Annotated in this window: 59 protein-coding genes, 1 other RNA gene and 3 other annotated features (2 of these 63 only partly in view); of the genes, 7 read left to right on the top strand and 53 right to left on the bottom strand. The window is 37.5% G+C overall.

All coding sequences use genetic code 11. From position 1 onward, the window contains the following. Window positions 1–311 carry the 3' portion of a monovalent cation/H(+) antiporter subunit G gene (mnhG, locus tag C8270_RS12060; protein ID WP_106497072.1) on the top strand. It extends 70 nt beyond the left edge of the window, so 311 of the gene's 381 nt are visible here — the last part of the coding sequence; the start codon falls outside the window, past its left edge; the stop codon is at window positions 309–311. A gap of 124 nt (window positions 312–435) precedes the next feature. Then, window positions 436–1,140, top strand: coding sequence for an RNA polymerase sporulation sigma factor SigK (gene sigK / locus C8270_RS12055; protein WP_106497071.1), 705 nt, complete (start codon window positions 436–438; stop codon window positions 1,138–1,140). Window positions 1,141–1,185: 45 nt separating this feature from the next. On the opposite strand, the gene C8270_RS12050 is transcribed toward sigK, so the two are convergent. The 18 genes from C8270_RS12050 to cymR form a co-directional block, all read right to left on the bottom strand. Next, entirely contained in the window at window positions 1,186–1,413 is a 228-nt protein-coding gene (locus C8270_RS12050; RefSeq protein ID WP_106497070.1) for a YrhC family protein, read from the bottom strand. 75 nt (window positions 1,414–1,488) lie between these two features. After that, window positions 1,489–2,181, bottom strand: a complete 693-nt coding sequence (gene mtnN / locus C8270_RS12045; RefSeq protein WP_106497069.1) for a 5'-methylthioadenosine/S-adenosylhomocysteine nucleosidase — start codon at window positions 2,179–2,181, stop codon at window positions 1,489–1,491. Window positions 2,182–2,231: 50 nt separating this feature from the next. Beyond that, window positions 2,232–2,903 (bottom strand): YrrS family protein, encoded by a 672-nt coding sequence (locus tag C8270_RS12040; RefSeq protein WP_106497068.1) that lies wholly within the window; start codon window positions 2,901–2,903, stop codon window positions 2,232–2,234. Between the two features lie 856 nt (window positions 2,904–3,759). Further along, window positions 3,760–4,236 carry a transcription elongation factor GreA gene (gene greA / locus C8270_RS12035; protein WP_106497067.1) on the bottom strand — a complete coding sequence of 159 codons (477 nt, stop codon included), beginning with the start codon at window positions 4,234–4,236 and terminating at the stop codon, window positions 3,760–3,762. 216 nt (window positions 4,237–4,452) lie between these two features. After that, window positions 4,453–5,106, bottom strand: a complete 654-nt coding sequence (gene udk / locus C8270_RS12030; protein WP_106497066.1) for a uridine kinase — start codon at window positions 5,104–5,106, stop codon at window positions 4,453–4,455. 19 nt (window positions 5,107–5,125) lie between these two features. Then, on the bottom strand, window positions 5,126–5,761 hold the full coding sequence (locus C8270_RS12025; RefSeq protein ID WP_106497065.1) for an O-methyltransferase: 636 nt from the start codon (window positions 5,759–5,761) through the stop codon (window positions 5,126–5,128). Window positions 5,762–5,792: 31 nt separating this feature from the next. Then, the gene (gene mltG, locus C8270_RS12020; protein WP_106497064.1) at window positions 5,793–6,911 is read right to left on the bottom strand and encodes an endolytic transglycosylase MltG; all 1,119 of its coding nucleotides are present in this window, start codon (window positions 6,909–6,911) and stop codon (window positions 5,793–5,795) included. Window positions 6,912–7,397: 486 nt separating this feature from the next. After that, complete coding sequence (locus C8270_RS12015; RefSeq protein ID WP_106497063.1) at window positions 7,398–7,688, bottom strand: DUF1292 domain-containing protein; 291 nt, start codon at window positions 7,686–7,688, stop codon at window positions 7,398–7,400. Between the two features lie 11 nt (window positions 7,689–7,699). Beyond that, window positions 7,700–8,116, bottom strand: coding sequence for a Holliday junction resolvase RuvX (gene ruvX / locus C8270_RS12010; RefSeq protein ID WP_106497062.1), 417 nt, complete (start codon window positions 8,114–8,116; stop codon window positions 7,700–7,702). A gap of 4 nt (window positions 8,117–8,120) precedes the next feature. Further along, window positions 8,121–8,387 (bottom strand): IreB family regulatory phosphoprotein, encoded by a 267-nt coding sequence (locus C8270_RS12005; protein WP_106497061.1) that lies wholly within the window; start codon window positions 8,385–8,387, stop codon window positions 8,121–8,123. Window positions 8,388–8,593: 206 nt separating this feature from the next. Further along, a complete protein-coding gene (gene alaS / locus C8270_RS12000; RefSeq protein ID WP_106497060.1) occupies window positions 8,594–11,236 on the bottom strand; it encodes an alanine--tRNA ligase in 2,643 nt (880 codons plus the stop codon). 747 nt (window positions 11,237–11,983) lie between these two features. Next, window positions 11,984–12,190, bottom strand: a binding site (T-box leader). A 45-nt stretch (window positions 12,191–12,235) separates the two neighbouring features. Further along, on the bottom strand, window positions 12,236–13,303 hold the full coding sequence (locus tag C8270_RS11995) for an AI-2E family transporter (RefSeq protein ID WP_106497059.1): 1,068 nt from the start codon (window positions 13,301–13,303) through the stop codon (window positions 12,236–12,238). Between the two features lie 45 nt (window positions 13,304–13,348). Next, window positions 13,349–13,543, bottom strand: coding sequence for a hypothetical protein (locus C8270_RS11990; RefSeq protein ID WP_106497058.1), 195 nt, complete (start codon window positions 13,541–13,543; stop codon window positions 13,349–13,351). Between the two features lie 74 nt (window positions 13,544–13,617). Next, a complete protein-coding gene (recD2, locus tag C8270_RS11985) occupies window positions 13,618–15,945 on the bottom strand; it encodes an SF1B family DNA helicase RecD2 (protein ID WP_106497057.1) in 2,328 nt (775 codons plus the stop codon). Between the two features lie 18 nt (window positions 15,946–15,963). Further along, entirely contained in the window at window positions 15,964–16,632 is a 669-nt protein-coding gene (locus tag C8270_RS11980) for a tetratricopeptide repeat protein (RefSeq protein ID WP_106497056.1), read from the bottom strand. 101 nt (window positions 16,633–16,733) lie between these two features. Beyond that, window positions 16,734–17,855, bottom strand: a complete 1,122-nt coding sequence (gene mnmA / locus C8270_RS11975; RefSeq protein ID WP_325034757.1) for a tRNA 2-thiouridine(34) synthase MnmA — start codon at window positions 17,853–17,855, stop codon at window positions 16,734–16,736. A gap of 10 nt (window positions 17,856–17,865) precedes the next feature. Further along, on the bottom strand, window positions 17,866–19,005 hold the full coding sequence (locus C8270_RS11970) for a cysteine desulfurase family protein (protein WP_106497054.1): 1,140 nt from the start codon (window positions 19,003–19,005) through the stop codon (window positions 17,866–17,868). A gap of 23 nt (window positions 19,006–19,028) precedes the next feature. Then, window positions 19,029–19,448, bottom strand: a complete 420-nt coding sequence (gene cymR / locus C8270_RS11965; RefSeq protein WP_106497053.1) for a cysteine metabolism transcriptional regulator CymR — start codon at window positions 19,446–19,448, stop codon at window positions 19,029–19,031. 148 nt (window positions 19,449–19,596) lie between these two features. On the opposite strand from cymR, the gene C8270_RS11960 reads away from it, so the two are divergent. Then, window positions 19,597–20,880, top strand: a complete 1,284-nt coding sequence (locus tag C8270_RS11960) for a replication-associated recombination protein A (protein ID WP_106497052.1) — start codon at window positions 19,597–19,599, stop codon at window positions 20,878–20,880. A 96-nt stretch (window positions 20,881–20,976) separates the two neighbouring features. Beyond that, window positions 20,977–21,687, top strand: a complete 711-nt coding sequence (locus tag C8270_RS11955) for an RsfA family transcriptional regulator (RefSeq protein ID WP_106497051.1) — start codon at window positions 20,977–20,979, stop codon at window positions 21,685–21,687. Between the two features lie 317 nt (window positions 21,688–22,004). On the opposite strand, the gene ssrS is transcribed toward C8270_RS11955, so the two are convergent. The 4 genes from ssrS to C8270_RS20285 form a co-directional block, all read right to left on the bottom strand. Then, window positions 22,005–22,195, bottom strand: a non-coding RNA gene (gene ssrS / locus C8270_RS11950) — 6S RNA. 131 nt (window positions 22,196–22,326) lie between these two features. Beyond that, a complete protein-coding gene (aspS, locus tag C8270_RS11945; protein ID WP_106498528.1) occupies window positions 22,327–24,114 on the bottom strand; it encodes an aspartate--tRNA ligase in 1,788 nt (595 codons plus the stop codon). Further along, window positions 24,114–25,397, bottom strand: coding sequence for a histidine--tRNA ligase (hisS, locus tag C8270_RS11940; protein WP_106497050.1), 1,284 nt, complete (start codon window positions 25,395–25,397; stop codon window positions 24,114–24,116). The genes aspS and hisS overlap by 1 nt, the downstream gene beginning before the upstream one ends. Before the next feature lie 61 nt (window positions 25,398–25,458). Then, window positions 25,459–25,736, bottom strand: a binding site (T-box leader). A gap of 61 nt (window positions 25,737–25,797) precedes the next feature. Further along, a complete protein-coding gene (locus tag C8270_RS20285) occupies window positions 25,798–25,971 on the bottom strand; it encodes a hypothetical protein (protein WP_199794675.1) in 174 nt (57 codons plus the stop codon). Window positions 25,972–26,064: 93 nt separating this feature from the next. On the opposite strand from C8270_RS20285, the gene C8270_RS11935 reads away from it, so the two are divergent. Continuing rightward, complete coding sequence (locus tag C8270_RS11935) at window positions 26,065–26,898, top strand: N-acetylmuramoyl-L-alanine amidase (RefSeq protein WP_106497049.1); 834 nt, start codon at window positions 26,065–26,067, stop codon at window positions 26,896–26,898. A gap of 272 nt (window positions 26,899–27,170) precedes the next feature. On the opposite strand, the gene dtd is transcribed toward C8270_RS11935, so the two are convergent. From dtd to C8270_RS11900, 7 genes are all read right to left on the bottom strand, one after another. After that, the gene (dtd, locus tag C8270_RS11930; protein WP_106497048.1) at window positions 27,171–27,617 is read right to left on the bottom strand and encodes a D-aminoacyl-tRNA deacylase; all 447 of its coding nucleotides are present in this window, start codon (window positions 27,615–27,617) and stop codon (window positions 27,171–27,173) included. Window positions 27,618–27,685: 68 nt separating this feature from the next. Next, window positions 27,686–29,887, bottom strand: coding sequence for a RelA/SpoT family protein (locus C8270_RS11925; RefSeq protein ID WP_106497047.1), 2,202 nt, complete (start codon window positions 29,885–29,887; stop codon window positions 27,686–27,688). Window positions 29,888–30,309: 422 nt separating this feature from the next. Further along, a complete protein-coding gene (locus C8270_RS11920) occupies window positions 30,310–30,822 on the bottom strand; it encodes an adenine phosphoribosyltransferase (protein WP_106497046.1) in 513 nt (170 codons plus the stop codon). Beyond that, window positions 30,812–33,136, bottom strand: coding sequence for a single-stranded-DNA-specific exonuclease RecJ (gene recJ / locus C8270_RS11915; protein ID WP_106497045.1), 2,325 nt, complete (start codon window positions 33,134–33,136; stop codon window positions 30,812–30,814). Before recJ ends, C8270_RS11920 begins: the two co-directional genes overlap by 11 nt. A 61-nt stretch (window positions 33,137–33,197) precedes the next feature. Then, on the bottom strand, window positions 33,198–33,539 hold the full coding sequence (locus tag C8270_RS11910; protein WP_106497044.1) for a LapA family protein: 342 nt from the start codon (window positions 33,537–33,539) through the stop codon (window positions 33,198–33,200). An 86-nt stretch (window positions 33,540–33,625) separates the two neighbouring features. Then, window positions 33,626–35,893 carry a protein translocase subunit SecDF gene (secDF, locus tag C8270_RS11905; protein WP_106497043.1) on the bottom strand — a complete coding sequence of 756 codons (2,268 nt, stop codon included), beginning with the start codon at window positions 35,891–35,893 and terminating at the stop codon, window positions 33,626–33,628. 44 nt (window positions 35,894–35,937) lie between these two features. Beyond that, window positions 35,938–36,240, bottom strand: a complete 303-nt coding sequence (locus C8270_RS11900; RefSeq protein ID WP_106497042.1) for a post-transcriptional regulator — start codon at window positions 36,238–36,240, stop codon at window positions 35,938–35,940. A gap of 122 nt (window positions 36,241–36,362) precedes the next feature. Here C8270_RS11900 and spoVB point away from each other — a divergent pair, with 122 nt between their 5' ends. Further along, window positions 36,363–37,907 (top strand): stage V sporulation protein B, encoded by a 1,545-nt coding sequence (gene spoVB / locus C8270_RS11895; RefSeq protein WP_106497041.1) that lies wholly within the window; start codon window positions 36,363–36,365, stop codon window positions 37,905–37,907. Between the two features lie 283 nt (window positions 37,908–38,190). Here the strand turns inward: spoVB and C8270_RS11890 are convergent, their stop codons facing one another. Continuing rightward, the gene (locus C8270_RS11890) at window positions 38,191–39,492 is read right to left on the bottom strand and encodes an ArsB/NhaD family transporter (protein WP_106497040.1); all 1,302 of its coding nucleotides are present in this window, start codon (window positions 39,490–39,492) and stop codon (window positions 38,191–38,193) included. A 173-nt stretch (window positions 39,493–39,665) separates the two neighbouring features. Here C8270_RS11890 and C8270_RS11885 point away from each other — a divergent pair, with 173 nt between their 5' ends. Beyond that, window positions 39,666–40,049 (top strand): TIGR04086 family membrane protein, encoded by a 384-nt coding sequence (locus C8270_RS11885; RefSeq protein ID WP_106497039.1) that lies wholly within the window; start codon window positions 39,666–39,668, stop codon window positions 40,047–40,049. A 163-nt stretch (window positions 40,050–40,212) separates the two neighbouring features. On the opposite strand, the gene yajC is transcribed toward C8270_RS11885, so the two are convergent. The 23 genes from yajC to mreC form a co-directional block, all read right to left on the bottom strand. After that, on the bottom strand, window positions 40,213–40,476 hold the full coding sequence (yajC, locus tag C8270_RS11880; RefSeq protein WP_106497038.1) for a preprotein translocase subunit YajC: 264 nt from the start codon (window positions 40,474–40,476) through the stop codon (window positions 40,213–40,215). A gap of 18 nt (window positions 40,477–40,494) precedes the next feature. After that, window positions 40,495–41,634, bottom strand: a complete 1,140-nt coding sequence (gene tgt, locus C8270_RS11875; protein ID WP_106498527.1) for a tRNA guanosine(34) transglycosylase Tgt — start codon at window positions 41,632–41,634, stop codon at window positions 40,495–40,497. 17 nt (window positions 41,635–41,651) lie between these two features. Further along, window positions 41,652–42,680, bottom strand: a complete 1,029-nt coding sequence (queA, locus tag C8270_RS11870; RefSeq protein ID WP_106497037.1) for a tRNA preQ1(34) S-adenosylmethionine ribosyltransferase-isomerase QueA — start codon at window positions 42,678–42,680, stop codon at window positions 41,652–41,654. Window positions 42,681–42,854: 174 nt separating this feature from the next. Then, window positions 42,855–43,061 carry a DUF2905 domain-containing protein gene (locus C8270_RS11865; RefSeq protein WP_106497036.1) on the bottom strand — a complete coding sequence of 69 codons (207 nt, stop codon included), beginning with the start codon at window positions 43,059–43,061 and terminating at the stop codon, window positions 42,855–42,857. Next, complete coding sequence (ruvB, locus tag C8270_RS11860; RefSeq protein WP_106497035.1) at window positions 43,058–44,062, bottom strand: Holliday junction branch migration DNA helicase RuvB; 1,005 nt, start codon at window positions 44,060–44,062, stop codon at window positions 43,058–43,060. Before ruvB ends, C8270_RS11865 begins: the two co-directional genes overlap by 4 nt. Before the next feature lie 12 nt (window positions 44,063–44,074). Then, window positions 44,075–44,683: a Holliday junction branch migration protein RuvA gene (gene ruvA, locus C8270_RS11855; protein WP_106497034.1), complete on the bottom strand. Its 609-nt coding sequence runs from the start codon at window positions 44,681–44,683 to the stop codon at window positions 44,075–44,077. A 112-nt stretch (window positions 44,684–44,795) separates the two neighbouring features. After that, window positions 44,796–45,527: a YebC/PmpR family DNA-binding transcriptional regulator gene (locus tag C8270_RS11850; RefSeq protein ID WP_106497033.1), complete on the bottom strand. Its 732-nt coding sequence runs from the start codon at window positions 45,525–45,527 to the stop codon at window positions 44,796–44,798. Window positions 45,528–45,626: 99 nt separating this feature from the next. After that, window positions 45,627–46,163 (bottom strand): YhcN/YlaJ family sporulation lipoprotein, encoded by a 537-nt coding sequence (locus C8270_RS11845; protein WP_158701706.1) that lies wholly within the window; start codon window positions 46,161–46,163, stop codon window positions 45,627–45,629. Window positions 46,164–46,220: 57 nt separating this feature from the next. Continuing rightward, window positions 46,221–46,964: an NAD(+) synthase gene (gene nadE / locus C8270_RS11840; RefSeq protein ID WP_106497031.1), complete on the bottom strand. Its 744-nt coding sequence runs from the start codon at window positions 46,962–46,964 to the stop codon at window positions 46,221–46,223. Window positions 46,965–46,991: 27 nt separating this feature from the next. Next, a complete protein-coding gene (locus C8270_RS11835; protein ID WP_106497030.1) occupies window positions 46,992–47,951 on the bottom strand; it encodes a phosphotransferase in 960 nt (319 codons plus the stop codon). After that, the gene (safA, locus tag C8270_RS11830; protein ID WP_234028553.1) at window positions 47,944–49,092 is read right to left on the bottom strand and encodes a SafA/ExsA family spore coat assembly protein; all 1,149 of its coding nucleotides are present in this window, start codon (window positions 49,090–49,092) and stop codon (window positions 47,944–47,946) included. The genes C8270_RS11835 and safA overlap by 8 nt, the downstream gene beginning before the upstream one ends. 134 nt (window positions 49,093–49,226) lie before the next feature. Beyond that, window positions 49,227–50,102: a prephenate dehydratase gene (gene pheA, locus C8270_RS11825; protein WP_106498526.1), complete on the bottom strand. Its 876-nt coding sequence runs from the start codon at window positions 50,100–50,102 to the stop codon at window positions 49,227–49,229. Between the two features lie 35 nt (window positions 50,103–50,137). Beyond that, window positions 50,138–51,418 (bottom strand): GTPase ObgE, encoded by a 1,281-nt coding sequence (gene obgE, locus C8270_RS11820; protein ID WP_106497028.1) that lies wholly within the window; start codon window positions 51,416–51,418, stop codon window positions 50,138–50,140. A gap of 15 nt (window positions 51,419–51,433) precedes the next feature. Next, complete coding sequence (locus tag C8270_RS11815) at window positions 51,434–51,955, bottom strand: Spo0B domain-containing protein (RefSeq protein ID WP_158701705.1); 522 nt, start codon at window positions 51,953–51,955, stop codon at window positions 51,434–51,436. A gap of 123 nt (window positions 51,956–52,078) precedes the next feature. Further along, the gene (gene rpmA / locus C8270_RS11810) at window positions 52,079–52,369 is read right to left on the bottom strand and encodes a 50S ribosomal protein L27 (protein ID WP_106497026.1); all 291 of its coding nucleotides are present in this window, start codon (window positions 52,367–52,369) and stop codon (window positions 52,079–52,081) included. A 14-nt stretch (window positions 52,370–52,383) separates the two neighbouring features. Next, complete coding sequence (locus C8270_RS11805) at window positions 52,384–52,713, bottom strand: ribosomal-processing cysteine protease Prp (RefSeq protein ID WP_106497025.1); 330 nt, start codon at window positions 52,711–52,713, stop codon at window positions 52,384–52,386. Between the two features lie 12 nt (window positions 52,714–52,725). Further along, window positions 52,726–53,034 carry a 50S ribosomal protein L21 gene (gene rplU, locus C8270_RS11800; protein WP_106497024.1) on the bottom strand — a complete coding sequence of 103 codons (309 nt, stop codon included), beginning with the start codon at window positions 53,032–53,034 and terminating at the stop codon, window positions 52,726–52,728. Between the two features lie 14 nt (window positions 53,035–53,048). Continuing rightward, window positions 53,049–53,126, bottom strand: a sequence feature (ribosomal protein L21 leader region). A gap of 71 nt (window positions 53,127–53,197) precedes the next feature. Continuing rightward, on the bottom strand, window positions 53,198–53,968 hold the full coding sequence (locus C8270_RS11795) for a M50 family metallopeptidase (protein ID WP_234028552.1): 771 nt from the start codon (window positions 53,966–53,968) through the stop codon (window positions 53,198–53,200). Window positions 53,969–54,041: 73 nt separating this feature from the next. After that, window positions 54,042–54,821: a M23 family metallopeptidase gene (locus C8270_RS11790; RefSeq protein WP_106497022.1), complete on the bottom strand. Its 780-nt coding sequence runs from the start codon at window positions 54,819–54,821 to the stop codon at window positions 54,042–54,044. Window positions 54,822–54,950: 129 nt separating this feature from the next. Further along, the gene (minD, locus tag C8270_RS11785; RefSeq protein WP_106497021.1) at window positions 54,951–55,748 is read right to left on the bottom strand and encodes a septum site-determining protein MinD; all 798 of its coding nucleotides are present in this window, start codon (window positions 55,746–55,748) and stop codon (window positions 54,951–54,953) included. Next, window positions 55,741–56,427 carry a septum site-determining protein MinC gene (minC, locus tag C8270_RS11780; RefSeq protein ID WP_106497020.1) on the bottom strand — a complete coding sequence of 229 codons (687 nt, stop codon included), beginning with the start codon at window positions 56,425–56,427 and terminating at the stop codon, window positions 55,741–55,743. Before minC ends, minD begins: the two co-directional genes overlap by 8 nt. A gap of 82 nt (window positions 56,428–56,509) precedes the next feature. Next, complete coding sequence (gene mreD, locus C8270_RS11775) at window positions 56,510–57,025, bottom strand: rod shape-determining protein MreD (protein ID WP_106497019.1); 516 nt, start codon at window positions 57,023–57,025, stop codon at window positions 56,510–56,512. Next, on the bottom strand, window positions 57,025–57,671 hold the 3' portion of the coding sequence (gene mreC / locus C8270_RS11770; protein WP_106497018.1) for a rod shape-determining protein MreC. It continues 229 nt past the right edge of the window; 647 of the gene's 876 nt are visible here — the last part of the coding sequence; its start codon lies beyond the right edge, outside the window; it ends in the stop codon at window positions 57,025–57,027. Before mreC ends, mreD begins: the two co-directional genes overlap by 1 nt.

Here is a 57,671-nt window from a genome sequence, read left to right as displayed (position 1 = left end):
TCATGCTTTCCGGATCCATTGGGGTAATTCGATTCCCCGATGTATACACCCGGCTCCACGCGGCGACAAAAGCTTCAACACTAGGGATAGCTGGCATTTTAATTGGTGCATTTCTATTTCTATATGTAACACATTCGCTCGTAAGTGGAAAACTACTGTTAGCCATTGTTTTCACACTAATAACAGCACCAGTATCTGGTCATATGATATCAAGGGCGGCACATCGCAGTGGCGTAAAACCAGTTACACATAACCAAAATGATGCCTATGAAGAAGCAATACAAGAATACAATAAACAAATGCAAAAGTGACTTTCTCAACTGAAAGTCACTTTTTATTTTAGTTTTTAATAAGGACAGACACAATATAATCATTCTCCTCATATGGATGTTATATAGGCAAATACCCAGCCAGCATTTTAGGAGGTGCATGTGTTTGTCAGGAATTTTAACCGTGCTTGGATTACTTGTTAAAGAAGCGCTCTTTTTTGTATCCTATGTAAAAAACCACGCCTTTCCACAGCCACTCCCCCCAGATGAAGAAGCAAAGTACATTAGACAAATGCAAGACGGAGATGAAAACGCCCGGAACAAATTAATTGAGCACAATTTACGGCTGGTTGCTCACATTGTCAAAAAGTTTGATAATACCGGTGAAGACATGGAGGATCTAATTTCCATCGGGACTATTGGTCTAATTAAAGGAATTGAGAGTTTTTCTGCTAAAAAGGGAACGAAACTTGCTACCTATGCTGCAAGATGTATTGAAAATGAAATCCTTATGCATTTACGAGCATTAAAAAAGGTGAAAAAAGATGTGTCATTACATGATCCAATTGGGCAGGATAAAGAAGGTAATGAAATAAGTTTAATTGATATACTAGAAGCGGAAAATGCTGATGTTATCGAATATATTCAATTAAACATGGAAATTGACAAAATGAAAGATTACTTGTCTATACTTAACAGCAGAGAAAAAGAAGTTATTCTTTATCGTTACGGCTTAAATGATTCTAAAGAGATGACTCAACGGGAAATTGCCAAAAAGCTAAATATATCCAGAAGTTATGTATCACGGATTGAAAAAAGGGCGTTAATGAAGGTCTTTCATGAGTATTACCGAAGTGAACGTAGAGGTTAAGTTAAAAGGAAAAAGCGCGATGATTTAATTAATCATACGCGCTACTCATTTCCTAACCTTACTTTTCATTTTGCGATACTTCATAATAAGTCCTGCTGCAGCCGTAACCATTCCAAATGAAAGTCCTGTCAATAATCCGCCATCAGCTTTTGGACGGATATACGTATCCATTATGGCACCCATATATAAGTAAATACTAATTATTAATAACGTTATTATAAAACGTTGGTAATCTTTAAGTTTTAACTCAAGTTCTTTTGTCTTTGAATCCACTGAGGTACTCCCCCTTCCCTATGAAGCATCATATCATAGAACAATAGAGAATCTGGGAGGTAAATGATGGATTCCTTATGAAAGCTCCTCAATCATTGTCATGATTAATTTTGATGCATTCGATGCCGCCTTTTCTAAAAAAGTATCAAATGAAACAGAGGATTCCTTTCCAGCAATATCTGAAAGCGCACGGATAATAACAAATGGTTTCGCATATTGATAGCATACTTGTGCAACAGCGGCAGCTTCCATTTCAGCAGCGATCATTGTCGGGAATTTTTCATTTACAAACGCTACTCGATCAGGATCATCCATAAATGAATCACCTGTAGCAATAATTCCTTCTTTTGATGGGATATCCAATCCATTAAGTGCCTTTGTTGCTAAAGTCACTAGTGTTGCATCAGCATCAAACATCGCTGGCATTTTTGGAACTTGTCCATATGCGTAATCGAATGCAGTTGCATCTACATCGTGATGAACAACCTGCGTTGAAATAACAACATCACCGACATCCAAATCAGTATCAAATCCACCAGCTGAACCTGTATTAATAACATATGATGGTGCAAAGCGTTCATGCATTATAGTGGTAGCCATAGCCGCATTTACTTTGCCAATTCCAGATTTCAATAAAACAACATCTTTATCATGTAATTTGCCTTGAACGAACAAGCAATTCGCAATAGTTGTTTGCTGCTGATCTATCATATTTTCTAATAAAATTGCCACTTCTTCGTCCATTGCACCAATAATTCCTATCGTCACAAGAAAGCCCTCTTTTCCATTTTTAGGATATTTCCTTCGTCACCACACTTTTATTCAAAGCGATACTTTTGATCATTTTCTTTTAACACTTCTACTTTTGTTGGTTGCCACCCTTCATTTTCCACCCATGTTAAATACGTTCGATATGTTTGCGTTTCACCATGGTCAGAAACAGTAGCGATTATACCTTGATCCTCATCACGTTCTAACCACCATGTTGTCATATTGCCTTCTTCAAGCCCTGTAGCTAAACGAATCGCTTGTTCTATTTCAATGCGATCCTGTGATCCCTCATCATAATTTGTTGTATGAGTACCCTGTTGTTTCGTTCCTATTGGTTGCCAGTCTCCTGTATATGCTTCGGTCACATTTGCGTCATCCGGTGTTTCAATTTGTTCCGTTTCAACGTTTGTATTACTTTCTGTATCATTTTCCTGCTCATTAGAAGGATTCTCTTCATCCATCGTCATTTCATCATCAGTGTCTTGTGAACCATCTGATTTTGTATCATCACCAGATTCAGTCGCATTTTCCTCATGTTGATTAGTATCATGATCTACTGGTTGGCTGCTCTGTTCATCATCACCACCACCAAATAGCAATATACATATTAGAATAACAATTAGAATACCGCCAACAACAAGTAAAATAGATAATTGCTTCGTATTTTTTCGTCGTTTTTCAAACTTGTTGACTCGTGAATAGTTATTGTAATCGTTCACTCCAAAACACCCTTCCCTTACCTATTATAATATCATAACTTGCATGAGCATTTATAAGCAAAAATATCAAAGTGAATTCACATAGCTATTAGGTCAAAGGTTCGGTTTAAAGTAGTAAAGTAGGAACCGATGCATTGCTTATTTACAAAGGAAATATAGATAATGAACGTTTCGAGAAACATATATATAAAGTAACCCATCTATAAATGTAAAGACTTTTTCGTAACGTTTGTTGCTTTTTTGTTTCGTAGTTGATATAAAATGCGACGTAATGAAGTTCTCTTTGGTGACACTTTCTTCCCGTTCCAATGGTATATGGGTGCTTGGATTCGCTCCGTCAGAATACTCCGCTTTCCATGGGCACGGCCTCAGCCTCCTCGAAAGCAAAGAGCGCTTCCTTGAAAAAGAAAACCACTTTTTCTGCGTGCGATGTAATACCACTGAAGTTTTCCTTGTCCTGCGGGGTCTTCGGACTCGTGCTGGGGCTGCGCTAACTCGCCCCACCGAAGACCATTGTTCCCATAGGACAAGGAATGCTTCGGCAGCATTACATCGCACGCAGAAAATCGAACTGTATTTTCAAGGAGTCTACGTATTCTGACTCCGCTAGTAGAAGTTCCCTAATTTTTGTGTAGATATAGCATGTATATCAAGTAATAGCACATACTAGCGTAGTGTTTTCCCGTAGCGGCTGTCAAAGCTCCGAACTTGATTTCTAGTTATTGCACATAATATATCTATTGTGTCAAAACAACAAATGTTTTCGATGGGGCGAGTAAACGCAGTCCCAATCTTTTACGAAAAGCCTTTGTAAAAAGACAAAAGCGGTAATAAAACCGCTTTTGTCTCCGTTTATTTATTCCACTTTCGTAATTTTAACTTGAATGTCTCCACCTGGTGTTGTCACACTCACCTCTGTGCCAATTTCGTGGCCTAGCAAGCTTTTGGCCATTGGTGAATCATTGGAAATTTTGCCCTCAAAAGGATCCGCTTCAGCACTGCCGACAATTTTGTATGTTTCTTCTTCTCCATCTGGTAATTCCATAAACGTAACCGATTTTCCCATTGATACAATATCAGGATTGTCATTATCATTTTCAATAATAACTGCATTACGAATCATTTTTTCTACTTGTGTAACACGTGATTCAACAAATGCTTGTTCATCTTTTGCTGCATCATACTCCGAGTTCTCAGATAAGTCACCAAATCCACGAGCAACTTTTATTCGTTCTACAACTTCTTGTCGTCTTTCCGTTTTTAAATAATGCAGTTCTTCTTCTAACTTTTCTTTCCCCTCTTGTGTCATGTAATAACTTTTCTCTATAGCCATTTAAAACACTCCTTTTCTTTCTACCATGGAAATACACAAAAATGAGCAACACGCTTATGTAACCTTATGGAATAAACAAAATGTATCGGTTTATTAGCGATGTTCACTTGTCTGCAGTTCAAACAGACATTTTGGAGTTTATAAGATTGTTTATTCAATGTTATGAATTACTATTTATTGTACTAATAAATACTATGGCAGATTCAATTTAAATTTTCAATACTTTTCCTTAATTTGCTTATCACGATTTTTTGACAATATCGTTTCAATTTTTGTTGCCATAATGTCGATTGCTACGTGATTTTGACCGCCTTCAGGAATGATAATATCCGCATAGCGCTTCGTTGGTTCTACAAATTGCAAATGCATTGGCCTAACATTATTAATATACTGATCGATCACTGAATCAAGAGTTCTTCCTCGTTCTTTAATATCTCTTAAGAGCCGACGCATAATCCTAACATCTGCATCTGTATCAACGAACACTTTAATATCCATTAAGTCAACTAATCGGGGGTCTTCTAATATTAAAATGCCTTCCAAAATAATTACTTCTTTTGGTTCGACAGGAATAACCTCATTTGACCGTGTATGAATTTTGTAATCATAGACTGGTTTTTCAATCGTTTTATGGTTCATTAAATCATGTATATGTTGAATTAATAAATCATTATCAAATGCTAACGGATGATCGTAATTTGTATTCAACCGCTCCTCAAATGGTAAATGACTTTGATCTTTATAGTAATAGTCCTGTTCAATAACAAGAATTGTTTTATCAGAAAAACGTTGACAAATAGATCGGGTTACAGTCGTTTTTCCACTACCACTACCTCCTGCAACGCCGATAACAACTGGCTTTTCACGCATGAACTAAAGTGCTCCTTTCTTACTCTTTAATGCTTATCGCAACTCCATCACCTATTGGAACAATCGATGTTGTATAATCGGGGTTTTGCATAAGCCAATCGTTATACTTACGAATTTTCTTTCCAAGTTTCGCATACCTTGGATGTACTTTGTCCGGATCGGCAACATACCCCTTAAATAATACATTATCTGTTATAATTAAGCCACCTTTTGAAATTGCCTGGCTATATAATTCAAAAAAACGTTGATATTGGCCCTTAGCCGCATCAATAAACAACAAATCAAAAGGACCTTTGGCAACTATATCCTCAGCTTTTTCCAGCGCATCTCCAAAAATAACATCGATTTTATCTTGTTTTTGTTGTTTTTCAATATTGTACAGTGCCTGTTTGTAGCGCTGTTCATCCCGTTCAATTGTCAGAACAGTTGCTGCGGGGTTCGCCTGTATCATTCGTAGGGCAGAATAACCAATTGCGGCACCGATTTCTAGAATCGAAGCTGGCTTTCTCAATTTAATTACCTGCATTAAAAAATGAATTCCAACCGGATCCATAATCGGTACGTGATCTTCTTTCGCTTGTTTCTCTAATTCCAGCACCCAATTTTCTTGTTCAGGCAATAATTGTGTTAAATAGCCTGTCAAGTTTTCATCCATGATTTTCAGCCTCTTTTCACATTTCTTGCATTTACTCAATGTATTGCTCTTTTAATTTTAAATGTTCATCATGGGTTTTTGCATAATGAATGTTTCCTTCATCGTCATGTAGAAAATATTTATAATCCGATTCCTCCGGCTCAAGTGTTGCTTTCAATGAATTCTCAGCAAAATTAGAAATTGGACCAACCGGTAATGTATCTATTTGATACGTATTATATGGTGACTCAATCTCTAAATCTTTAAGTAACACCTTATCCTTATGTTTTCCTAATGCATACAAGACAGTTGGATCGGTCTGAAGGGGCATTTCTGCATGTAAACGGTTATAGAAAACCCCAGCTATCTTTTTACGTTGATCCTTTGTCCGTGCCTCGTTTTCAACCAAGGAAGCCATTGTGATCATCTCATGAACAGTAAAGTCTCGAGTCGAAATTTCATCTAAATAAGGGGAAACAACAGCAACAGTTTTCTTTAGCATTTTTTCTATGATTGTTGTTGCACTCGGTTCCTCTTGATAGAATTTATAGGTTGCTGCGAATAAATACCCTTCTAACGGCGTCTTAATGTCCGGATTCAAAATTTCCTCTGATAGAACTTCTGGGTATTTATCGATCAATTTTGAAACATAATCTGGATCATTTACCTTTGATAAAAACTCTTCCTTTTTAATTGGTAACTTTTTTGCATAGATTTGAGCAATTTGATCAATTGTTTTCCCTTCTGGTATGGTGACCTTATAAATTGCTTCTTCCATAACTTTTCCTTTTTTCAAAGAATCAATAATCTCATCCAATGTCATCGATGGTGAAAATTCGTAATCTCCTGCTTGAAAATCTGACTCATTTTGGAATTTTATGTAAAATCGAAAAACACGTGCATCTTTGATTATTCCTTTTTCATCAAGTATCGATGCAATACTCGATGTTGATGAACCCATTGGAATTGTGACATTTACTTCCTTTTTACTATCTGGATCAACCGGGTTCAATGCTGATTTAACATACATATAACCTGAGATACCTCCTACCAGAAGTATCAGGACAAGTGAAATAATGATAATAGCAACGATTTTCCGCACCGTTTTAGCTTCTTCACTGCGAGCTATAAGCTTATCCTTATATTTACCTTTATCCTTCTTCTTAAACATTAAGTATCCCCCTTTCCCATCCGGTATATTATACTAAAAAAAAGATAAACATGCCATGATTCGCTAAATTTTTTAGGTTGCTTTCGCATCGATTGTTGCTATCTGACCCGTATCCCATATACAGTTTCGTTTTCCAGGGTGCCTGAAGAGGTATCTAATCGTGGCTACTGACTCAGGGTCCACTAAACTGGCATGGGATCCATTTACCAATTTACCGCATAAATTCGAAAGGCTGATGTCAAATTGTGACATCAGCCTTATTTTGAAAGTAAAGAAAGTATAACTTAATTAGGCGTGTGGCGTAATAGCAGAATCAGCCACGGCCAGCTCCAGCGCCCAGCGACTAGTTGACTTCCCATACCTCCTTACGATAAGTCAACATCGATTCGCTTACGCTCATCGTGTTTCCTTTATCTCATACGGCACGGTCCAGTCAATACGTCGCTAAACGGGCGCTTGCGCTTTTGTTCTATTAAAGTCATGAATTTATGAATGGTCATCCTCTTCATCTGCTAACGTATTTAGCATTTCTTCAACCATTTCCCACTCTTCTTCCGATTCGATCGGGAATAGTGATAAGTCGTTTTCATCACTATTCTTTTCTTCATAACGAAAAGCATATACTTCTACTTCTTCATCGTCTTTTTGTTCTACTGGCACGACAGCAATATAAGATTGATTTGTTTGATCAACATCAAACGTAAACAATACTTCAAATAGATGCTCTTCCCCATTTTCATCGGGAATAATAATTCGTTCTTTTTCTTCTAGTGCCATATCTTCACTCCTTATATTTTTTGATCAAGATAACCTTGCAGGATCATGACAGCAGCCATTTTATCGATCACTTTTTTCCGCTTTTTTCGACTTACATCCGCTTCCAAAAGTACACGCTCAGCAGCAATTGTTGTAAGGCGCTCATCCCAAAGCACGGTAGGTATTTGATGGATTTTCTCGATATGTTTTGCATATATTTCCGACGCCTGTCCACGTTCACCGATCGTTCCATTCATATTTTTTGGTAAACCAACAACTGCCTTTTCTATCTCATGTTCATGAATGATAGCTTTCAACTCTTCATCTGCAGAATGAATATCCTGCTCATTCCATTTAATTGTTGTTAATCCTTGTGCTGTCCAGCCAAAGGCATCGCTAATAGCGACACCTATAGTTTTGGACCCTACATCTAACCCAATAATTTTCATTTACTCAGCCCTCTTGCTGTTGCTCTAAATAAAATTTCACTAACTCTTCTATCACTTCATCACGCTCAACTTTTCGAATTAAATTTCGCGCATCATTATACCTTGGTATATACGCAGGGTCACCAGATAATAGATAACCAACAATTTGGTTAATCGGATTATACCCTTTTTCCTTCAGCGCTCCATGAACAGTTAGTAAAATCTCTTTAATATCCTGATCAAATGGTTCCTCTGAAAAATTAAATTTCATTGTTTTATCAATAGAGCTCATAGTGACACCTCGTTCCATGTTTTGCCTTATTCATCATTTTAACATGTTTCTAGCTAATATTATATCTTTTTTTAAGAATCGCACGAGTAAACCGATATTTATCATACGACGAGAACCTCACTAGCCACTGATCCTAGTATACTTTAGCTTCCATAGCACACAAAATTGTAATGTTATATCCATCAAGGAAATAGAGTACAGTCTATTTATTCTTTTATCGTATCTGTGACATAAAGACTTGCATTACGTAATGCATCACCTATTTTTTCCGGGTCTTTTCCTCCTGCTTGCGCCATATCGGGACGACCACCACCGCCGCCACCGCATGCTTGAGCAGCTTGTTTAATTAATTTACCAGCATGCAGACCACGCTCAATTAAATCTTTTGATACTCCTGCAGCTAATTGTACCTTTTGCTCATTTTCTGCAGCAAGTAAAATCACACCAGATTCAAGCTTCTGTTTTAATTCGTCAACCATATTTCGTAATTGGTTCATATCTTTAACATTTACCTTTTGAGCAAGTACAGAAACATTTTCTATCTTTTCTACTTTATCTAGTATAGACGAAGCTTCGACATTTGATAATTTCGAACTTAGTGATTCATTTTCTTTTTGCAATGCTTTTATATCTGTATACAAACTATTTATTCGTTCAGGGACCTTTTCATCATTAGCCTTTACTAGTTGTGCAGCTTGATCTAACACTGCTAATTTTTGATTAACAAAATGATAGGCATGTTTACTCGTAACAGCTTCAATCCGTCTTGTGCCAGCACCTATTCCAGTCTCAGCTATAATTTTAAACATTCCAATCTCTGCAGTGTTTGTGACGTGGCAACCACCACAAAGTTCGATACTGTAATCGCCTACTTGAACAACCCGGACGATATCTCCATATTTTTCACCAAATAATGCCATCGCTCCCATTTCTTTTGCCTCATCAATTTTCTTGCTCTCGATAACAACCTGGGTTGATTCCCAAACCTTTTCATTAACAATTTGTTCAATTTTTTTCAACTCTTCGTCACTTATAGATCCAAAATGAGAAAAATCGAACCGGAGTCTGTCTGGTGTTACTAGTGAACCAGCTTGATTTACATGATTGCCTAGTACATCTTTAAGCGCTTGATGCAATAGGTGTGTTGCTGTATGGTTTTTAACTATCATGTTTCGGAAATCGGAATCAACAATTGCCTTAACATTATCACCTAGCTTCAATTCTCCCTCTTTCACGATAACTTGATGAAGGTGTTGACCTTTTGGTGCTTTTTGGACATTTTTAACATATGCTGTTGCATGATCAGAGTAGATCCATCCAGTATCAGCAATCTGTCCACCACTTTCTGCATAAAAAGGAGTTTCCTTCAAAAATAGAACAACTTCGTCATCAACACCAGCAGTAGGAACCATTTCTTTTCCGTTTATTATTTGCTCAATCGTTGTTTCTACCTCTAACTGCTGATAACCAATAAACGTACTTTCCACATCTACCTTACTTAATGTTTCATCCTGAACATGCATCGAATCTACTTTTTGTCGCGCATTACGTGCACGTTCTCGCTGCATTTTCATTTCTTCATCAAATCCAGCTTCATCGATTGTAAAGCCCTCTTCCTCCACGTACTCTTCCGTTAACTCTTTTGGAAAACCGTACGTGTCATATAACCGAAATACTTCTTTACCAGGAAATACAGTACTGCCATTGTTTTTTTCTTTTTTGATAATGGAAGTCAGTATTTCTAATCCATCATTTAATGTTTCATGAAAACGTTCCTCTTCCGTTTTAATAATATTTTCAATATACGATACTTGGTTTGAAACTTCCGGATAAAAGTCCTGCATTATTTGCCCAACAACTGGAACGAGCTTGTACATAAACGGCTCTTCAATGCCAATCTGTTTTGCAAAACGTACCGCACGTCGTAATAACCGTCGTAATACATACCCTCGTCCTTCATTTGAAGGCAACGCACTATCACCAATTGCAAAAGCAACTGTCCGAATATGATCGGCAATTACTTTAAAAGCTGTGTCACTGTTTTTATTCTTCCCATAACTAACATTTGCCAGTTCCTCAATTTTATTAATGATTGGCATAAACAAATCAGTTTCAAAATTTGTTGGTGCATCTTGGATAACAGAAACCATGCGTTCAAGCCCCATACCAGTATCAATATTTTTCTTTGGAAGTGGTGTGTACGTATCATCAGGATTATGATTGTATTGAGAAAAAACTAAATTCCAAATTTCTAAGTAACGTTCATTTTCTCCACCAGGGTATAATTCCGGGTCACTTGGATCATTTCCGTATTTTTCACCACGATCATAAAAAATTTCGGTATTTGGTCCACTCGGTCCCTCCCCGATATCCCAGAAGTTTTCTTCTAAGCGAATAATGCGCTCTTTTGGAAGTTTAATATCATTTAACCAAATATCATATGCTTCATCATCTTCTGGATGGACGGTGACAGACAACAATTCTGGGTCAAAATTTATCCATCTTTCATCTGTAAGAAACTCCCATGCCCACTCAATTGCTTCTTTCTTAAAATAGTCTCCAATAGAAAAGTTTCCAAGCATTTCAAAAAATGTATGATGCCTAGCTGTGAATCCGACATTTTCAATATCATTTGTCCGAATCGCCTTTTGAGCGTTCACGATACGAGGATTATCTGGTATAACACTGCCGTCAAAGTATTTTTTTAAGGTCGCAACCCCACTATTAATCCATAGTAACGTTGGGTCATCTTTCGGTACTAATGATGCACTTGGTTCAACCCGGTGCCCTTTTTCAGTAAAGAAATCTAAAAATAATTGTCTTACCTGCTCTGATTTTAATTGTTTCATGTTACTTCCCTCCAGTATGTTATATCTCATGTCAGATTTTAGCCAATCCATTAAAATCTTAAATAAAGGCTCTTTTCATAATGTTTTTTGCTTATTAAATTTCGTAGTTGATATAAAATGCGACACAGTGAAAATTCTCTTTTGCAACGTTCTCTCTGGTTCTAATGATGACTTAGTGCTTGGATCCGCTCCGTCAGAATACTTCGCTTTCCGCGGGCAGGGCTTCAGCCTTCGAAGCGGAAAACCACCATTGCGGGGTCTTCAGACTCGTGCTGGGGCTGCGCTAACTCGCCCCACCGAAAACCATTGTTCCCGCAGGACAAGGAATGCTTCGGCAGCGTTACATCGCACGCAGAAAATTGATCTGTATTTTCAAGGAGTCTACGTATTCTGCCTCCGCTGGTAGTGGAGCTCTGATTATCGACAGGGGAAAAGCCATGGATTTTAACATTACACGGACTTTTTCTCCCTTGAACAGAAATTCACTAAGCAATAGCTGAATGTAATGAGTTTTTAAATCACAACATCAGTGGAGGAAATACACGGAGACTTCTGCGGGAGAAAAGGCCTAGATGAGACCCCGCAGAGCGATAGCTCGAGGAGGCTCAGCAGCCGCCCGCGGAAAGCGTAGTGTATTTCCGAAACGGTAGGAGAGCAGTTTCTTAGTTATGTCACAGTTTATATCTATTGTGTAAAAAACAATCTTTTAGAAAAACAGCCTAAATAAAAAAATCCCCTCTCTGCGATTGCAGGGACGAGATATTCGCGGTACCACCCTAATTATAAACGAAACTTCATTTATCACTTGTCACAATAACGGTGTGGGTGCCGACAGGGTTTACCTATACTCAAGTTTAGCTTTCCATGATTCTTTATCTAAGAATTTCTTTCAGCTAGCGAAATCCCTCTCTTGTAGATAGGCTATCATGTACTTAGAACTTTCAACGTTTTTCGTATTAAACTAGTTTAGCGATATTATAGAAAATAATTGTAGAAATGTCAATGTTGAACCCTAATTCTGACTAGATGTGTCGTGATAACTTTTAAAATCGTTAAAGTCGGAACAGCTACAATCATCCCAATAACACCACCTAATTCTCCTCCTAGAAGCAAGGCGAAAATGATAGCTATTGGATGAATATCAATACTCTTTCCAACAATATATGGAGATAACAAGTTACTTTCAATTAATTGGATAACGAATATTCCTAGTAATACAAAAATAATTAATTTAGCTGACATTGTTAAAGTAATAGCAACCGCCGGAATAGCACCAATGATTGGTCCGAAATAGGGAATTATATTTGTTAAACCCATGATAATGGCTAACAATAATGCGTATTTAATATGTAGCATCTGAAAAATGATAAACGTCGTTAGACTAACAAACAAACAGACAATAAGTTGCCCACGAATATAATTTCCCAGACTTTCACCGATTGCACGAAACAATTCCCCGTATTGCTCATGATGTTTAGTAGGAATCCATTTTTTGATAGAATTTTTTATTTTCGTGAAATCCTTCAAAAAATAAAAAACAAGAACAGGTATAACCGTAATTGTTACAATCATATCAAATACTCTTGTAAATCCACCAACCAATTTCCCCAATAAGTTTTCCATTGACGTTTCAATTCCAGCTATCAACTGATCCATTTTATCATGAACAACTTCCGGCAAAAATGACGTATATTCATACATTTGATAAATCAAATTTTCATACATCTTAATTAGTTGTGGTAACTGTTCATTTAAATCACTTAACTGGTGAATCACCGCTGGATATACACGGTAGACCAAATAAGCAATTCCGCCAAAAAACAAAATATAGATTAATAAAATTGCTATACTTTTTGGGATATGATAAGTATGTATTTTTTTAACAACTGGGTATAACAAATAGGCAATTAAGCACGCGATGATGAATGGAGCCAATAGACGCCAAAGAAAAGAAAAAACAGCTCCATATAACGGGAACAGTTTAACAAGTAAATAAATAAATAAACATACAAAAATGCCGATAACAATCCAATAGAGAAATAGCAACGGTTTTTTTTGCTTAATCATAACAAGCGCTCCTTCGTACAGAAATAGCGTATATGCAACGAAGAGCTACCATTGTATTCTTCTCTCATCATCCGTAAACAGATCATTTAACGAGCTTAATGAACCATCAGCTTCAATTTGATGTACAGCTAGTTCGTTATTATCAGCAATCGATAATTCAATAAAGCAATTCCAGCAGTAAAATTGTTGAGAGCCGATTTTTCCAATATTTTTCCCTCTACAATTCGGGCATTGTAACATAGATAATGCTCCTTTGTGTTAAAAATTACATTATTATGTTAGCTTAACCGCGAATTGTATAAAATATACATTTGTCACATGAAATCATATGGCGTTAGTTCTTCCTCATCCTCTTCAGATGTCGCCATTTCTTGATTCGTTAATCTCTCCTGTAGCAATTCTTTTAACGACGTAAACCTAATGTTCGTATCCAGTGTCTGCACTCCACGAAGAAAAGCATTAACTTCACCACAAATGATTAAAGATTGTTTACTTCTAGTTATGGCTGTATACAGCAGATTTTTGCGGAGCATGCGATTATACGTTGACACCACTGGCAACAGAACGATTGGAAATTCGCTCCCTTGTGATTTATGAATCGAGATACAGTATGCATGCATAATATTAACATAGTCCTTTCGCTCATAAATAACCTCTTTCCCCTCGTAGGCTATAACCAATTGCTCAACTTGTTCCGTATTCTCATCTTCTTCAAAAATAGCAACAACTTCTCCAATATCTCCATTATAAACATGATCTTCCGGCTGATTAACTAATTGAATCACTTTATCACCGACTCGGTAACAAACATCTTGCAGCTTAACTTCGCGTTTTTGGTTCGTTTTCGGGTTAATCAATTGCTGCAGATGTTTATTGATCATAGTTATTCCCGCTTGCGAGCGATACATTGGTGCAAGTACCTGGATATCTTTTGTATCAAGTCCTTTATTCTTTGCTTTTTCATAAATTTTCACAATCACATCAATCATTTGCTGCTCATGACAGGGGATGAAACTGAAATCCTTATCATTTTGCAACGATTCTACTGTACATATGTCATTTTTGATCTGATGGGCTAATTGAATAATTTTTGACCCTTCTTTTTGACGATACACTTCGCTCAACTGGACATACGGAATGAACGTACTACCTAATAAATCACTTAGTACCTGACCTGGTCCGACTGATGGAAGCTGGTCTTCATCACCAACTAACAATACCTGCATATCATCAGGAATTGCTTTAAATAAACTGTTGGCAAGCCATATGTCTACCATTGAAAATTCATCAATAATAATAAATTTTCCTGCTAGTTGTTCATGTTGGTTTTTCTCGAAGCCGTTTTTGCCATCCCACCCCAGTAACCGATGGATTGTTACCGCTGGAAGACCAGTGGATTCATTAAGACGTTTTGCTGCACGACCTGTTGGCGCAGTTAAAACAAATGGAAAGTCAGTTTCTGTATCATAATCCTTAGGGTCCATGGAAACAGCGTGAATTGCTGCGTACGCTTGTAAAATTCCTTTAATAACCGTTGTTTTTCCTGTGCCTGGGCCACCAGTTACAATGGTTATTTTTGAATCAAGCGACTGATTAATTGCTTTAAACTGTTCTTTTCCATAACTAAGTATTTCCTCTTCTTCAATTTTACCTATTATCGTCATTAATTCTGCTAGCGTTGTTTTTTGTTCAACTGGTTTTGAGATCAATCGTTTTAAATGGGAAGCAAATCCATCCTCCGCATAATAGAGAGAGGGTAAATAAACATGTCCATTTTGTAAAATAATAATCTTTTCTTTGTTTAGTTCTTCCAATCTATCCTGAATGGTTTCAGCTGATAACGTGAAATCTGCGTTATAGAGTAGACGAATAACTTGCTCCACACAACTGTCTAATGGTAAATAAACATGTCCATCTTGAACACTTTTTTGCAAAACATAAATACACCCAGCACCAATTCGATTTGGGTGGGTTAATGATAATCCATTCTGACTAGCTATTTCATCAGCTTTTTGAAAGCCAAATCCTTCAATATCAAACACGTATTGATATGGATCCTCCTCAAGTTGTGTAATGGCATCTTCTTTATATTCCTGATAAATTTTCTGAGCCATTTTTAACCCAATTCCGTATTTGGCCAAATAGACAACAATATGCTCAAATCCTTGATTTTCTTGCAAGTTCTTAACCAATGTATCTGCTTTGTCCTTTTTAAGACCTGGAACTCCATCTAACACAGATGGCTGATTTAAAATCTTAGAAATAGCGTTTTCACCTAAATGGTCAATAATCCGCTTCGCTGTCTTTTTACCAATTCCATGAAATAAATCGCTGGACAGATAGGCAACTAGTCCATCTTTTGTATTTGGGATAACCGTTTGATAGGAGGTTACCTGGTATTGTAGGCCAAATTTAACATGCCGTTCGAATTGACCATAAAAACGATATTTTTTACCGGTTTGCAAATTTGAGAAATAGCCTTTTGCTACAACATCTTTCTCACGATAATCTTCATTTGTGTCTTGAATTTTAATTTTCGCAATCGAAAAGTGTTCTGTTTCATTATGGAAAATCGTGTATAGAAGTTCACCAGTAATATAGCCTTGTTCCTCGTCTTTCATCATGTCCCTTTCATGTGCCATCACAACTACCCCACCATCTTACGCATCGTTATGATTTAACAGTTCTTCCACCATTTTCTTACCATTAGCAGCCAAAACGTGATCGGCTTGAATATTCAATGCTTGATCAAAATGTTTTAATGCTTCTTCAGTTTTGTCATGGTACAAAGCAATTACACCTAAATTATAGTGTGCATCACTATGTTCAGCGTTACGTTTCAATACATTTTCAAAAACAACTTCAGCATCCGAAATTTGATCGGTCTGTGCCAATGATAAACCATATTGGAATAATAATTCAGCATCCTCTTGATCCAGTTCCGTTGCTCGCATGAGGTATGGCAAAGCGAGTTTAAATTGCTCTTGTTGTTGTAACGTCAAGCCTAACATATAGAAGACATCCGCTTCTTCTAAGCCCAATTCAATCGCTCTTTGGAAGTTTTCTTGCGCTTTTTCATAAATAGATTGCTCAAAATATACATTTCCTAAACCATAATAAGCTGTAGCTGCTGATTCGTCCAAGGTGATGGCTTTTTCAAAAAATGCCTTTGCACGTGCTAGTTCGTTTATATGGACTAATAGATTCCCAAAATTAATATAGCCCAACGGATCATCTGGATTCGCTTCAATTAATTCGTTAAACAATTCTGCAGCTTCTTCATACTTTCCTTCTTTCATATACGCTATTGCTTGTTGATTTTCATTCATTTTAAACATCCTTTTTCATTAACTTCCCATTATATTGGTTCTATACGTACAAAAATAAGGACCTTGACTCTCAAGCAACTTGAGAGTGTGATCCTACTTTTTTATCCAACATAATCAAGGTATTGGTCGTCTTTGATTATTTCATCAATTGTTCCTCCGCCAAGGCAAACATCTCCATCGTAAAACACAACGGATTGGCCAGGTGTTATGGCACGCTCGTTCTCGTCAAATACAACACGGACCTTGCCATTTTCAAGCTGACTAACCATGACACTACTATCTTTTTGACGGTAGCGAAATTTCGCTGTACATGTTAATGGGTTGCTTAAATCAACTTGGCTAATCCAATTAACATTAGAGGCAATTAATCCATCTGAGTACAATGAATCATTAGCAAAGCCTTGTTCAACATATAATACATTGTCTTTTACATCTTTTCCAACAACAAACCACGGATCACCAGCACCGCCAATTCCTAGTCCTTGTCGTTGACCAATTGTATAATACATGAGCCCATCATGTGAACCTTTCACTTCTCCTGTTAATGTACTCATTGTACCAGGTTGAGCAGGTAAATACTCGCTCAAAAAATCTTTGAAATTGCGTTCACCGATAAAACATATACCAGTGCTGTCTTTTTTCGTTGCTGTCGCAAGGTCATGCTCTTTCGCAATTTTACGCACCTCTGGTTTAGGCAAGTGGCCCAATGGGAACATTACTTTTGCTAATACATCTTCCGTTAATTGATTCAAGAAATAAGTTTGATCTTTGTTGTCATCTACACCGCGCAGCATTTCATAATGCCCGTCCCGATAACAGACTTGTGCATAATGCCCTGTCGCCAAATAATCAGCCCCAAGTGACATTGCGTGTTCCAAAAATGCTTTAAATTTAATTTCTTTATTACACATGACATCTGGATTTGGTGTTCTTCCCGCTTTATATTCATCAAGGAAATAAGTGAAAACCTTATCCCAATATTGTTTTTCGAAATTAACCGCATAATATGGTATCCCAATCTGATTACAAACACGGACAACATCGTCAAAATCTTCGGTTGCTGTGCATACACCATTTTCATCCGTGTCATCCCAATTTTTCATAAAAATACCAACAACATCATAACCTTGTTCCTTTAACAGTAAGGCAGCTACAGACGAATCAACACCACCACTCATTCCAACAACTACCCTAGTATCTTTTTTATTTTTCATGTTGTTCACCACCTTATTTTCAAGTTAGTCGTTTCACAATTGCTGTCACACGTTTTGCTGCTTCTTTAACATTTTCCGTTGTATTAAAGGACCCAAAACTAAATCGAATCGAGTTCGTAGTTCGGTCGTCTTCACTTCCGTACATCGCAGCTAAAACATGGGAAGGTTCTACAGATCCAGCGGTACATGCACTTCCACTGGAAGCGGCAATCCCTGCTAAATCAAAATTTGTTAATAATGCTTCTACATTTGTTCCTGGAAAACTAATATTTAAAATAGATGCTACCTGAGACTTAGGATCACCATTTAGTTGATAGGTAATTTGTTCCTCATCTAACACTCCGAGAAAAAGCTGTTTAAAATCCGTGTACTGCTTAACACGATGGGCTCTAGTTTCAGTTGCTAGTTCTACTGCTTTTTGAAAACCTACAGCACTTACAACATTCTCTGTTCCTGCACGACGTTTTCTTTCCTGCTCACCGCCAAATTGCAATGCATGTAGTTTCACACCATTATCTACATATAAAAATCCAATTCCTTTTGGTCCGTTAATTTTATGGGAGGACACGGAAAGCAGATCAACCCCTAATTTTTTTACATTTAATTCCATTAATCCATATGCTTGCACCGCATCCGTGTGAAAACAAGCCTGATGGTCATGCAGTAACTGTCCGATTTCCTGAATTGGTTGTTTAACCCCTGTTTCATTGTTAACAGTCATAATGGTGACAAGGATGGTATCGTCTGTCAATGCCTCTCTTAAATCATCTATTGCAATTTTCCCATCTTGATATACTGGCAAATACGTAATACGAAATCCGTTTTTCTCCATATATTCTGCAGTACGCAATGTTGCATGGTGTTCCTGAACAGTTGTAATAATATGGTTACCCTTATCCTTGTTAGCCATTGCAGTACCAATTATCGCCAAATTGTCTGCCTCTGTTCCGCCACTTGTAAAAATGATCTCTTTTTCGTTGGCGCCAATACTACGAGCCATATCCTCCCTGGCCTCATCCAAGTAACGTCTCGCCTTGCGTCCAAATGAATGAATACTGGACGGATTGCCAAACACTTCTTCATATATTGGATACATGGCTTCCATGACGCGTTTATCAACTGGTGTTGTTGCAGCATGATCCAAATAAATATGTTCCATTTTTTACCTTTCCTTCCTATATATTATATATAAAACATATAAGGTTCTTGTTGTTGATCATTTTCATGGTTTTTTAAGTCGGATAATGTGGTTGTATCTAATACATCCTTCACCGCATCCCTAACTCGCAACCACAATGCCTGTTTAGCAGGTTCTTCTTCTTCAATACCTTCAACAAGCGTAATTGGTCCTTCCAAAACACGGATAATATCGCCTGCTGTAATTTCATCCGGCTCCTTCGCCAAAATATAGCCACCATATGCGCCACGAACACTTTTAACTAATCCAGCATTACGCAACGGGGATGCTAATTGTTCTAAATAATGTTCCGATAATTTTTTGTCACGGGCAATTTGTTTTAGAGAAATTGGTCCATCACCAAATTTTCTTGCAAGCTCGATCATGATCGTCAGACCATATCGCCCTTTCGTTGATATTTTCATTTATGACACCTCAATTGATTGCTTTCAAGCCAGTTATCTTATCTTAATACATATAATTATAGCATGAATAGGCTGTTCCTTGCATTTTTACAAGACTACAATTAGGCTTAATTATACAAACCATTATTATATACAAAGGAAGATTAAAATGAAACAGAAACCACTTGCCTATCGGATGCGTCCAACCCATATAGATGAAATAATTGGACAAGCCCACCTTGTTGGTGAGGGTAAAATCGTAAAACGTATGGTTGAAGCGGAGCAACTAGCCTCCATGATTTTGTTTGGCCCTCCAGGTACTGGAAAAACATCGATGGCTGTAGCATTAGCTAAAACACTCGGCATACCTGTTAAGATGCTTAATGCAGTAGTTGATAAAAAGAAAGATATGGAAATCGTTGTGGAAGAAGCAAAAATGACTGGCCAAGTTGTCTTAGTCCTTGATGAAGTACACAGACTGGATAAAGCCAAACAAGACTTCTTATTGCCTTATGTGGAAAGTAATTTGCTTACATTAATTGGTTGTACAACAAGTAACCCATATCACTCTATTAATCCAGCGATCCGCTCAAGATGTCATTTATTTGAATTGCATGGCTTAACGGCTACAGACATTAAAATGGCGTTAAAACGTGCTATTACTGATCAAGTGAATGGTCTTGGCGAACGTGATATTGTTATTACCGATGATGCACTTGATCACTTCGCTTTTGCAGCAAATGGTGACATGAGATCTGCGCTTAACGGGCTGGAATTAGCAGTTTCTTCAACACCTAAAAATGAAAGCCAGCAAATATCTATTACACTGGAAGTTGCAGAAGAGTGTATGCAAAAGAAAAGTTTCTCTCATGACAAAGATGGTGACGCACATTATGACGTCCTTTCAGCTTTCCAAAAATCGATAAGAGGCAGTGATGTCAATGCCGCCCTTCACTATTTAGGTAGATTGATTGAGGCAGGAGATTTAGATAGTATCGCACGAAGAATGATTGTTTGTGCTTATGAAGACATCGGGCTCGCGAACCCCCAAGCTGGACCACGCGCTGTTTATGCAGTTCAGGCTGCTGAGCGTTTAGGCTTTCCTGAAGCCCGCATTCCACTTTCGGTTGCGATTGTTGAGTTATGTTTATCACCAAAATCCAATACCGCTTATAAAGCATTAGATGCAGCATTGGCTGATATTCGTAACGGCAAAACTGGTGATATACCAAAACATTTGAAAGACTCCCACTATCAAGGTGCAAAAAATCTTGGTCGAGGTGTTGATTATAAATATCCACATAACTATGAAAGCGGCTGGATTAGCCAACAGTATTTACCTGATGCGATTAAAAACCGTCACTATTATCAGCCAAAGGATTCAGGAAAGTTCGAACATGCATTAAAACAAGTATATGAAAAAATCCAAAACGACAACAACAATGTAAACTAGTTGGTATAATTCCTTTTTCGAGCGGTCACAATAGATACTAGATAAATAAATCTACGGAATTATGATGATGGTTATTCGAAAAAGGAGATGAACGAATTGGTTAAAGTTAGACAAGACGCTTGGTCACATGAAGATGACTTGTTATTGGCAGAAACGGTTTTACGCCATATTAGAGAAGGAAGTACCCAATTAAACGCATTCGAAGAAGTTGGTGACAAATTAAATCGTACATCGGCGGCATGCGGATTTCGTTGGAACGCAGAAGTAAGACAAAAATACGATCATGCTATTGATCTGGCAAAAAGACAACGAAAAGAAAAGAAACGGGCCATTGCCGCAAATACGGAGAAACAAAAGGAGCCTGTCGTTTCTTTATCCCAACACAATGAGGTAATCGCACAAAGCGATGGAGAATTACTACAAAATATCGTAGACAACAATCCGATAGAAAACAAACCTATTGAAGCAACAATGGAAGAACCGACACTCACAATGGATATGGTCATACGATTTCTCAAGGAAGTTAAAAAAGACTATTATGCTTCTAATCAATCAAAACGAAATCTAGAAGAAACACAAAAAGAAAATACGTTGCTTCGAGATCATGTAAGTGAATTAGAAAAAAAATTAGCTCAAACCGAAGAACAATTAACCACCATTCAAGAAGATTATCAAGTATTCATGCAGATCATGGACCGCGCCCGAAAAATGACGGTCTTTGAAGATCAAGGGACAATGAAACCACCAGCGTTTCGCATGGACAAAAATGGAAACCTACAACAAATCGCTCAAAGCTCTGGTCAATAAGAAAAGCGTAAGCGCCCTTACAGGCTAAGAGCGCGACGTCCTGTCGCAACGCTTGTACTAGCACGTCCTGAGCGTCGTAGCAACGTACAAACTAGAGCATTCTGGGACTGCACTCCGTTCGTCCCACCAAAAGATCTGCTAGTTGCTGGGCGCTGGAGCTGGACATGGCTTAATCTGGGACTGCGATTACTCGTCCCACCGAAAAACTTTTGCTGTAAACATAACAGCGCCTCAAAATTTTATACTTTCTTTAATAAAAAAAACTCTTCCATTACGGAAGAGTTTTTTATTGTTAACCTACATGATCTTTGCAAAAATGCAATCCCAATTGTGCCGTTTAATTCCTGGTTTTGATCCCGCTCCAAGCAGGTGGGTGCCCTGTTCTATACGTTGTACGTCCTCGGGTTAAGTAAGTAGAGGCATGCACGCAGCAAAGAAACGCTAAAAAGCTCCCGTTTATAAAAATGTTCGGTCAAAACGAATATATAAACGCACACATCAGGATTGATAGCAAATCACAAACTAATTTATTCATGTGGAAAAAAGTACGTGTTCTTTATCTGTAAACTAATCATAGCATACACCATAAATTTTTTCAATATTGAACATTATGAAAAACGGATTACAATTTTAACATCTTTACGACATTTCGTTATTTTTATCATTTTTTTCCTGTAGTTGAATAGATAGCTCGTCCAATTGGCCAGAGCTAACTTCACTTGGTGCATCGGTAAGCAAATCTGATGCAGAAGCAGTTTTAGGAAATAGAATCGTATCACGCAAATTCGTTCTGCCTGCTAACAACATGATGATTCGATCTAAACCAAGTGCGATCCCGCCATGTGGTGGTGCCCCGTATTCTAATGCGTCAAGCAGAAAGCCGAATTGTTCTTCTGCAGCTTCTTTTGTAAATCCTAATACTTCAAACATTTTATCCTGCTGTTCTCGTTTGTAATTACGTAGTGAACCGCCACCAAGTTCATAGCCATTCAAGACAAGGTCATAAGCTACTGCACGAACGCTTCCGGGATCAGTCGTTAATTTAGCCATGTCTGCTTCAACTGGCATCGTAAATGGATGATGCGCAGCAAAATATCTTTCTGCATCCTCGTCATACTCCAATAATGGCCAATCCGTAACCCAAAGGAAATTAAACTTACTTTCATCGATAAGTTGCAATTCTTTCCCTAGCTTTAATCTCAATGCTCCTAGGCTGTCATAGACAACTGTAGTCTTATCTGCACAAAATAACAATAGATCGCCATCTGTTGCCTCTGCACGAGTAATCAAACCGTCTTTTTCATCATCCGATAAAAATTTAGCAATTGGTCCTTTTAATTCGCTACCTTCTAGTTTTAACCATGCTAACCCTTTGGCTCCATAAACCTTCACAAAATCTGTTAGCTTATCAATATCTTTTCTGGAAAAGTTAGCCGCCTGATTTTTAACATTTAATAATCCAACATTACCACCAGCTTCGATTGCTCCTTGGAATACTTTAAAAGAAGAATCCTTTACAATATCTGCTACATGAATAAGTTCCATCGCAAATCTTGTATCTGGTTTATCTGATCCATATCGCTTCATTGCTTCATCATAGCGCAACCTTGGTAGTGGCAACGTAATATCGATATCTTTTACCTCTTTCATGACCTTCTTCATCATATTTTCGGTCATTTCCATGATTTCATCACTAGTCATAAATGATGTTTCAATATCAATCTGGGTAAATTCCGGTTGTCTGTCCGCTCGCAAATCTTCATCTCGAAAACAACGGGCAATCTGATAGTATTTCTCAAAGCCTGACATCATAATTAATTGTTTAAATAATTGCGGTGATTGTGGCAATGCGTAAAATTCACCCGCATGCACTCGACTTGGAACAAGGTAATCTCGCGCACCCTCTGGCGTACTTTTGGTCAAGATAGGTGTTTCCATTTCCAAAAACCCATCCTGATTCAAAAAGTTACGAACAGCCTGTGTTGTTTTATGACGAAGTTTAAATGTATCTTGTAAAGTAGCTCTACGCAAATCAATGTAACGGTATTTTAATCGCAAATCCTCACTAACATCTGTTTCATCCTGAATCATGAATGGTGGATTTTTCGACTTGTTTAAAATAGTTAATTCTTCCGCTAACACTTCAATACTGCCTGTTGCCATTGCATCATTTATGGTAGAAGCTTCACGGTGAACCACTTTACCCTTTATTTCTACCACGTATTCACTTCGCACATTTTCAGCGATTGCCAAGGCTGCTTCTGAAATAGTTGGATTAAATACGACCTGGACAATCCCTGATTTATCACGCAAATCAATGAAAATTAATCCACCCAAATCACGGCGTTTTTGTACCCATCCCTTAAGCAAAACATCCTGATCAATCTGGTTTGTTGTTATTGTGCCTGCTAGTATTCGTTTGTTCATCATTCTTTTCCTCCTTGCAGCAAATCTTTCACTTGTTCGGTTACTTCAGTAATTGGGACTTCTCTTTGTTCACCGGTCTCCATCGATTTTATATTAATAACCTGGTTTGCTAGTTCTTCTTCACCCAAAATCAAAACAAATTTAGCTTGTAACCGGTCAGCAGATTTAAATTGTGCCTTCATTTTCCGACCCTGATAATCCTTATCAACCTGTACCCCCTGTTTTCTCAATTCATGGACAAGACGAACAGCTTGTTTTTCTGCTTCTTCACCAACAGCAACGAAATAGCAATCCAGCTTGTCATCAACAGGGATTGTAATATTTTCCACATCCAGCGCCAACATTAATCGTTCAATCCCAAGAGCAAAACCGATTCCCGGAGTATTCGGTCCACCTAATTCTTCTGCAAGACCATTATATCGACCACCGCCAGCAAGTGTCGTAATCGCACCAAATCCTTCTGCATCACTCATAATTTCAAATGCTGTGTGATTATAATAATCTAAACCACGAACCAGATTTTTATCAACGGTAAACGGAATTTCCATCATCGTCAGATATTCTTGAACTTGATTGAAATACGTTCTAGATTCATCATTTAAATAATCTAAAATGGATGGTGCTGTTTGCATTGCTGGGTGTTCACGATCTTTCTTACAATCTAAAATTCGCAATGGGTTTTGTGTAAGCCGCGCTTGACAATCGGTACATAATTCCTCTTTATGCGGTGAAAAGTGCTCAACCAAAGCCTGACGATAGTTTTGCCTGCTTTCATTATCTCCTAGACTATTGATCACAAGCTTTAGTGACTTTAGGCCAAGCTCCTGGTAACATGTCATAGCAAGACCAATTGCTTCAGCATCAACCGCAGGATCCGCACTCCCCAGCACCTCTACACCAAATTGATTTAACTGACGCATGCGACCATGTTGTGGCCGTTCATAACGAAACATCTGACCAAAATAATACAGTTTGACTGGTTGTACCGGTGAACCATACAATTTATTTTGCACAAACGCACGAACCACGGAAGCTGTACCTTCTGGACGAAGTGTTATACTTCTACCTCCACGGTCAAGAAACGTATACATTTCCTTTTGAACAATATCCGTTGAATCACCTACACCCCGTTCGAATAACTCTGTATGTTCGAACAATGGTGTGCGAATTTCTTGATAATGAAAGCGACCGCAAATCTCTTTTAGCATGTTTTCGACATATTGCCATTTCCATGAATCCTTCGGTAAAATATCAACTGTTCCACGTGGTGCCTTGATATTCATCGTAAAACCCCCAAATTGTTAAATGTTTTTAGCATATAAAAAAACTCTCATCCCTTTATAAAAAAGGGACGAGAGTTAACCCGCGTTGCCACCCTAGTTGATGCAAATAGCTGCATCCGCTTTACACAGTTAACGCCTGCAAAACGTCAATACCTACTTATTTAATGATAGAAGCAATTTGGAAAATCCGGCAAATAGCCATTCAAGCTTCTAATCCCTGTTCAGCATCGATCCTAAGGAATGTCTTTCAATAGGTCATAATGTGAAAATGTTCTCAGCCGATGACATCTTCTCTCTTTTCATCAGAATCCTAAATACTTTTTCCCTCAATGGTTTCTTGTGTATAATCATTTACTCGTTTATTGAATGACTATAATCATAATCTGTCTAAAAAAGAATGTCAAGTACGATTGATTTTTTTCTTTAACATTTTCACTTCACCTAAAGAAATGCCTAATTCTTGTGCTATTTCCATATGGTTCGCATGATTCTCAAGTTCCATAAACCGATGTAAATTCACACCAAACACGTCTTTATTTTGCGTAGAATTCCATTGTTTTTCAGTATATCGCATACGATCATTTCCTCCCATAAGCTTATCTTTGCCTAAATAGAGGATTTTTATTAAAATAAGACAAAATGATAGTCGATAATTAGGGGGGATGTTTTGCGTATTTTGCCAACAGCTATATTTATTGTCAGTATGTTTCTCACGCTTTCATCAAGTGTTTACGCAAACAGGGACATAATTAACCCAAAGACCGTCACCATTCCATATGAAAATACACAAATCCGTAGTGGTCCATCAATTGACGATGAAATAATCGATTTCGCCAAAAAAGGTACCACATTTGACGTTCTTGCGGAAACGATAGAATGGTATAAAATTTCCAACGAAAAAATTACTGGATTTGTATACAAACAGCTAGTTGACAAGCAGGAGACTGCAACTAGTAAAGAGATTAACAACAAAACAATTGTAATTGATGCTGGTCACGGCGGTAATGACGTTGGTGCAATCGGAGCATCAGGAATATTTGAGAAAAACCTTACGTATAAAACAGCATTAACCTTACAACAAGGGCTCACAACGCTTGGGGCAAACGTTGTATTAACAAGACAAAAAGATCAATATATCTCATTAGCCAGCCGAACAAGTCTTACTAATGTGACTGACGCAGATGCATTTGTCAGCATTCATTATAATAGTGTCCCTCAGATACCAGAGGCAACTGGAATTGGGACATATTATTATCAAGATTATAATCAATCATTAGCAAACAATATACAGACTGAATTGATAAAAGGAACAAATGCTAATGACAGGAGCACAGATTTTGGTGATTACCAAGTGTTACGACAAAATTTCAAACCAGCAGTGTTAATTGAACTAGGATTTATCTCCAACGAAAAAAAAGAACAATTATTATTATCAGATGCCTATCAGAAACAGTTGGTAAACGGAATCATCAGTGGGCTTACGAAATATTTTTACGAGTAGGATGCTAACCACGCAAACAAGTTTGACCTTTGTAACTAAGTTCGGATAACGTGGGGAAAGCGAAGTGTATTTCCGTAGCGGTAATTAGTGCACAGTTTATATCAATTAAGAATTAAAAAGCAACAAACATTACGAAAATAGCCTATAAAAAACACTAAGGCGCTTATATACCATATAAAATAATAGAGTGCTAAAACTATTGTAATTTAGCACTCTAATTGTTATTTACGGTTTTCTCCAAAATACCGAACTTTTTCTCCTATAGGGTTCTATTATTTATCTTTGCTGTCTACAACCAATGTGACGGGGCCTACATTAGTAAATTGTACATCCATCATTGCACCAAATTCACCTGTTGCAACCGTAACACCTTGCTCTGTTACTAATTTATTAAAATACTGATACAATTTGTTTGCATCGTCTGGCTTTGCAGCTTGAAGAAAGTTCGGCCGCCTTCCTTTTCTTGTATCACCATACAATGTAAATTGCGATATCGACAGCAGCCTACCAGCAACATCTTTTAATGATAAGTTCATTTTGTCATTTTCATCTTCAAAGATTCGCATATGAACAATTTTATTTACCAAGTATGCCGCATCCTCTTCTGTATCATCATGGGTAACCCCAAGCAATACAACCAAACCTTGGTCAATGGCACCGATTGTTTCTCCGCTCACTGATACACTAGCATCACGTGCACGCTGTATAACAGCTTTCATGATATCTCTCCTTCGCGACGCACAAATGGGAGAAGGAAAATCCCCATCCCCATTACATGCATTTCCCTTTATTGCAATGTTCGTGTCACCGTATAGACATCTTTGATTTGCTTAATTCGTTCGACAATTTTTCGTAAATGGCTTGTATTATGAATAAGTATTGTAATATTAATGATTGCCATTTTATTTCGATCTGACCGGCCGTTTACTTGGGTAATATTCGTTTTCGTTTCATTAACGGCCTGTAATACCTCGTTTAATAAACCTCTGCGGTCATAACCCGAGATTTCTAAATCAACATGATATTGTTTTTTCTCAGTTTGATTACTTTCCCATTGGACATGTAAATACCGTTGCTGCGCTTCTTCTGTTTGCACATTTGGGCAGTCAGCACGATGAACCGAGACACCACGGCCTTTTGTAATATAGCCAACAATAGCATCGCCAGGTACAGGATTACAACATTTGGATAATCGAACTAATAAGTTGTCAACACCTTCCACTTTTACACCTGAATCGCGTTTATGTGACTTTTTTTCCTTCACTTCCGTTTTTACTTCCTCAAGCGTTTGCGAAAGTTCCTGTTCCTTTTGTTTCGTCTGTCTTATTTTATCGGTAAGTCGAGTGGCGATTAATGCAGCAGTTATTCCTTGATAGCCAACAGCTGCATACATGTCATCCTCATTCGTGAAATTGAATTTATCAAAAACACGCTGCAGATTTTCTTGTGTCAACACTTCCTTTGGTTCAAGTGCCAGTGCTCGTATTTCCTTATCGACTGATTCTTTCCCTTTAACAATGTTTTCCTCACGACGCTGTTTCTTAAAAAATTGTTTTATTTTGTTTTTAGCCTGTGATGTTTGGGTGATTTTCAGCCAATCCTGTGATGGACCATACGAATGTTTTGACGTCATCATTTCAATAATATCGCCATTCTTAAGTTTATAATCGAGCGGCTCCATTTTGCCATTAATTTTCGCACCAATTGTCTGGTTGCCAATCTCAGTGTGAATTTTATAAGCAAAATCCAGTGGAACAGATCCAGATGGCAGCTCAATCACATCACCTTTAGGAGTAAAAACATAAACCATGTCGGAAAATAAATCGACCTTCAACGACTCCATGAATTCTTCCGCATCATGCGTTTCATTCTGCCACTCAAGTATTTCTCTAAACCAGGTCAATTTCTCTTCAAACGACTTTTTATCCTTATTTAATTGGCGTCCTTCTTTGTACGCCCAGTGTGCAGCAATTCCATATTCAGCAATTTCGTGCATTTCTTTTGTACGAATTTGGACTTCAAGTGGATCTCCTTTGGGTCCAATAACAGTCGTATGCAAAGATTGATAAAGATTAGGTTTAGGCATGGCGATGTAATCTTTAAATCTACCTGGCATTGGTTTCCAGCATGTATGAATGATCCCCAAAACCGCATAACAGTCCTTGATACTATTAACAATAATTCTTACTGCTAATAAATCGTATATTTCATTAAATTGTTTATTCTGTTTAACCATTTTCCTATATATACTGTACAAATGTTTTGGTCTTCCGGAGATATCCGCTTTAATATTAACATCTTTGAGCTGTTCATTAACCTCGTCCATTACATCTTTAATATAGGTCTCACGCTGTTCCCGTTTTTGCTTCATAAGCTGAACAATACGGTAATATTGTTGCGGATTTAAATAGCGTAATGCTGTATCCTCTAATTCCCATTTAATTGTTGAAATACCAAGGCGGTGTGCTAGCGGAGCAAAAATTTCCAGTGTTTCATTGGAAATTCGTCGTTGCTTTTCAGGTTTTAAATGCTTTAATGTTCGCATATTATGTAAACGATCAGCGAGTTTAATTAAAATAACCCGAATATCTTTTGCCATTGCTACAAACATTTTCCGGTGGTTTTCTGCTTGGATAGCTTCTTTTGATTTGTATTTAATTTTACCTAATTTCGTTACACCATCAACAAGCATAGCAACTTCATGGTTAAATTCTGTCTCGATTTGTTCAAGCGTAATGTTCGTATCTTCCACAACATCATGCAAAAAGCCACCAGCGATCGTCTCTGGATCCATCTCAAGTTCTACCAAAATACCCGCAACTTGAATCGGATGGATAATATATGGCTCACCGGATTTTCGAAATTGATCATGATGAGCCCCATTTGCAAATTCATATGCGCGACGAACAAAAGCAGTATCTTCTTTTGAAAGATAAAGGCTAGCCTTGTCTATCACATTTTCAATTGTCATAATAGCTTCCTTTGCCATGTAATCACCTTTATTCGTTGCTTTAGAATTCTATAATAAGTCTATTTTAATACTTTTGTCTAGTATTGAAAATTTTTGTATAAATGTAAAGAAAAAATTTATAATTAATATGAGTCATGCTCAAAAAGTTAGCCTAAATTTATGGTTCCTGAACCAACCTCTATAAATTGAAGATTATTTCTCTATTATATATAAATACATCCCATTTTAACAACCTTTGTGTAACCGATTTTTGATACTTTATTCCCCTTAAGGCCCTTTTCGTATAAATTGTTGCTATTCCCCCCGGGCCTGAGTACAATTCGCGCATCTTGGGGTGATGTGTGAGCATTTTCTCTTAAAGTGTAACAATAGGTCTGACGAAAAATAAACCTCGTCAGACCTACATTCCTGTTATTTATTTCTTTTCGGATTGCTTTATCTTAGTATTGCATTAACGTTAATACATCATAACCGTCAAGTTTATCGCGGCCATTTAAATAAGATAGTTCAATTAAAAATGCGCAACCCACAACGACGCCACCAAGCTCTTCTACTAATTTAATTGTTGCCTCTATTGTACCGCCAGTAGCAAGTAAATCATCGGTAATTAATACACGTTGTCCCGGTTTGATTGCATCTTTATGAAGTGTTAGGATATTTTTACCGTATTCTAAACCATAATCAACTTTTATTACTTCCCGTGGTAATTTACCTTCCTTTCGTACAGGTGCAAACCCAATCTCAAGTGCATAGGATACCGGACAGCCAATAATAAAGCCTCTTGCTTCTGGTCCAACAATAATATCAATATCTTTTTCTTTCGCAAACTCCACTATTTCATCCACTGCCGATTTAAATGCCTTCCCATTGTCCATTAATGGAGTAATATCTTTAAATTGAATTCCTTCTTTTGGCCAATCCTCAACTATTTTAATATAGTTTTTATAGTCCATAGATAACCTCTTCCTCCTTGGGTGCTTCCACATCTTCTTTACATGATGAAAACCACTCTTTTAGTTCTTTATAATTAGAATAGTAAAGTACTTTTTCGATGTCAGCTTGTCTCAATCGTTGCTGATACAACTCAGAATCTTGTAAATCATGTTTGTCAAGATTGGGATTTAATTGCATAACACCGTTCTCTATTTTAACAAATCCTAATTCAAAAAACACGTTAGACATAAAGAGTATTCGATCTTTTGTCCATCCTCTTGCACTCATCAACATATTGATTTCTTGTTTCAAATCAATTACCTTTCGCGTGCGAATTTGTGCATAGAGCCATTTGAAATCATTTCTTGACGGAAAAACTTGCATATACGTGCTATCCTCTACATAGAAACATACATGTATACATGATGGGTTTGTCTTTTTAATAATCGTTTGTAAATGATCAAGTTCAGGTGGTAAATCAAATAAAAACAATGATTCCACTTTGTCAAAAGCAGTTAGATCTGTCTCATAATCAATAGCGGATACCTGCAGTGGAGAGCGATCTGAACCCTGGCTGCAAACGACTAAGTCTGCATTGGAATTTGTTATAAAAGGTACTATATCTACCTGTTTTTTCCCTCGATGATCAAATAACTGCCATTCTTCAATTCGCAGATCCTGGATGACAATCTGTGGCTTTCGAATTCCATTCCACTCATTAATCCCAATTTCACCAACAAGTGATACGTGCGTCTGCTTTGAAATATGGTTATATAAATCACCTAACCCAAATCCAATACCATCCAGTTGTGCGGTTTCCTGTTTGAATTGCATTTTAAGATGCTTCTTATTATTTCCAAGTTGCCGTATGTCTGTTGGAATTTGTTTAATATGAAAAATTGGTTTTGGATTTGCCATCCCAAACGGTGCTAATTGACTAATTTCATCAATCAAAGCTTCGTTAACTTCAGGGACGCCGAGTGTTTTACTAACTTCAATTTCTTGTTTAAAATCTTCATCAGTCAGTTGTTGCTTGATTAATTTGTTTAGTTCATCCTGTAGCAATGGTACATTATCGATTGGTAACGTCATCCCAGCAGCCTGAGCATGTCCGCCAAAATGGGTAAATAGATTTCTAACCTGCATACAGTTTTTAAACAAATCGAATTTAGGGATACTACGTGCTGACCCTTTCACCTGTGTTTCATCTGAATTAATGGCTAATACGATTGCCGGCCGATCATATTTTCGAACTAGCCTTGAGGCAACAATGCCAAGGACTCCTTCGTTCCAACCTTCTTTTGCAACAATGATTACCCTATTTTCAGGTTGAACCATTTTTTCCGCTTCTTTGACAATATTAGCGACAATCTGTTTACGCTCCTCGTTCAATTGCTGTACCATTTGTGCTAACTGTTCCGCTTCCTCTTGGTCATCTGTCAACAATAATTGCACAGCTAAATCAGCATCTTGCAATCGTCCAACAGCATTCAGCCGTGGACCGATTAGAAATCCAATATCTTCCTCGGTAACATTTCCATCGATTTTGCAGATGTTTTTTAATGCTTTCAACCCATGTCTATTAGTGGTTGTCAGTTTCTGCAAACCAAAATAAGCTAGGATTCGATTCTCACTAACAAGTGGGACCAGGTCTGCAATGGTACCGATCACCACTAAATCTAATAACTTCTCAGGAAAATAACCTAGTAAATGTTCAGCAAACTTAAACGCCACCCCAACTCCGGCAAGTTCCTGAAACAAATAGTCTGGTGAGCATTTGGGATGAATAATCGCCAATGCGTCAGGTAATCGTTCTTGCGGCTCATGGTGATCGGTAATAATCAAATCAAGGCCAAGTTCTTTAGCGACCTCAGCTTCTTGAACAGCTGCAATACCATTATCAACGGTAATAATTAATCGATACCCATCTACATATGCTTGTCTAAATGCCGCTTCATTCGGTCCATATCCTTCTGTAAACCGATTGGGAATATAATAATCACAGTCAGCTCCTAACTCTTGCAAAGCTGTCAATAAAACTGTAGTTGAGCTTACCCCATCAGCGTCATAATCCCCATAAACAAGGACCTTTTCATTTTGCTCAATTGCTTTATGTACACGAGCAGATGCTATATCAATTGATGCGAGTTTACTCGGATTTTGTAAATTTGTCAGATCGGGCGATAGAAATTCTGCTGCAGTCTTTGCTGTCGTTATTCCTCGTTGTAATAAAAGCTCTTGCATCACAGGGGACATCGTTATCGTATCATCCATCCATCGCACTGTCTCATCTTGTATTGTTGTAAATTTCCATGTCGCTTTACTTTGTAACATAAGTTCACCCCTGACCAATCTATTATACACACATTGAGTCAAGGGTAGCAATTAGAATTTATTATGTTTGACTTTCTTCATCGTTTTTAGTCGATTTTGTTTTTTCTTGTGTTTGCTTTTTCAATTTGTCTGCTAATCCGTTTTTAACTAACAGATCATGCATTTCTTTATTACTATCCTTTAGTGTACGGATTTCACGTTGCAGTCGGAACATTCTTACTACACCAACAGCTGCTGTTATGATTCCTCCCATTAGTACAGAAAATAAAATAACTAAAATAAGTGGTGCCTCACCTGACCAGAATAAATAATTTACTTCAACTACATCAACGTTGGTCACTGCGAACACAGCTACAACGATAACAAAAATGATAGCAAGAATTACATATGTTTGCCCTCGCATGGACTGCCTCCCTTCCTTATATTTAAATTACCCCGATTTTAAAAAAACAAACCCTTGCTACAAACTTGTAACAAGGGTTTTCTTTTTTAAACTTGCGGTCCTTCTGTTCGTTTTTTCTTAGCAAATACAACCGGTTTTTTCTTAATCATTTTCCCGCGCCAAACTAGCCATAACTGGGAAGCAAGGAATAATGATGAATATGTTCCCGCTATAAGCCCTACTGTTAAGGCAATAGCGAAACCAGTGATTGATTCGGCACCTAAGAACAAGAAGGCCAAAACAGCAATAAGTGTTGTTACTGTTGTATTAATACTACGTGTTAATGTTTGTACCAAGCTCTTGTTCACAACTTTTGCAAGTTCTTTAAAGGACTTGACTCGTTTTTTCTTCTGTAAGTTTTCCCTAATTCGGTCAAAGGTTACAATCGTATCATTTATCGAATAACCGATAATTGTGAGTACCGCGGCAACGATTGTCACATCAAACTCGATTCTGGTAAAGCTAAAAATGGCCAAAACGAAAAATGCATCATGGATTAACGCAATAATTGCTGTAACCGCAAAGAATAGTTCGAATCGAAATGCTACATAAATAATCATCCCGATGGCGGCGATTCCGAGTGCATACAACGCATTTTTAACCAATTCCTGCCCGACAATTGGTGATACAACACTTACACTTGGCTCAATACCATATTTATCGTTGAAATACGATTTAAGTTCAGCAATTTTATCCTTATTTATTACCGTATCGTAACGCACAACGGCAACATTTTGGTTATCACCAGAAAGAACAACTTCCTCCTTTAAATCTAACTCTTCCAGATCATTTTCTATTTCTTCTGTTTTCAAGCTATGATCTGCCATGATTTGAACACGTGATCCACTGGTAAAATCGATCCCCGGGTTTAATTGGAAAATCAACAATGAAGCAATCCCCAAAATAACCATTATTGCAGAAGCGATAAAGAATTTGTTGCGATGCTTAACAATATTCACTTCACGATTAAACACTTTAGGTTCTACTTCTGTTGAATCCTTAATATCCTTAATGTCTCGTTTCTTAACACCAAACCAGCCTGGTCTGTTTTTCAGGAATTTGGTTTTTATCCATAATTGTAATAATAATCTTGATCCATAAACCGCTGTTAAAAAGCTGACCACGATGCTAAGGATCAACATGGTTGCAAACCCTTTAATGGAGCTTGTACCGAAAATAAATAATACAGCAGCAGCTAATATTGTCGTGATATTTGCATCGACAATCGCTCGTAATGAATTGCTTGTACCTGCCTTAAATGCTGCCTGGAGCGATTTACCTTCCCGTAATTCTTCTTTAATTCGTTCAAATGTAATCACGTTCGCATCAACAGCCATACCAACACCTAGTATCAGAGCGGCAATTCCTGGTAACGTAAGCACACCATTCATTAATTCAAAGAACAGTAGTATTAGATAAATATAAACACTTAAATTGACAGCAGCAATAAATCCTGGGAAGCGGTAAACAGCAATAATAAATAAAAAGATAATGCTTACACCGATTATTCCAGCAAATACCGTCTTATCCAATGCTTGTTCCCCAAACTGAGCCCCAACAGACGTCGAGTATTTTTCCGTTAGATTAACTGGAAGGGAACCAGAATTTATGATGTCCGCCAATCGTTGTGCCGACTCAACTGTAAAATTACCTTCTATCATAACATCCGACGTATTCAGTGTCTTTGATACAGCAGGTGAAGAAATATATTTTGGTTCTTCTTTTTTCGTCTCTTCAGCAAATGAATCCCCTTTTTGATAATCCATCCAAATAACAAGCAAATTATCTTGATATGGGGTTTCAGGGTCTTGCATTTGTTTAATTTCACTTGTTACTTTTCCAAATTTGGACGCATCTTTTAATGATAACGTGACAATAGGTTGTTTTGTGTCGGGATGGAAATCTTGCTTTGCACTTCCTTCCTTAACATCTGATCCATTGAGTAATTCATTATCATTCACGTCGCGAAATGAAAGGCGAGCAGATGTGGACAACATTTCTCTCGCTTCATTTTGATTTTTAACGCCAGCCAGCTGTACACGAATTCGATTTGGGTCTTCAATGTCAATGTTGGCTTCACTAATACCAAGTCGATTGACACGCTCACTTAACGTACGTACAGTTGCCTCAAGTAATTCGCGATTGACCTCTTGATCTTCGTTAACGGGGTCAACATCATATAAAACTTCAAACCCACCTTGAAGATCCAATCCTAAATTTATGTCTTTTGTAATTCCGGTTATCGTTGTCCCAATCGTTCCTGCGAACAATAATACAATCAAGAAAAAGGCAACGATTTTGCCTCTGTTTTTCATCTACCAAATGCCTCCCTTTTTACGCTTAAACAATATGTAATTTGTTACTCATCTATTGGCTGCTGATCCCCAGTTAACGCAGCAATAGACGCCATTAAATCATCATCTTGGTAGGCACTCACCGTTAAATAACTCATATATACATTTGATGCAAGATGAAAAATATCCTGCGTTACTTCATATAAACGTTTTGACGGATTACCTTTCCAAACTTTTTGCACTAAACAATTCCAAATGTCGTCATTTGTTACCTGTGAATATCCCAATAGTTTCAATTCACTTGTTTTACTATCCAAAGCTGGTTTCAAAAGCGATTTCCAATCATCAACATTCCGCACAATCTCCAAGTTCTTCCCCCCTGTTAGCACGCAGAAGTTTAAATTCTGTTTCTTGTCATGCTTGGCCAACTGAATTGCATATATATCATTGTATACGAAATTTTATTTTTTGAGAAGGCAGGTCGTACGAAATGACCAAACAAACATTTCTACAAGGTACACTGATATTAATTGCTGCAGGCATGATCTCCCGCTTTTTAGGTTTTATTAACCGAATGGTACTTGCTCGTTTTATGGGAGAAGAAGGTGTTGGTCTTTACATGATGGCACTGCCAACACTATTTCTCATTATGACATTAACACAACTAGGTTTGCCAGTGGCCATATCCAAACGAGTTGCAGAAGCGGAAGCGAGAAATGATCGGGTAAAAGTTAAAAAGATTCTTGTTGTCTCGTTAATTGTTACCGCAATTTCCAGTGTTTTTTTCACGATTGGAATGATTATAGCAGCACCATTTATTGCATCATTAACGGATGAGCGTACATTATATCCATTAATCGCCATAAGTCCAATTATTCCAATTACTGCAATTTCATCTATTCTGAGAGGGTATTTTCAGGGTAAACAAAATATGAAGCCACAAAGTTATACCCTCGTAATTGAGCAAGTAGTGCGGATCACTAGCGTTGCTCTATTCATCAAGCTACTACTACCGTTTGGCGTTGAGTATGCTGCTGCAGGCGCAATGTTTAGCGTGATTCTAGGCGAATTTATCTCCTTACTCGTGATGATTCAAATTTTTAAACATAAAAAGAATATAACGATCCGCTATCGATTTTTCAACTATTTAAAGTCAAGTAAAGACACACTAAAAGAATTATTTTCTATTGCCCTACCAAGTACAGGCAGTCGATTAATAAGTTCATTTTCTAACTTTTTGGAACCAATATTAGTTGCTCAGAGCCTAGCTGCCGCTGGTATTTCTAGCAGTTTAGCAACAAAGCAATATGGAGAACTAACGGGATTCGCTCTACCACTCTTATTTTTACCAACTTTTATTACACAATCCCTATCAATTGCTTTAGTTCCATCCATATCTGAAGCAGAAGCAAATAAACATAACCAGTTAATTCACTATCGGATCCATCAATCCATTCGTATCTCATTCGCTTCGGGAGCGATTGCAACGATTGTCTTGACACTTTTTTCCGTTCCAATTTTAACATATATGTATGGGACAGGAAATGCAAGCAAATTTCTAGTGCTTATGGCCCCTTTTTTCCTGTTGCTTTACATTCAGGCTCCACTGCAATCTGCATTACAAGCATTGGATTTAGCAAAACCTGCTATGTGGAATAGCCTGATTGGAGCAATTTGTAAATTTACCGTACTTATTTTATTGGCATCCAATCCGAAATTCGGTATCATGGGTGCAGCTATAGCAATGTCAGCAAGTGTTGTATTGGTTACATTGCTGCATCTTGCGGCACTGCACAAAGAAATACGTTACTCGATTCCATTAAAAGACATTACTAAAATGATCCTTTTATTAATTATTACTTGGTTAGTTGGCAACTTCTTAAAGAACATTTATGGTTTAATGGATACAAATATTTTTGTCTTCCTATCTATCCTAGTAATCTTATCTGGTATTTACATCATACTACTATTTTTATTAAGATTCATCACAAAAGCAGAACTAAAGCAAATTCCGATACTGCAAAAATGGATTTAAAAAATAACCTGCCACATTGATTCAAACCAATGTGGCAGGTTATTTTGTTAAACAGAAGAATGAAATGAACATCAAAAGCTAGTCTATTTTCTAAAGCTTCTCTCGTAATGTTTCTTTTTTAATTTCGTAGTTGATAGAAACTGCGCAGTAATAGCGTTCAAAATTGTCGCTCCGGAAATACACTTCGCTTTCCGCGGGCGGCGGGAAATGCACGTACTTATAGAAAAGAGCCCAGCAGTTACTTCGCAGTTTCTATCTATTGTGTAAAAAGCAACAGCCCTTTTCAAAAAGCTTGTCCTGTATATGGAATTAGATAGCGTACATAAATGTAAACGGATGAAATTATCAGTGAGAATAACACAAAAGGAATGCCATAAAGCATAAAACGTATAAATGGGACTTTTTCATTTTCCCCTTCCGCAAGACCTGCTACTACAACATTTGCAGATGCGCCAACTAATGTAGCATTCCCGCCTAAACAAGCTCCTAAAGCAAGTGACCACCATATTGGATCCAAATAAACGAGACCATAACTTTCAAACTCCTGAACAACCGGAATCATTGCAGCAACAAATGGAATATTATCAACAATACCAGAAAACAATCCGGCAGCCCACAAAACGAAAATAGCTGTTTTTGAAAAATCTCCATCCGTCGTCAAAATAATAGCCCTTGCTAGTTCATCAATTATTCCAACTTCCTGCAATCCGCCAACAAGGGCGAAAAGTCCAATGAAAAAAAACAGTGTAACCCATTCAACTTTTTCAAATATATGTTCGGTAGCTATTTCCTTCTCTGTTAAGAGTAATAACAAAAGCGCCCCAGATAACGCAATCGCTGTTAATTCGATGTGTAGCAGCGATTGCATTAAAAAACCTATTATCGTCAGCCCTAGTACTATAATAGACTTATATAACATGGGCGTTTTGATTAACTGAGCAGCGGCATCAATGTTTTCAAGTTTTGACTCATTTATATTACCCACTGTTAAAGTTCTACGGAATAATAAAACAATGGATGCTAACATAACCGAAAACACAATCAATGCTAGTGGCGCCAAATGAGTTATAAAGGATAAAAAGGTTAAGTGATCAACAGCTTGACCGATCATAATATTTGGTGGATCACCGATAAGGGTTGCAGCCCCACCTATATTTGAACTAAAAATGATTGCTAGTAAATACGGGAATGATGGAAGGTTTAATAATTTTGTTATTTTTAAAATAATCGGCACGAAAATTAACACCGTTGTAACATTATCCAATAAAGCCGAGCCAATCGCCGTTAAAATACTCGCCCCAACTAACAATGGAATAGGTTTTCCTCGTATCCGTTGAGCAAAACGAATTGCAATGAATGAAAATAATCCAGTTTTCTCTGTTATCGAAATAAGTACCATCATTGAAAACAATAAAGCGATTGTATTCCAATCAATATAATTCATAAATACATCATCAGCCGAATATATCCCACATACTAACAGCAATACACCACCAAATAAAGCTACAACAGCTCGATTGATTTTCTCCGTCATAATGAAGGCATAACTAACAATAAAGATTATAGAAGCAAGTACAACATCCATATCACACCATCCCCCAAACCAGCATTCATCCTACTAGAATGTATGATAAAAGTGACTTTTTAATATCCTCTCCTAAGAATATATGCAGGGGAAAGGAAAATATTTTCCGTCTATTTTTTTATTACGTGAATAAAATGACAATGAATGGACAATCAGGGGGAGGAGAGAATGTCATGAAAAAACAGCAATTTATCGCTTTAATGTATGGCTGGATCGTAATACTCGGTCTAATCCTTTTAACTAGTTTTGTGTTAGGATTGTTGCTTCGGTTCACTAGTATGGACGAAACAACATTGTCGTGGGTGTCACTTGCAGTTGGATTAATCGCTTTATTTATTGGTGGGATCGTTGCTGGAGTTAAAGGAAAGAAAAAAGGCTGGGTTATCGGTGCTATAACTGGCTTAGGATTTACACTTTTTACATTTTTGGTGCAATATTTAGGCTACCAGCAGACATTTTCATTAGAACAGTCCCTACATCACGCAGGCTTTGTAGCAGCAGCGCTTGTCGGAGGAGTAATTGGTGTAAATATTTTTGTCGCTGATAAAAAATCATGAAACGAAAAAAAGCGCAGGCGAATCACGCTTGCGCTTTTATCATTTTTCTATGTATAAGTAAAATTGTCAATCTACCACAAGTGGCTTAAGCAACAGACAGAATACTACTTCTTTAAAGCAATCAGTCTATTGCTTATCCTCCGACACTATCTATACATATGATTTAGCTAGTTGTTTTCACTTCACGAATCGCTGAACGGTCAAAAGTTAGCTTTGTACCATCGCCTGATTCCACAACGATAATGTTTTCATCAATTTGGTGAATCGATCCATGAAACCCACCAATTGTCACAACGTTATCCCCTTTTTTCAAATCCGATTGCATTTGTCTAACTTGCTTTTGTCGTTTTTGTTGTGGACGAATGAGCAAGAAATAGAAAATAACAAACATTAAAATGATTGGTGATAATTGAATAAGCATGTCCATTATGAATTCCTCCTTTCCCTAAAAGTTTTTTGCATTCGGTTGATTAAAACCATACTGTTCAAAGAATGCTTCCTTAAAATCGCCAAGTCGATCCTCGCTTATCGCTGTTCGTACTTGCTCCATTAAGTTTAACAGAAAATATAAATTATGGTAAGTAGTTAGCCTAAATCCAAATGTTTCATTGCATTTAATTAAGTGACGGATATATGCACGTGAATAATTTTTACATACATGACAGTCACAATTTTCATCGATTGGACTAAAGTCACGTGCGTACTTAGCATTTCTTACCACAAGTCTTCCGTTAGATGTCATGCACGTCCCATTTCGAGCAATTCGTGTTGGTAAAACACAATCAAACATGTCAACACCGCGGATTGCGCCATCAATTAAAGAATCCGGTGACCCTACCCCCATCAAATACCTTGGCTTATCGCTTGGCAAAAGTGGTGTAGTAAATTCCAACATCCGATTCATAATCTCTTTTGGCTCTCCAACAGATAAGCCACCAATCGCGTATCCAGGAAAATCCAATGATGTTAAATCCTGTGCACTTTGTTTTCTAAGATCCTCATATTCACCACCTTGGATAATTCCAAATAAGCCTTGATCATTTTTACGACCATGTGCCCGGAGACAACGTTCTGCCCAGCGTGATGTTCGCTCAACGGATGTTTTCATGTAGTCGTAGGTTGCTGGGTATGGTGGACACTCATCAAAAGCCATCATAATGTCCGAACCAAGCGCATTCTGAATTTGCATCGATTTTTCCGGTGACAAAAATAATTTTTCTCCGTTTAAATGGTTACGGAAATGAACCCCTTCTTCTTTAATTTTACGCATGTCGCTTAAACTAAATACTTGGAATCCACCCGAATCAGTTAAAATTGCCCCATCCCAGTTCATAAATTGATGTAATCCACCAGCTTCTTGAATGATATCCTCACCAGGACGTAACCACAAATGGTACGTGTTGGAAAGAATAATTTTAGCATTCATCTCTGTAAGTTCTTCCGGGCTCATCGTTTTTACCGTTGCAAGTGTACCAACAGGCATAAACGTTGGCGTATCAAACGAACCATGTGGTGTATGCACCTTTCCGAGTCTCGCGCCAGTTTGTTTACATGTTTTAATTAATTCATATGTTATTGGTTGCATTTTCATTCGTTCCTCTTCTATATGATTAGCATCGCATCACCAAAACTGAAAAAGCGATACCGTTCTTTCACAGCTTCATCGTATGCCCGTAGAATCGTTTCTCGGTCTGCCAAGGCACTTACCATCATGATTAAAGTAGACTTTGGTAAGTGAAAATTCGTAATTAAGCCATCAATAGCCTGAAACGTATAGGGTGGATAAATAAAAATATCTGTCCAGCCACTAGCTTCAGCGAACTCTCCATTATTATCGCGAACAATTGTCTCAAGTGTACGCGTTGATGTTGTGCCAACCGAAATGATTCTACCATTATTCTCCCGGATATTTGTAAGCGTCTCTGCCGTTTCCTTTGTCATATGATAAAATTCAGAATGCATTTTATGATCATCAATATTGTCTACACTCACAGGGCGAAATGTTCCTAAACCAACATGTAGCGTAATAAATGCAATCGTTACACCCATAGCACGTATTTCATCTAATAGGTCATTTGTAAAGTGCAATCCTGCTGTAGGAGCTGCCGCTGATCCTTCTTCCTTCGCGTATACTGTTTGATAGCGTTCTTTTTCCGACAGTTGTTCTTTAATATACGGTGGCAATGGCATTTCACCTAGTTCATCTAAAACTTCATAAAAAATCCCTTCATAATGAAATTCAAGAATTCGTCCGCCATGGTCCAATATATCCATACACGTTGCCTTAAGCTTACCATCGCCAAAAATAAGCTCTGTGCCTACTTTTATTTTTTTAGCTGGTTTTGCTAGTACTTCCCAATTGTCTTTTTCCTGTTGATGCAAAAGCAATATTTCAATCTTTGCCCCAGTGTCCTCTTTGATCCCATACAATCTCGCAGGTAATACTCGTGTATCATTTAATACCAAACAATCGCCTTTATTGAGATACTGTTTTATATCGGCAAAATGCTTATGGTCTATTTTATTCTTTTCACGATCCAATACTAATAATCGTGAGGCTGTCCGATCTTTTAACGGTGTTTGCGCAATTAATTCCTCTGGTAAGTCAAAATCAAAGTCTTCTATATTCATGATGTATCCCCTTACTATACGTTAACGAAATTTTCCTAGTAATGTGCGTGTTCAAAAAGGAGGATAAAAAAGACCGAGAAGTTCGAGACGGCGTAGCTTTGAGTACCGGAACGTATGTTTTTAATACGTGAGGAACGGAAAAGCAAGCCAACGAAGAAATTCGACGTGTCATTTTTACCGGACTTTTTGAACAACCTCTAGCACGTAAAAAATGATTGATAAAATTATACTGACCACAATCGACGTCATAATTGGAAAATGAAAGGAGAAGTTTCCTTTTTTGAAGCTTATATCTCCAGGTAGTCTCCCGATAAACGTCCAAATGATGCCAATAATAACGAATGTGATCCCCAAAATGATAAAGAGTTTCCCAATACTCATTCCATTTCTTTCCCTTGTATGCCAAAATGCTGATAAGCTTTTGGTGTTACGATTCTGCCTCTTGGTGTACGTTGGATAAAACCAATTTGTAGTAAATACGGTTCATATACATCTTCAATTGTCTGTGACTCTTCACCGATCGTTGCTGCAATAGTATCTAACCCAACCGGTCCACCTTGAAATCCTTCAATAATACCTTTTAACAGTTTATGATCGATATGGTCTAACCCTACATCATCTACCTGTAACATTTGTAAAGCAAGTTCTGTTGTTTCCAGACTAATCGCTACTTCACCTTTAACTTGAGAAATATCACGAATTCGTTTTAGCAATCGATTAGCAATACGTGGTGTTCCCCTTGATCGTCTAGCCACTTCAACAGCCGCATCTTTTGTAATGGTTGTTTGAAATATCTCTGCAGTACGTTCGACAATGGAACATAGAGCGTCTGCATCATAATATTCCAAGCGGCTTAGGACTCCAAATCGATCGCGTAATGGCGCGGATAAAAGACCTGCCCTTGTTGTTGCTCCAACTAATGTGAATGGCGGTAAGTCTATACGAACAGACCTCGCACTTGGTCCTGTGCCAATGACGATATCAATAAAAAAGTCCTCCATCGCAGCGTATAGCACTTCTTCTACTGATCTTGGCAAGCGATGAACCTCATCGATAAACAATACATCACCAGGCTCTAACGAAGAAAGGATTGCCGCCAGATCACCAGCCCGTTCGATTGCTGGGCCTGAAGTCGACCGAAATTGAACACCCATTTCGTTCGCAATGATTGCTGCAAGCGTTGTTTTTCCCAATCCTGGTGGACCATATAGTAAAACATGATCGAGGGGCTCTTCCCGCATTTTTGCTGCTTGGATGAAAATACTCAGATTATCTTTTACTTTTTGTTGACCGATATATTGATTTAAAGTTGTGGGGCGAAGACTAAGCTCAACAGTCGAATCTTCTGCTTGTAATTCACCTGTAACCATGCGCTCATCCATCCTATAATCCCCCTAATTTTTCACCAATAATCCCAATGCTTTGCGAATGATCTCATCGGTATTCTCGATCGCTTCATTTTGTAATTTTGGCATTATCGCTTTTATTTCCCGATCAGAATATCCTAATGTTTTTAATGCTTCTTGCGCCTCTTGCATCTCTTGGTTGCTTGAAGCTGTTTTACTCGTTTCTGTGATTTCCGGCTGTGCTTCCAGTGAAAGCATCGTTGTTAATTTTCCTTTTAGATCTAATATTACTTGTCTTGCTGTTTTTTTACCAACTCCAGGAAAGCTAGTTAAAAATTTGTCATCCTCACGTTCAACCGCTGCAACAAAATCACCAACATTAACAGATCCTAAGATCGCTAGCGCTCCTTTAGGTCCGATGCCTGACACTTGGAGTAGCTTCGTAAAAAGTGATTTTTCATCTTGGTGTTTAAACCCATATAATACTTGTGCATCCTCACGAACGTGATGATAAGTATAGATAAGCGTTTCCTGATTTAGTAATGTCTGAAACACAAAAGGATTGGCACACATTATTTCGTACCCAACCCCTTGAACATCCATTATAACAGAATCATCATGTATATATGTAACAATACCTTTTATATATGCAATCATGTGACCTTCTCCTTTTACAATCCTTACACTATTCTAACACATCTATACCTAAAGCAAATTAAAAACACCAATTTGTTTATTTAATTGGTGTTTTTCTGTTTCACTTTGTTCGTTAATCTGTCTCTTCCAAGTTATGATGGATGTCCTGAACGTCCTCATTATCTTCCAAAGCATCAATTAAATTCATCATTTTCTCTTGATCTTCTTCGGGTAGTGTATTATATGTTTGGGGAAATAGTGTAATCTCTGCATCGGCTAATTCATAGTCATTATTACGCAGATAGTCACAAACAGCATCATAATTATCAGGTGTTGTGTATATTTCATATGCACCATCTTCAACAACAATATCATCAGCACCTGCTTCAATTGCTTCTAAGGTGATTTCGTCTTCATCGATCGATCCATCTTCATTTTCGATTACAATGTAACCCTTACGATCAAACATGAAAGATACACTTCCATTTTCACCTAGGTTACCACCATTTTTCTTAAAGGCATGCCGAACTTCTGCTGCGGTTCTATTTTTGTTATCTGTTAAAATGTTTACAATAACTGCTACTCCACCAGGGCCATAACCTTCATACGTAATTTCCTCATAGTTGGCACCATCAAGCGTTCCGGTTGCCTTTTTAATAGCGCGATCAATATTATCATTTGGCATATTATCTGCCTTTGCTTTATCTATTGTCAGGCGTAGTGTAGCATTTGTAGTCGGATCCCCACCACCTGCTTTTGCGGCCAAATAAATATCCTTCGCATGACGCATGAAAATTTTTCCTTTTTTCGCATCCTGAGCATTTTTTCTTCGTTGTATATTTTTCCACTTAGAATGACCAGCCATAGGACATTCTCCTCTCTAGAAATTTCCTTTCTTACTATATCAAAAATCGAGCTATTTATAAAGTGTGGTCATAAAAAAACCTCTGCTATCAAGCAAAGGTTAATCATTCATGTTAAATAAATCTTTAATTTCATCTTTTACATTTTCTGCTGCGTTTTTAGGTCCTAAACGGGCTTTTAAATTATTTACTCGATCCCAATGAATATCATCTGTGTACACAACAATCTGTTTATTTGGTACGATTTTTTGCGTTTCTTGTTCAATCATATCCCGAATATTATGGTCGGTATGATCATTTAACATCACCGCGACAACAACTTTATCATCCACCGAAGCAACTTGTGCCTGTTTTATTTCCTTCCGTTTAATGAGCTGATTATAGATTTTATCCGACTCATCATTAACAAAAATATCGGAGTAATTACGGTTCCCTTTTGCTGCATTTGTATCACTCTGATCACTCTGTGGGTATCCATCTTTGTCATCCCGTTCACCTAATCGACTTTCCTGTTCATTGTCTGTTTCATAATTCACGGATTGCGTATTTAGGTCATCGCTTTGGGCATCTTCATTTGAATTGGTACATCCGACCAACAATGTTGCTGTGAAAAGCAAAGAAACAATTAATTTATCCATAAAAAACACCTCCCTATCCATTAGGTTGTATAGAAGAGGTGTTTTTAAACAGTTAATTTATCCCTTTATGACGAAGTGCTTTGCTCCATTTCGTTTATGCTCAGTACGTTTATGCAATTTTTCGATCGTTTCTTTATCTGCTTCTGGTATTTCCTGACCCTGTAAGTAGGCATCAATAATATCATACGTTGTACCCATTTCAGCTTCGTCTGTTTGCCCTTCCCATAAATCAGCACTTGGTTTTTTATCGATAATTTGTTCTGGAACACCTAGATAGCTTGCCATTTCGCGAACTTCCTGTTTCGTGAATTCAACAATTGGAAGAATATCAACGCCGCCATCACCATATTTTGTAAAATAACCAGTATACCACTCAGCAGCATTATCTGTACCAACAACTAAATAATTATAGTTCGTTGCAAGTGTATATAATGTACTCATGCGTAATCGGGCACGAAGGTTTGCATCTGCTAATTGATCATTCGCTTCTTGCCATTCTCCTTTTTGTCTAACTTGTTGTTGAATACCGTTATAAAGTACTTGATGTGTTTCTGTTAAATCAACTGTTACTGTATTTATCTCACAGCTTTCTGAAACATCCTGGGCGTGATTTATATCAGTCGGATTACTTTTACAAGGCATAATGACACCTAGTGAATGATCAGGTACAGCTCGCTTGATTAAATGAGCCACGACGGCTGAATCAAGTCCTCCGCTTACTCCAACCAAAAGACCATTTACACCCGTTTCCTGCACCTGTTGTTGTAACCACTGTACAATTTTATCTACTGTTTCTTCCATTGCAATCGCTCCTTCTCAGATACCTATCTAGATTGATTTTAGCATTGATTGTGCTTTTTTCAAAAAAGATTGTCGTTTTATCCAGTCCTTCTCCAATCCGGCCAAGTAATGATAAACAGAAGTAGAATTTTTACGATTAAGAAAATGCAGCCATTCCCGCATTACATCAGCAGGTACAACCATAGCGCTAATCCATAATTTCAATTGCTTTTCTTTTACCATTCTATAATCAAGTAACTTGTCGAAATCCCAATCCAAGTATGGTAAAAAACGCTGTCCTAATTGAATGTAATCATGAAGCATTGGTGAGCACGCAAGTAAATCAAAATCAATCATATGCACTTCTTTGTTACGAATAAAATTGTGTCCAGCGACGTCACCGTGAATCCATTCGGAATCCCTTTCAACATTCTGCTCCAATGATTTCCAAGGTAGTTGGTGCGCATAACGTAAAGATACCTCAGATGTTTGTACGATATCCTTAAATAATGTTTCAAAACCATTTTTAGCAAAAAAGTGTGCTGTTTTCTTAAAAGATGCTAATCGGTTGGCCCAACGAACATAAAAAAGTTGCCGTTTGACTGGGTTCGGGACTGTAATTGACCGAGCATGTTCATGAAATTGTCGCAATGTGTTCAAACAAGATTTCCGGTCAGCCTCGATCCCATAATTTAGCTTCCTTCCTTGAATAAATGGAGCAAGTGTCCAAATGTGTTGATTGTGTTTGATATATTTTTTCCCATTTGGAAACCTTTCATAAGCGTTAACAGTTGATAGGTTGATTTCTTCAAAGAAATTCCATTGTTGTTCAATCACTCGAAAATTACGGTGTTTTTTTACAATTTTCTCTACTCCCTGGTGTGTCGTTACATGAAAAACATAAGCTTTAATCGGGATAATTTTTGCACACTCTAATTTTCCTTTTTGATATAAAAAAGAAGAGAGACGATCAACTTGCATCTCGTCTCTTCGCTTAAAATTATTCACTTTCCGAGTCATCCTCTTCTGAACGATAGTCAAATTCAGAAAATGGCGGATATCCTGGTGGTGTCGGGTACGGACTTTTATTTGTTGGAGGCATGAACTGTGGAGGATATGTTTGTTTATTGGTCAGATATTCCGGTTGTGTTTGTTGCGGGTTAAATCCTGGATACTGTTGATATCCGCTCGGAAAACCGCCGCCATATATTGGTGGTTGATTCTGATGATGCCCCATTTGATGCGGTGGTAATGGATCCTTACCTTGACACCCACAGTCTTGATCCCCTGCTACTTGTTTTGGTTTCACGGGCATCTCCGCTGTTGACATTCCCAATGTTGGCATTTTCATTGTTGGTATTTCCATTGTTGGCGACTCCATCTGACTTCCGTAATGATGATATGGATGGGAATTTTCACCATGATGCATTGCTACATTAGGTTGCATATGTCCACCAGCAAATGTACCCATTACCGGAAAAAAGTCATGTGGCATTGGTGGGCCACACGGATGAATCACATGACAACACATCGGTACCATCTGCATTGGTTGTGGCTGTGGTAACGGTTGTGGTTGTGGCATCGGCTTTGGTTTTTCTTGTTTTACTGGTTCTTCTTTTGCCTCCGGATAGTGTGGCATCTGCGGCAAATTAATCGTCGTGTAATTTTGTAGTTCTTGTTCCATTATTGGCATTTGAATCATTGGTTGCATTGGCTGCGTTGGTGTGTGTGGTTGCATCGGCATTTCTGGTTTCTGTGGCATTTCCGGTTGTTTCGGTATTTGTTGCTCTTTTGGCATATGTGGTTGCATTGGCATTTGCTGCTCCTTTGGCATATGCGGTTGCATTTGCTTTTGCTTCTCCTTTTCATCCTCCTTAATTACTGGTATCGGTTTAGGCGATATGTCCTTGTATGGCTGATTGACTTGTGGCTGTTGCGTCTCTTTCATTTTCATGCTTTCCTTTTGTACGGTTTTTGTTGAACTAGGTATTTTTATTTTCATACCTGGCATAATCATATCCGGGCTCGATAATTGTGAGTTGAGTTGTTTTAATTCTTCAAAATCAACCCCATATTTTTTAGCTAATTCCCACAATGTATCGCCTTTTTGAACGACGTGAATTTTCAAGTTAAACCAAACTCCCTTCATTTCAAGTTACAATTGGGCTAATCACTCATTATCAACATATGCACCAACTTAAGAAAAGTTGAAAACTAAATTCTTCAACAACACAAAAACCGTCTATCCTGTTCAAAATAGACGGTTTTTTCTTTTGTTGCCCATTATATATTCAGTTGGTAGACCGGATATGTACCCAAAAACGTAACATTGCATCCCAAAGCCTCTAATTCAGCTTTCACACCTGGGAACAAGACACCATCATATGGCTGGTTAACATCCACAATAAAGAAATAATTGCCCAATCCAGTTTTCATCGGTCTTGATTCGATTTTTGAAAGGTTCATTTTTCGCCAGGCAAATGCTGCAAGGACTTGATGCAGTGCACCTGCATAATCACTAGGCAATGTAATTAAAAGGCTAGTTTTCTCCGCATCAATTTCATGTTTCACCTTAACAATTTCTTCATTTTTTGCTAAAACAGCAAAACGTGTATGGTTATTTGGATAATCATGAATGTCTTCTTGGTAGATCGATAAACCATATTCTTTGGCCGCAAGCTTATTGCCAATAGCAGCTATGGATTCGTTGCTAGTGCTGACGATTTCAGCCGCTCTTCCTGTTGAAGAGGTAAAACGAATCGTCGCATTCGGTATGTATTGATGAATGTACTGATGACATTGTGCAATCGCATGGCTATGTGAATGAATTTCTTTAAGCTCGGATATATCCCCAGAAAAATCTGGTCGAACAAGCAAATGCTGCTGAATTGGAACAACAATTTCAGCAACAATTGGCAAGCGCACTTGGTGAACAAGATAATCGACGGTTAATTGCACTGTCCCCTCGATCGCATTCTCTAATGGGACAACTCCAATATCTATTTGATTTGCATCAACCGCATCGATGCATTCTGGTATTGTTTCAAAGCTTTGTTTCATTTCACCATTAAATGCTGCATCAACAGCTAGTTTGGTAAATGTTCCTTTTGGTCCTAAATATCCTATTTTTAACGTCAAGCAAACCTTCCCCCTTATCATCCAGTCCTTAGCTACATAAATCAATAAGCATCCGATTACTCAATAAACTCAAACTCATAATCCAATAATCTTATGGTGTCACCATCTTTTGCTCCACGTTTTCGTAATTCTTCATCGACCCCCATCCCTCTTAGTTGACGGGCAAAACGCTGAACAGCTTCATCTCGATTAAAGTCGGTCATTTTAAATAATTTTTCAATTTTTATACCTGATAGTACAAAAGCACCGTCATCATCACGGGATATGTCAAAGGAAGCTTGTGGTCGTTGATAGCGATAAACAACTTCTTCTTCCGTCTCTTCAACCTTAGGAGCAACTTTTGGTATTTTCTCCAATGTATCTGCAATCCCAAACAAAATATCCCTAAGCCCCTCTTTTGTGAGCGATGATATTGGATAAACCGGATAATCTTCCGTAAGTTTATCTTTAAAAATCTTTATATTTTCTTCTGCACCTGGCATGTCCATTTTATTTGCTGCAATAATTTGTGGACGATCCATGAGCTTGTTATCATATTCTTTTAATTCTTGATTAATCTTCACAAAATCATCGTATGGATCGCGCCCCTCCGTTCCAGCCATATCAATAACATGGACAATTACTCTTGTTCGTTCGACATGTCGCAAAAATTGATGACCTAAACCAACGCCAGAATGGGCTCCTTCAATCAAACCAGGTAGGTCAGCCATCACAAAACTTCGATGGTCACTTGTGTCAACCACACCTAAATTAGGTGATAATGTCGTAAAATGATAATCGGCAATCTTCGGTTTAGCAGCACTCACAACCGAAATAAAAGTAGATTTCCCGACACTAGGAAAGCCGACAAGCCCAACATCCGCAATAAGTTTTAATTCTACTTTAATATTTCTTTCTTGTCCTGGTTCACCATTTTCGGCAAACTCAGGTGCTGGGTTTCTTGGTGTGGCAAAACGGGAATTTCCACGTCCACCTCTGCCACCATGTGCGATAATTGCCTGCTGTTTATGATGTGTTAAATCAGCAATAATTTCATTCGTTTCTTCATCTACAACAGTTGTACCTGGAGGAACTGGTACAACTAATGGTGTAGCATTTTTACCATGCTGATTTTTACTCATCCCATTTTCTCCACGTTTTGCTTTAAAATGGCGATTATACCGAAAGTCCATTAATGTATTCAAACCTTCGTCCACCTCAAAAATCACATCACCGCCATTTCCACCATCGCCTCCAGCAGGTCCGCCTTTTGGCACGTATTTCTCTCGACGGTATGCAACAAGACCATTACCACCGTCACCAGCTTTTATGTATACACTAACCTGATCTACAAACATTACTGCTCACCTCATTTAGTAAAACGGTATGGAAACATGACATGTCACTCCATTTTCCGCTTTACAGAAATTCATTTTATCCATGTATTTTTCATTCAACTCTAAAATGGTCTGTGCTTGAAAATTTCCAGTTAACGATAAGTTTATCTCAATTGCAGACGAGGTATGGCCCAACACCATTTTACCGTCATATAGTTCCTCATCATCAAGCAATTGCTCTAGCGACTTAATCGCCAATTGACATTGATTTAACAATGTATTATCAATACCCGATAATGTTTTATTTTCAACGTTTATATAGTATGATAATCGAATATTTGCATGTATGGAATTAAATTGAATTAGCCATAAAGCAAATTTGGCAGCGCTCAAACTCATTAACTTTCTTTCTTCATGAAACCGATCCATACACTCCGTAACTTTTGTTTGAACGCGATCAATTTTTCCCATTGAAGCATATCCCTGAACAATCTGCAAATCATTCATTAGGTCATGCCTGTATAATCGTAGTAAATCTACCATCGCTTTCTCATCCAACTTAAATCCCCCCACTAATAACAAGAGTATAGCAGAAACACGAAAAAACGTCATGCCTGCATGTATTATAAGATATAAAAAAGCTCCAACCAATGAATTGGCTGAAGCTTTTTTAATAAGCTTTTACGCTTCTTGAGCTATTGGATAAACACTTACTTTTTTACGATCGCGACCATAGCGTTCAAATTTAACAACACCATCAGTCTTGGCAAAAAGAGTGTCATCCCCACCGCGGCCTACGTTTTCACCCGGATAAATCTTTGTTCCGCGTTGACGGAATATAATAGATCCACCAGTTACAAACTGTCCATCTGCGCGTTTCGCACCAAGACGTTTTGATTCAGAATCACGACCGTTCTTAGTACTACCTACACCCTTTTTCTGTGAGAAAAACTGTAAATCTAGACGTAACATTGAGCTGCACCTCCTTATTTACATTTTATCGTAATAAACTGACTATACTCACTTGCTATCGTCTTTAATGAAATAATCATGCCTTCAAACAAGAGCTGCATTTTTTCCTTTGACGTGTTATCCAACGTGTCAGGAAGCGCAACATGAAGGTATCCACCTTCACTCCCCTGTTCAATATCAAGGTCGATTTCACACAATTCAAGAACTGCATTAACTGCACCAAATGATACAGCCGACACCCCAGCACACACTAAATCATAACCGTACGGACCACTATCAGCATGTCCAGAAAGTTCAAATGCTGTTATTTGATTATTTGAGCGATAAACAGTTACATGAATCATAGACAAAAACCTTTACGCATTGATTTTTTCAACTACTAATTTCGTATATGGTTGACGATGACCTTGTTTACGATGGTAGTTTTTCTTAGGCTTGAATTTGAATACAGTAACCTTTTTTTGACGACCATGCTTTTCAACTTTAGCAGTCACCGTTGCACCATCAACATATGGAGCACCGACTTTTACATCTTCGCCGCCAACGAAAAGTACTTTATCAAAAGTTACAGATTCATTTGTATCTGCAACAACTTTTTCAACGTAAATTTCTTGACCTTCTGAAACTTTAATTTGTTTACCACCAGTTTCAATAATTGCGTACATAACTTGCACCTCCTTAGTGAACTCAGACTCGCCATTTAGGTACCCTTTCAAAAAAGAGTTTAGCAACCTATTCTGCGCGGTTGTAGCATGTGGTGCTACGATGAATAACGTATTGATGATAGCATGATTAATGAACAATTGTCAAGAACTCAGATATCACTTTCTAGTATTGAACAAGTTCCCCAATTGTCTTATTATACTGTCTTTCGTAAAAAAACTGCTGTAAACAATCATTTTCCTCAATGGATTTTCGCTCATTTTCCGAAAATTGAATATAAATGGAATGCCTTTTTTCCCGATGAAATTGTGCAAACACATCCATTAAAGAACTTTGATGTGGGACTACTATGGATCGAACACCTTTCACAGTTGAATCACCTTGATAACGTTTTAATAAAAAACGGATAAATACATAATACCGCTCTTTCCATTCCAATCTGTTTTCCTTTAGTAGAAAAAGTATGATTAAAAAGGAGCTTAAGGTAAATGGAAAAACAAACAATTGAAGCAATAAAATGCTAATACAAGCAAGCAACGAAATAATGATGACAGAATGATATGCCTGTCGATATGGTATAAAAGAAGATAGCAATAAAAATAAAAACTTTCCACCGTCCAGCGGCCATATTGGTACTAAATTAAACAAGAGAATTAGTGTATTATAATGAAACATTAATTCAATTAACGATGATGGAACAAACTCACCAGCAGAAATAAAAAATATAATGCCATAAATAAAAAGATGTTGCAATGGCCCCGCTATCGTAACAAGCATTTCTTCATGGATTGGCCTATTTCCATGTTCATCTGTATCCATGACACCGCCAAAAACCCATAACATGATACTTCTAATACGCCATTTAAAGATAGTTGCCATCAAATAATGTCCTAGTTCATGAATAAATACAATAGCTAGGATAATAAACAGTTCCACAAAGGTGCCTGTCAACAGAGAAATCGCTATAAACAACAGGAGAATAGGATGAATATGGACAGGAGGAATATATTTATGGAACATCATCGACTTTAATTACCTGAACAGGATCAACATATTTATTGTCTTTCTCAATCGCAAAAAATACTGTTTTATCTGTCTCGTTTGGTTCAAATTCTCCAAGTCGTTGATTATAAGCAACCGATTGATATAAATGGACGTCAATAGAATTTAAATAGCCATAAGTTGATTTACTTCCATCCGCATGCTGTACAATCACCGTTTTATCCGTCTCACGATCATTTCCAGCAAAAATAACGACACCTTTATCCAATGAAACAATGTCAGCTTTATCTTGTGGTGCAATCATAATACCTGAACCATTTGCCTGAAAAGACTCTGACACCTTTCCATTAACTGGAAGTGCTAATGCCTGCTCATTACTTGTTTGCTGCTTTTCTTGTGGTGCTAATGCCATGGGTGTGCCAAATGTTTCCTGATACCATTGATTCACCCGAGCAAATGGAAATTCTTTCGTTAATGCATTGCTTGTCCAGGTCATTGGCTTACTTAAAAAGGTAGTATCGGTTTGATATAAAAACGCCACACCAAAAAACAAGATAACCGATAAAACCCCTTTCAACACAATACTTGAAACCAATCGACCTTGCTGTTTCACTGGACGTTGTTGTTTTTGTGGATCGTCAGGAAAAATCGGATAGTAACCATGCTTTTCTTCCTCTTGGGGAAAGGCGGGTGTCAGCTTCTTTCTCGTTTCTTTCCCGGAGTTTAGAGAGCGTAAATTCTTCCGCTGCGCAATTGATTTACGAACTTTTTTTACACCTTTATTCATATCCTCACATTCCTTCATCAGACTTTTTTACAAGTGTATGTGCAGGATAGACAAGTTATGTTAAGAGTTAAAAATAAAAAAAGCAATGATGATTTTTATCAATTCATTGCTTTTTAATACTATTAATCATTACGAACGTAAACCAAAGAACTTCTTAACCTTTTGAAACATTCCTTTTTCATCCTCAAGGGATTGTAATGGAACGGTTTCGCCTAAAATTCTTCTGGCAATATTTCGATAACTGATCGAAGCCTTTGAATTTGGATGAAAGGCGACCGGCTCACCTTTATTCGCAGCTTTGATAACCTCATCATCGTCGATAACAATTCCAATTAAATCGATCGATAAAACTTGGATAATTTCATCAATATCTAGCATATCTCCACTTTTCATCATATGATTTCGAATTCGATTAATGATCAGACTAGGTGCTTCCATTTCCTCTTTTTCTAATAGACCAATAATCCGATCTGCATCTCTTACACTTGATTTTTCAGGGGTGGTGACGACAATTGCTTTATCAGCTCCCGCGATAGCATTTTGAAATCCTTGTTCTATCCCTGCTGGGCAATCGATAATAATATAATCATAATCTTGTTTTAGCTCTGCAATAATCTTTTTCATATTTTCCGTTGTCCCAATAGATTTATCACTAGTCTGTGATGCCGGTAACAAAGATAAATATTCAAAGCGTTTATCTTTTATCAGTGCTTGTTTTAATTTGCAACGCTCTTCAATGACATCAACAATATCGTATATAATCCGGTTTTCTAGCCCCATTACAACATCAAGGTTGCGCAAGCCAATATCAGTATCAATTAAACAAACTTTTTTCTCCATTAAAGCTAGAGCCGTACCAATGTTTGCGGTTGTCGTTGTTTTTCCAACCCCGCCTTTTCCGGAAGTTATTACGATTGCCTCACCCATTTAGCATTCTCCTTTCAAACCTACTTAAATCTTTTCGTTTATGTGAAAGAACCTGCAATCGGTCAATAATAATTTTATCCTTTTCTTCATCAATGAGACCACATTCCATATACACACCATCAGATTCGTAATCTGGGGCGCGGCTGATATAATCAGCTATCCGGAGTTGACTGGGCTTCATATAAGATGCAGCAATGATTGCATTTCGATCGCCACCCGATCCTGCATGTGCAATACCTCGTAGGTTTCCCATAACATAAATATTACCTGTTGAAACTACTTTGCCACTTGGATTTACATCACCAATTAATAGTAAATCGCCTTTCACTTCCAATACTTGTCCAGACCTTATTATTCTATTAATTGCTTTAACTTCACTTTCTTCCTTTAACATCAAGGCCTCTTCTTTTGGGATCACATTTGATTCAAAAGATTGGACAAAGAAATGACTGTCCTTGCTAATTAATGATCGTAATCGCTCTGTTTGTTCCCTGTCCAAATAGCGATTACCCAATTTCACGGTCACTGATACCATAGGCTCTTCTTTGTTGGAATGGTTTTCAATTAGTTTTTCGTTCAATTCGATGAACGCATCTTCAAATGAGCACGAATCGTCGATAAACAGTGTAAGTCCATCTCTTGTTCCTTTAATTGTTATCAATTGCTTCTTCTCACGCACGATATGCTCACCTCATTAATTCCTATACCTTAAGATAAATTACTATTTCTGTTCATTTTTATCGGCAAAATCAGCCAGGCAACTACTCATCTCTCCATTTTATAAGAGGTCTCCTTACCAATGGGTATAAAATTAGTAAAAACAGCAAATTTGCTAGAACTGTTGGAAGAAGTCGATATATTATATAATGTTGCCAGGCAATTTCGGTAATACCAATTACAGAGAAAATAATATAAATTGTAAAATCACCCAATATTATACCAAAAATACCCAGTAAAATCGTTACATAAATATTAGCATGCAACAATTTTTTTAAGCCTTGAACAATGTAAATGACAAAAGCATATGTAAACATGTACACACCAAGAACTCCGGTATATACAATATCAATCAACATACCAAACATTATCCCATAAAATACGGAGGAATACGTATTTTCCTTATCATAAAACATCGAAACGTAAACTAAAAACACAAGTGCCCAATGAGGAATAATTAAAAAGTCACCTGTTACAAGACGAGTTGGTAATAATTCCAGTGCAACACCTTCCAAAATGACAACTAAGAAAAGAATCAGTGGTATAAATAATCGTTTCATTACTCTTTATCCTCCTGATCATTTTCCTCATTGTCGGTCAGCTTACGATCAACAACAATCACATGATTAATTTCATACATATTGGCTGCCGGTTTCACTAGAGCAGTACGAGTCAATCCATATTGATCTGGTACAACTTCTTTGACTGTCCCAATCGGTAAACCAGCTGGAAAAACACCGCCCATTCCAGATGAAACGACTAATTCACCTTTTTTTAAGTCTTTATCTGACTCTTCAATGATTTTAAATAATAATGAATTACTCTCTTCATCAAATTCTTCAATTAAGCCAAATATGTCTTTCCCTTCCTCACGGGAAATTGTCGCTGATATACGATTGAATTGATCAAAACCCGTAAGCAATTGAACAGTAGACGTGAACTGCGATCTAGTCTGTATTTTTCCAATCATCCCATCCGCAGTAATAACAGCCATATTTTTTTCAACGCCATCTTGTTTTCCTTTATTGATCGTTACTTGATCAACCCAACGTTCAGGTGTTCGTGACATAACTGTCGCTTGGATAGGATCGAAATCTCTAATAGATTCTGTCTTGTCTAATGTTTTACGTAGTTCTTCATTTTCTGTTTTAATTTCCTGAACCTCATAAATAAGTCCTTTATACTGTGATAATTTTTCTTTTAACA

It is taken from the genome of Lentibacillus sp. Marseille-P4043, from assembly GCF_900258515.1.
Taxonomy (GTDB): domain Bacteria; phylum Bacillota; class Bacilli; order Bacillales; family Amphibacillaceae; genus Lentibacillus_C.
Note: the sequence above shows the minus strand (reverse complement) of the source record. Positions and strands in the feature narration are given on the sequence as shown.

Coding starts and splice junctions, on each gene's coding strand:
- greA (WP_106497067.1), bottom strand. CDS start 4,236: ATGGCTATAGAGAAAAGTTATTACATGACACAAGAGGGGAAAGAAAAG.
- udk (WP_106497066.1), bottom strand. CDS start 5,106: ATGCGTGAAAAGCCAGTTGTTATCGGCGTTGCAGGAGGTAGTGGTAGT.
- C8270_RS12025 (WP_106497065.1), bottom strand. CDS start 5,761: ATGGATGAAAACTTGACAGGCTATTTAACACAATTATTGCCTGAACAA.
- mltG (WP_106497064.1), bottom strand. CDS start 6,911: ATGTTTAAGAAGAAGGATAAAGGTAAATATAAGGATAAGCTTATAGCT.
- C8270_RS12015 (WP_106497063.1), bottom strand. CDS start 7,688: ATGGCACTAGAAGAAAAAGAACGAATTATTATTCCCGATGAAAATGGG.
- ruvX (WP_106497062.1), bottom strand. CDS start 8,116: ATGAAAATTATTGGGTTAGATGTAGGGTCCAAAACTATAGGTGTCGCT.
- C8270_RS12005 (WP_106497061.1), bottom strand. CDS start 8,387: ATGAGCTCTATTGATAAAACAATGAAATTTAATTTTTCAGAGGAACCA.
- alaS (WP_106497060.1), bottom strand. CDS start 11,236: ATGAAACAATTAAAATCAGAGCAGGTAAGACAATTATTTTTAGATTTC.
- C8270_RS11995 (WP_106497059.1), bottom strand. CDS start 13,303: ATGATTAAGCAAAAAAAACCGTTGCTATTTCTCTATTGGATTGTTATC.
- C8270_RS11990 (WP_106497058.1), bottom strand. CDS start 13,543: ATGTTACAATGCCCGAATTGTAGAGGGAAAAATATTGGAAAAATCGGC.
- recD2 (WP_106497057.1), bottom strand. CDS start 15,945: ATGGCACATGAAAGGGACATGATGAAAGACGAGGAACAAGGCTATATT.
- C8270_RS11980 (WP_106497056.1), bottom strand. CDS start 16,632: ATGAATGAAAATCAACAAGCAATAGCGTATATGAAAGAAGGAAAGTAT.
- C8270_RS11970 (WP_106497054.1), bottom strand. CDS start 19,005: ATGGAACATATTTATTTGGATCATGCTGCAACAACACCAGTTGATAAA.
- cymR (WP_106497053.1), bottom strand. CDS start 19,448: ATGAAAATATCAACGAAAGGGCGATATGGTCTGACGATCATGATCGAG.
- C8270_RS11960 (WP_106497052.1), top strand. CDS start 19,597: ATGAAACAGAAACCACTTGCCTATCGGATGCGTCCAACCCATATAGAT.
- aspS (WP_106498528.1), bottom strand. CDS start 24,114: ATGAACAAACGAATACTAGCAGGCACAATAACAACAAACCAGATTGAT.
- hisS (WP_106497050.1), bottom strand. CDS start 25,397: ATGAATATCAAGGCACCACGTGGAACAGTTGATATTTTACCGAAGGAT.
- C8270_RS20285 (WP_199794675.1), bottom strand. CDS start 25,971: ATGCGATATACTGAAAAACAATGGAATTCTACGCAAAATAAAGACGTG.
- dtd (WP_106497048.1), bottom strand. CDS start 27,617: ATGAAAGCTGTTATACAGCGTGCACGTGATGCTAGTGTATCAGTGAGC.
- C8270_RS11925 (WP_106497047.1), bottom strand. CDS start 29,887: ATGGCAAAGGAAGCTATTATGACAATTGAAAATGTGATAGACAAGGCT.
- C8270_RS11920 (WP_106497046.1), bottom strand. CDS start 30,822: ATGGACTATAAAAACTATATTAAAATAGTTGAGGATTGGCCAAAAGAA.
- recJ (WP_106497045.1), bottom strand. CDS start 33,136: ATGTTACAAAGTAAAGCGACATGGAAATTTACAACAATACAAGATGAG.
- C8270_RS11910 (WP_106497044.1), bottom strand. CDS start 33,539: ATGCGAGGGCAAACATATGTAATTCTTGCTATCATTTTTGTTATCGTT.
- secDF (WP_106497043.1), bottom strand. CDS start 35,893: ATGAAAAACAGAGGCAAAATCGTTGCCTTTTTCTTGATTGTATTATTG.
- spoVB (WP_106497041.1), top strand. CDS start 36,363: ATGACCAAACAAACATTTCTACAAGGTACACTGATATTAATTGCTGCA.
- C8270_RS11890 (WP_106497040.1), bottom strand. CDS start 39,492: ATGGATGTTGTACTTGCTTCTATAATCTTTATTGTTAGTTATGCCTTC.
- C8270_RS11885 (WP_106497039.1), top strand. CDS start 39,666: ATGAAAAAACAGCAATTTATCGCTTTAATGTATGGCTGGATCGTAATA.
- yajC (WP_106497038.1), bottom strand. CDS start 40,476: ATGGACATGCTTATTCAATTATCACCAATCATTTTAATGTTTGTTATT.
- tgt (WP_106498527.1), bottom strand. CDS start 41,634: ATGCAACCAATAACATATGAATTAATTAAAACATGTAAACAAACTGGC.
- queA (WP_106497037.1), bottom strand. CDS start 42,680: ATGAATATAGAAGACTTTGATTTTGACTTACCAGAGGAATTAATTGCG.
- C8270_RS11865 (WP_106497036.1), bottom strand. CDS start 43,061: ATGAGTATTGGGAAACTCTTTATCATTTTGGGGATCACATTCGTTATT.
- ruvB (WP_106497035.1), bottom strand. CDS start 44,062: ATGGATGAGCGCATGGTTACAGGTGAATTACAAGCAGAAGATTCGACT.
- ruvA (WP_106497034.1), bottom strand. CDS start 44,683: ATGATTGCATATATAAAAGGTATTGTTACATATATACATGATGATTCT.
- C8270_RS11850 (WP_106497033.1), bottom strand. CDS start 45,527: ATGGCTGGTCATTCTAAGTGGAAAAATATACAACGAAGAAAAAATGCT.
- C8270_RS11845 (WP_158701706.1), bottom strand. CDS start 46,163: ATGGATAAATTAATTGTTTCTTTGCTTTTCACAGCAACATTGTTGGTC.
- nadE (WP_106497031.1), bottom strand. CDS start 46,964: ATGGAAGAAACAGTAGATAAAATTGTACAGTGGTTACAACAACAGGTG.
- safA (WP_234028553.1), bottom strand. CDS start 49,092: ATGAAGGGAGTTTGGTTTAACTTGAAAATTCACGTCGTTCAAAAAGGC.
- pheA (WP_106498526.1), bottom strand. CDS start 50,102: ATGATAAGGGGGAAGGTTTGCTTGACGTTAAAAATAGGATATTTAGGA.
- obgE (WP_106497028.1), bottom strand. CDS start 51,418: ATGTTTGTAGATCAGGTTAGTGTATACATAAAAGCTGGTGACGGTGGT.
- rpmA (WP_106497026.1), bottom strand. CDS start 52,369: ATGTTACGTCTAGATTTACAGTTTTTCTCACAGAAAAAGGGTGTAGGT.
- C8270_RS11805 (WP_106497025.1), bottom strand. CDS start 52,713: ATGATTCATGTAACTGTTTATCGCTCAAATAATCAAATAACAGCATTT.
- rplU (WP_106497024.1), bottom strand. CDS start 53,034: ATGTACGCAATTATTGAAACTGGTGGTAAACAAATTAAAGTTTCAGAA.
- C8270_RS11790 (WP_106497022.1), bottom strand. CDS start 54,821: ATGAATAAAGGTGTAAAAAAAGTTCGTAAATCAATTGCGCAGCGGAAG.
- minD (WP_106497021.1), bottom strand. CDS start 55,748: ATGGGTGAGGCAATCGTAATAACTTCCGGAAAAGGCGGGGTTGGAAAA.
- mreD (WP_106497019.1), bottom strand. CDS start 57,025: ATGAAACGATTATTTATACCACTGATTCTTTTCTTAGTTGTCATTTTG.